This is a genomic window from Streptomyces sp. TLI_185 (genome assembly GCF_003814765.1).
Lineage (GTDB): Bacteria > Actinomycetota > Actinomycetes > Streptomycetales > Streptomycetaceae > Streptomyces.
Genome location: NZ_RKRB01000001.1, coordinates 7,187,794 through 7,243,929, shown reverse-complemented (window position 1 = coordinate 7,243,929; position 56,136 = coordinate 7,187,794). Strand labels below are relative to the sequence as shown.

The following is a 56,136-nucleotide window of genomic DNA, read 5'->3' as shown; positions in this document are numbered from 1 at the left end:
CCAGCGGGCCCAGAGCCGGGTGAACGCCTCCGAGGCGATCTCGTGGGCCGTCTCGTCGTCGTCGACCAGCCGGCGGCACCAGCCGGCGAGACGCGGATAGAGGGCGGCGAACAGCTCGGACGCGGCCTTCTCACGGGACCGTTTCAACGTTCTCCCGGGTCGTGGGGGCACTCGTAGGGGCGCTTGTGGAGGAAGAGCCCGGGCCGACGGCGTACGTTCCGCCGGCCCGGATTCCGGATGGCCGGGTCAGGGACCTGCGGAGCTCAGCGCCGCGAAAACGATCACGTTGTCGAGGTAGCCGTCACCGGTCCGCTTGCCGCCGCAGGTGATGAGCCGCAACTCCGGCCGGTTCACGTTCCCGTAGACCTCGTCCGACGGGAAGTGGGCCTTGGACACCGTGCGGACGTCGGTCACGGCGAACACCGCAGCCGTGCCGTTCTCCAGGCGCGTCACGATCTTCTCGCCCCGGTGCAGCTCCCCCAGGCGCCGGAAGACTCCGTCCCCGTAGGCGCCGACCGTGACATGGCCGAGGATCACCGACGGTCCGGTCCGGCCCGGCGTCGGGGAGTGCTCGTACCAGCCCGCCCGGTCGTGCGCCGCGATCGGCGGCACCTGCACGCTGCCGTCCGCGGCCAGGCCCAGCTTCATCACCGGGGTGTCGACCCCGATGGCCGGTATCCGGAGCCTGACCGGGGTCGATCGCCCCACCGCGGACACCGACCTGCCGGACTCGGCCGGGGGCCGCGCGGAGGCGGACGGCGTGCTCACGGAGCTCCCGGTCGTGGCGCCGGGGCCGCCGCAGGCGACGAGCAGTGCGGCCAGCGCCGCGGTGGCCAAGCGGCTCCGGAGAAGTGCGGGTGCGTTCCCGCGTCGTTCGGTGCGTGCTCTCGACGTGCCGGACGAAGGTCCTCGTAGCGGAGCTACTTGGGCCTGTGGCTGGTGCGGCGAGGGTGCGTGCCGGGCGGCGTGGGGGCGTGCCTGAACTTCCCCGGAGCCGCTTGGGGCCCGCCCGGAGAGCCGGCTCACGCCCCGTTCGCCTGCCGGCGGCGTACGAGGAAGACGGCGCCGCCACCGAGGACGACGGCCGCAGCGGCACCCCCGCCGACCAGCGCACCCGTGCTGGAGGAGTCCGAAGTGGGCGGCACCGCACCGGTGTTCGGCGCACCGCTCGGCACGACGGAGACCTGGCCCGAGGACGGCGCCCGGGTCGGAGCCGCGCTCGGCACGGCGCTCGGGGCGGTGGAGGCACTGGGCCTGGCGCTGGGGGCCGAGGTGGGCGCCTGCGTGGCGGTGGGGACGGGGCTCGGGGCCGCCTTCGCCCCGTCGGCGAACGCGGGCAGCGCGCCCGCCAGCACGGCGGTGCACGCAAGTGCCATGGCACTGAGGCCGGTTCGGCGCATGAATCGCTCTCCTTCGTCGGTCCCCCCGGTGGTCGACCGGCGGGCTGTGTGACTGATCGAGCGGAGAGACGAGGCAGCGACGGGCCGGGTTGTAAAGAACCGGCAAAGTCGCGCGGGATCGCGGGATCCGGCCCATTGATCGGGGAATTGGTGACGACCGTGTGCGCGGGTCTTGAAGGTGGCTTGCGGCCGTTCCTGTCATGACGTAGGTACGTGAATCATGAACCTGTTCACCCGTGCTGCGTCTCTGCGCCGCCCGGCTCCCCCCACCGCCACCGCCCCGCAACGCCCCCTCGAACCACCGGCGTTCGCCCCCACAGCGAGCCGTCCGGACCCCGCTCGCGCGGCGCTGACCGGAGAGTGGCTGATCGACCCGGCACACAGCCGCATCGGTTTCTCCGTCCGCCATGCCCTGGTGACGACCGTCCGCGGGGCCTTCACCGAGTACCAGAGCCGGCTCTACTTCGACGGCCGTGATCCCTCTCGCTCCCGCGCCGAGATCGTCCTGTCCACCGCGTCCGTCGACACCGGCGTGGAACAGCGCGACGCGCACCTGGTCGGCCGTGACTTCCTGGACGCCGCGAACCACCCGCGGATGCGCTTCGTCAGTACGACGGTGCAGCTCGTGGGCAGCGACGTCTACCGCATGGCCGGCGAGCTCACCATCAAGAACACCACCCGCCCCGTCGACCTGGAGCTCACCTACATCGGGCACGTCGTCGACGCGTTCGGGGACGAGCGGGTCGGTTTCGACGGCACGACCACGATCAACCGTTCCGACTGGGGCCTGACGTACAGCCAGAAGCTGGCGGAGGGCGGCGCCATGGTGAGCGAGAAGGTGCGCCTCCAGTTCGACATCGCCGCCATCCGGACACTGCCCGCCTGACCGGGGTACGGCATCAGAGGGATCCTCGCCCGCCGCTCTCCGCGGAGGTCGGCGTCGCGTGCCCGTCGAGTCATGCGTCACGGACCGGGTCCGGGAACGGCGGGTCCCCGGAGTACTAGGCGTCCGCGATCCAGCTGCCGTGGAATCCCAGCGGAACCCGGCCGGGCAGGTGTATCCGGGCCAGCGGGCGGCCGCCGAAGTCCTGGGCCGAGAGGATCACCAGGTCGGTCGCGCCGCGGTCGGGGTCGTTCACATACGCCAGAACGTAACCGTCGTCCTCGTCCCGCGCCCCGCGCCGCGGGACGAACACCGGCTCGCTGACCGCCGCGGCTTCGGGGAAGCGGGTCAGCTGCCTGCTGCCGCGCAGCATGTCGTGCTTGATCAGGTGGTTGGTGAACTTCTCGTCCGGCGGCACGCCATCGGCGGTCTCGTACGCGCGCCACATCTCGGCCGCGCTCGCGGTGTAGGCAAAACGGTGCCGGCGCGAGATGAGGGATTCATTGATGCGGGGGAATTCCTGCGGACGGTCGTCCAGCCGGCTGCTGCGGACCCGGCCCGCGCGCAGATCGATCGTCCAGCGGTCGAGCGTGGGGGACCCGGTCGCGCAGGGCCCGCCCATACCGCGTCCGGCGGCGTAGAACGGCGCGGGGAACCCGGTGTACTCCACCACGACCGTCTCCCCCTGGTCGTAGGCATTGAGCGTGTGCGAGTAGTACACCGGGGCGATCTCGAACCAGCGGGTGGTGCCGCCCGTGCGCGGCAACAGCCCGATGCGCATGGGATGTTTGTCGTTCCACACATACGGCACGACGGCGCCCGCCTCGGCGGCGGCAGCGTCGAAGGTGATCGGCACGTCCACGATCACCACGTACTGCTCGGTGAGCGCGAAGTCATGCATCATCGGCGCGTCCGCAACGGGAACCCGCGTGGTCCGGACCACCCGGCCGGTCCGGTCGATCATGATGTGCCGCACATGGTCCCAGGTGGGGTAGTACGCGATCGCGTGCAGCTCGTCTGCCGCCGTGTCGTACTTGGTGTGCGCGGTGAACGCGCCCTTGAGAGTGGAGCGGAAGTCGTACGGGCGTACGGTGCCCAGCTCGCCGTCCAGCTCGTAGGGCAGCGGCCCGCCTTCCTGCAGCGCCAGGATGCGGCCCTTGTACGGGATCACATGGGTGTTGCATGCGAAGTCGTCCGGCGGTGCCTGGCCCGGGTAAGTCTCCCCGAGCTTCGCCGTCACCTGCGAGGACCGCACCCAGCGGTTGCGGTACCACTCCGCGCGCCCGCCGCGCAGCCGGATCCCGTGCACCATCCCGTCGCCGAGCATCCAGTGGTGGGCACGGACATCCTCCAGGCCCAGAGCGTTGGGGCCGTTGCGCAGATAGCGGCCGTCCAGGTCACGCGGGATGCGGCCGGTCACCTTGAGATCAAAGGCGGTCAACTCCTCGGTGACCGGTGCGAAGGCGCCTTCCAGAAACGGCCTCGCACCGCTCACACCGCCCTTTCCGGCTACGCCGCCCGTCTGCGCCGCGGCCGTGAAGAAGCCGGGCCCGAGGCCGCTCCCGACCACACTGCCCGCCGCCGCGACCGCGGCGCCCTTGAGAAGTCCCCGCCGCGTGTGACTGGCCATCATGTCTCCCCGTTCCGTTGTCGAGGCCGGCTTCCTCTGCCGCACTTGTGGCGACGCGAGCAACCTTCCTCCCCGGTCGCCCGTGAAGCAGTTGGCCCAGGCCCCGGATCGGGGGTGGTGCCGGCACCACCCCCGATCCGGGGCCTGGGCCGGTCGGCCGCGACTGCGAACCGCTGACTCATGTGGCACGAGCAGCACGAGAAGCGGCTGAACGCGGCCTCGTACGGCTTCACCGGGCGCATGGGCGATGCCGAGCAAGCGCACCTGATCAGCATCGGCGGCGAGACCTTCAGCGGTCAGAATCAGACCCGGACTTCGCGGGTCGGCCTTCCAGGTCCGTGACCCGCGGGAGCGGGTCGGACAATCCCTGCTCGGGTCCGCCGGCTGCAGGCTCCTCGTCGTCCACGGGCGGGTCGGGCGCCTGCCATGCGGCGACGAGCAGCGGCAGTTGGGTGTGGGTGGCGAACAGCGCGAAGAGCACGAGGAAGTAGGCGGCGGACGGCAGGTGCAGCCCGGGGTCGAGGATCATGCTCGCCACGGCGACGACCGCGATCAGCACGCCGGAGATCCAGTGCGCGACGGTGAACGCGCGCAGCCGCTCGGCCACCTGCCGTTCGTCGAGAAAGCGCTCGTCCAGCGAGGTGGCGCCCCGGGTGACCACGACCATCCAGCTGATCACCGGGATGCCGACGACCACCACCACCGCCAGCACCACAAAGGTCGTGACCATGGCCGTGTCGCTGGGCGCCAGGAACCAGGACACGGCGGCGTTCAGCCACAGCAGTGCCAGCAGCCCTGCGCCGGCCACCGCCAGCGCCTGCCGGTTGCGCCGTGCGGTGAACCGGGCCGGCATGCGCTGTTCGAGGGCCGTGATGCGTTCGGCGCGCCGGCGCTGTGACCGCTCGCGCCGACTCTTGGGAGCCTCGCCCATGTCCTTGGGATTCCTGTCTGTCGTGTTCATTGCGGGCTGCCCAGTCGGGGAAACGGATTCAACGAGAAGACGACCTCGACCGGCACCTCGAAGTAGGCGGCAATGCGCAGCGCGAGGTGCAGGCTCGGGCTGTACTCTCCGCGTTCCAGATAGCCGACCGTCTGGTAGTGCACACCGAGCGCGGTGGCCAGATCGCGGCGTGAGATGCTCCGTTCGGCCCGCAACACCGCGATCCGGTTGTAGACCTGTTCCTTGTCTGCTGGCACCGCCCCAGTCTCCCGCAGCCGATCAGTACCCGCTGCGGGCGGCCAGGCGCTGCCGGCGTTCGGTCAGCCGGGTGCCGGACTCGCGGCGGGTCGTACGGCGCAGCAGCCAGGACGCCAGAATCATGCCCGCGAGCGACCAGGTGGCAAGGACCCCGGCGGTCTGCAGGGGCCGCCAGCTGTGGCCGATCTCGGCGGCCAGCATTGAGTGCGGCAGGAACACCGACCGCAGCCCGAGCCCCTGCCAGTACAGCGGAAACGCCTGGGCGACCCACTGGACCGGTTCGGGCAGTGACGTCACCGGGAACAACACCCCGGAGATGATCAGCAGCCCCGTCATCGGAAGGGACAGGACGCTCGCGGCGTTGCGCGGTCCGGGCAGCAGCGCTCCCAGCGCCGCGCCCAGCGGGACTACCGCCGTCACACCGAGGCCGAGCACCCACACCAGGGTCAGCCAGTCCGCCGGCGCCGTGGGCAGTGTCAGCCGGGTGAACATCAGGCCGGCGGTCAGCATCACGACCACATAGGTACCGAGTTGACTCAGCACCGCGACCGCACGGCCGACCAGGTAGGCGGACAACCCGCCCGGGATGGTGCGCAGCCGCAGCAGCACACCCTGCTCGCGGTCCGTGGTGATCACCATGGGCAGGTTCATCAACGCGACCGAGGACACGCAGAACGCCAGGAAGCCCGCGGCCATCAGCACAGCCTTGGAGGCGTGTGTCCCCGGCACGTCCGCGCCGCCTTGCCAGCGGACCATCACCACGAACATCACCACCGTGCCGAGCAGGCCACCGACCATCTCCCGCCGGTTGCGCAGGAACTGAAGGTGCTCGGCCCAGCCCCGGCGCACCCCGATCAGCACGATCCTGCCGTTGTTCACGCTGCGTTCCTTTCGGTGACGAGACCGAGGTAGCTCTCCTCAAGCGACGGCCGTCGGATCTCCAGGTCGGGGACCGGGCCGCCGAAGCGCTGGTGCAACTCCCAGACCAGCGCGGACGGGTCGGGCGTGTGGGCGGTCCGCGTCACGCCCTGTTCGCTCCAGCGCACCTGGGAGTCGGCACGTACCCGCGCGGTCAACTCGGCGTGCGTACCGAAAACCAGGACCGCGCCGTCGACCAGGACGGCGATGCGGTCGGCGAGCCGTTCCGCCTCGGCGAGGTCATGTGTGGTCAGCAGGATCGTCATCCCCTCGACCCGGGCCAGGCGTTCCACCAGTTCGTGGAACTCGCGCCGGGCCTCCGGGTCGAACCCCGCGGTCGGCTCGTCCAGGAAAAGCAGCTCGGGCCGGCCCACGATGCCCAACGCGACATCGAGGCGCCGCCGCTGGCCGCCCGACAGGCGCTCGATGGTCTGCTCGGCCTGTGCGCTGAGCCCCAGGGCGGCGAGCAGTTCGTCCGGGTCACGCGGATGCGGATAGAACTCGGCGACATGGGCGAGGAGTTGGCGGACCCGCCAGCGCGGGTGGTCGCGCCAGTTCTGGAGCACGATGCCGAGCCGCCCGCGCCAGCAGTCCCCACCCTTGTCCGGGTCGACGCCCAGTACCTGCACCTCTCCGGCCGAGCGGGCCTGCAGACCCTCCAGGATCTCGATCGTGGTGGTCTTGCCCGCTCCGTTGGGGCCGAGCAGCGCGACCACTTCGCCGGCGTGCACCTCCAGGTCCACGCCGTGCAGCACTTCGGTGCGGCCGTACCGCATCCGCAGCCCCCGGGTACTGATCACCGGACCGCCCATGGATACCCCCTATGCAGAAACCCGACAGGTCTCCGCAGTTCCACAACTGTTGATAGTAGGAGTACTACATTTCATCGCAGGCCCGCAAGACGAGACTGCTGTCCCCGGTGACGCAAGGAGCCGGGCCCACCTGCTGGTTCTCCGGCAGGCAGCGTTCGAGAAGCAGGATCGCTCGCTGCCGCCGTCTGTCTCGATGCCGGTGTCGACCCGACGCGGCTGGTCCGCGACCACTTGGCCGGTGTGGAGGCGTCCATCGCCGCGCTCGGTGTCCTGCGAGGGCGGCTCGTGCGACTCGGTGAGGAGCTGTCGGCCGACCGGGCCCCGAAGGCCACGGCTCTGGTCGATGCGCTGCGAGCGGTCGGCGGCATCGGTCCGGAGGGCGAGCAGACGCCGGGCCGTCACCTGGATGCCGACCGGATACAGGTCCTGCACACGCGTGCCGCCGCCCTGGGGCCCGTGATGCATTACGTGCCGGAAGTCGAGTGGCCCGAGTTGTACCGCAGGGCCGAACGGCTCCGTGCTGCTGGAACTCCTGCCAATGATCAGCAGGCACCGGCTTGTTGCCCGCATGGATGAGCTGAGCACGTTGTTCACCGGCGGCGATGCCGGCATCTCCGCTGGTGTGAGGGCTGCCTGGCATGACGATCCAGCCGCCATGTCGGGAGACCCCGGTGCTCCGGCCGACGAAGCGTGAGCTGGTCCCAGGGTGAACGGCGACAAGGACCCGGTGGAGACGAAGCTCCACACCGCGGTCTGCAAGGGTCAGGCCACGCTCGCGGCCGCGCAGAAGTCGATCGTCCCCGACTGGACGACCGCTCCGGCCACCCTCCACCTCGGCTGACAGGAAGAGATGCCGAGGAGGGCGCCCTTCCGAAGGCAGGATCGCTTCTGACGGGGCCGCACCACCCACGGGCCCGGAAATGCCCCAACTGGACGGCGGGCCGCGGCCGGAAACGCCAAGTCCCCGGCCCCTGCCCGCACGGAACCCGCCCCCGTGGTCACAACCCCACGATCTTGTTCCACCTCTTCGCGAACTCCACCCGCTCCGTCGACGTCATGTCCCGGGCGATCACGAGCCGTTTCCGCATCTCGGCGTCCGGGAAGATCAGCGGGTTCTCGGCGAGGGCCGCGGTGTCCTTGTCCTTGGCGGCGGCGAGGACGTCCTGGGCGGCGGGGACGGGGCAGACGTAGTTCACCCAGGCGGCGAGTTCGGCGGCGACCTCGGGCGCGTAGTAGTAGTCGACGAGCCGCTCGGCGTTCCTCTTGTGCGCCGCGCGGTCCGGGATCATCAGGGAGTCGGCCCACAGCTCCGCGCCCTCCTCGGGGACGACGAAGCGGATGTGCGGGTTGTCGGCCTGGAGCTGGATGACGTCGCCGGAGTACGCCTGGCAGGCCAGGACGTCGCCGCTGACCAGGTCCTTGGTGTAGTCGTTGCCGGTGAAGCGGCGGATCTGGCCACGGGCCACGTACCTCTCGACCTGGTCGCAGACCTTGTGGAAGTCGGCAGCCGTCCACCTCGTGATGTCGACGCCGTTGCCCTGCATCAGCAGCGCGAACGCCTCGTCCAGGCCGGAGAGCAGGGTCACCCGCCCCTTGAGGTCGCTCGCCCACAGGTCCGAGACGTGGCGGATCTCGCGGCCGAGCCTGCGGCGGTCGTACGCGATGCCGGTGATGCCCGACTGCCACGGCACCGAGTACCTGCGGCCCGGGTCGAAGGCGGGCGAACGCAGCTGCGGGTCAAGGTACTTGGCCACGTGGGGCTGCCTGGCCCGGTCCATCTCCTGGACCCATCCGAGCCGCACGAACCGCGCGCACATCCAGTCGCTCATGACGATCAGATCGCGGCCGGTCTGCTGATGGTTCATCAGGGCGGGGCTGATCTTGCCGAAGAACTCGTCGTTGTCGTTGATCTCCTCGGTGTACTCGACGGAGATCCCCGTGCGCTTCCCGAAGGCCTCAAGCGTGGGCCGCCGGTTCGGGTTGTCGTCGTCGGTGTCGATGTACAGCGGCCAGTTCGCCCAGGTCAGCCGCTTGTCTCTGGCGGACAGATCGGCGACTGCACGCTCGCCGGGCCGCACATACGCGGCGGGCACCCCGCAGCCGGCCAGGCCTCCGAGCACCGCACCACCGCCCAGCGCGCGCAGCAGGGACCGGCGGGAGAGGGGGGAGGTCTTCGGCGTGAGGGGCATGGGCGCAGCATGCCGTCCCTGCCTGTACGCCGACAATCGACGCAGCGTCGAGTACGCCCGCACCGGCCGGACACCCTGTCGATCAGCCCGGGCGGCCCGTCGCGCACACCTGGCCGTCGCGGAGGGGGAACGGCGCGGCCCCGGACGGTACTTGATCCGCCCGGGGCCGCGTGTCACGTCGTAGGGACTAGGCGTCCAGCGACGTCATCACGTGCTTGATCCGCGTGTAGTCCTCGAACCCGTAGCCCGACAGGTCCTTGCCGTACCCGGACTTCTTGAACCCGCCGTGCGGCATCTCCGCGACCAGCGGGATGTGCGTGTTGATCCACACGCAGCCGAAGTCCAGCTTCTTCGACATCCGCATCGCACGGCCGTGGTCCTTGGTCCACACCGACGAGGCGAGCGCGTACTCGACGCCGTTGGCCCACTCCACGGCCTGGTCCTCGTCCGTGAAGGACTGGACGGTGATGACGGGACCGAAGACCTCCTTCTGGATGATCTCGTCGTCCTGCTTCAGCCCGGAGACGACGGTCGGGGCGTAGAAGTATCCCTTCTCGCCGACCTGGTGGCCGCCGGCCTCGACCTTGGCGTGCGCGGGCAGCCGCTCGATGAAGCCGGTGACCTGCTTGAGCTGGTTGGGGTTGTTGAGCGGGCCGAACAGCACGTCCTCGTCGTCCGGCTGTCCGGTCTTCGTCTCGGCGGCCGCCTTGGCCAGCGCGGCCACGAACTCGTCGTGGATGCCTTCCTGGACGAGGACGCGGGTCGCGGCCGTACAGTCCTGGCCGGCGTTGAAGAAGCCCGCGACCGAGATGTCCTCCACGGCCTTGGCGATGTCGGTGTCCTCGAAGACGACGACCGGCGCCTTGCCGCCCAGCTCCAGGTGGACCCGCTTGAGGTCCTTGGACGCCGACTCGGCGACCGACATACCGGCCCGCACCGAACCGGTGATGGAGGCCATCGCCGGGGTCGGGTGCTCGACCATCAGCCGGCCGGTGTCGCGGTCGCCGGTGATGACGTTGAAGACGCCCTTGGGCAGGATCGACCCGATGATGTCGGCGATCAGGACGGTCGAGGCGGGGGTGGTGTCCGAGGGCTTCAGGACGACCGTGTTGCCCGCCGCGATCGCCGGGGCGAACTTCCACACGGCCATCATCATCGGGTAGTTCCACGGCGCGACCTGCGCACACACGCCGACCGGCTCGCGGCGGATGATGGACGTCATCCCGTCCATGTACTCACCGGCCGACCGGCCCTCCAGCATCCGGGCCGCGCCCGCGAAGAAGCGGATCTGGTCGACCATGGGCGGGATCTCCTCGGACCGCGTGAGCCCGATCGGCTTGCCGGTGTTCTCCACCTCGGCCGCAATGAGCTCCTCGGCCCGCTCCTCGAACGCGTCCGCGATCTTCAGCAGGGCCTTCTGCCGCTCGGCGGGGGTGGTGTCGCGCCAGGCAGGGAAGGCCGCGGCGGCGGCCGCCATCGCGGCGTCCACATCCGCCTGGCCGGACAGCGGCGCGGTTGCGTACGCCTCGCCCGTCGCGGGGTTGACCACCTCGGTGGTCCGTCCGTCGGCGGCGTCCCGGAACTCACCGTTGATGTAGTTGCGCAGACGACGCAGCTCGGTGCTCACTGCCGGCCTCCTGTCAGTTCTGAATCTGTTTCGGCTGTCCAATGACTGAGACACCCACCCTAATCGGCACTCCCACGTTTTCAACACCCCCAGTCGCATCAAGGCTGCGAAATCCGCAGGTCTCAGTCACGTAAACAACGAATTTCATCGGTCTGCCCTTGCGGAACCGTCGAGACGTCGTGCACAGTGAGGTCGTGGCCAGTCGAAGCGCAGAGCAAAGGGACTCGTCCCGCGAGCCCAGGAACGGCACTCCCCATCTGGATGCCGTCTCCCTCGCCATCATCGAACAGCTCCAGGAGGACGGCCGCCGGCCGTACGCCGCGATCGGCAAGGCCGTGGGCCTGTCCGAGGCGGCCGTACGCCAGCGCGTCCAGAAGCTGCTCGACCAGGGCGTGATGCAGATCGTCGCCGTCACGGACCCGCTCACCGTGGGCTTCCGCCGGCAGGCGATGGTCGGTGTCAACGTGGAGGGCGACGTGGAGAAGATCGCCGAGGCGCTGACTGACATGTCGGAAGTCGAGTACGTGGTGATGACCGCGGGCTCGTTCGACATCCTCGCGGAGGTTGTCTGCGAGGACGACGACCACCTGCTGGACGTCATCAACAAACGCATCCGGGCGCTGCCCGGCGTGCGCTCCACCGAAAGCTTCGTCTACCTGAAGCTGAAGAAGCAGACCTACATGTGGGGAACCCGATAACCGTGAGCCAGAAGGACCTCAGCAAGACCGCGTACGACCACCTGTGGATGCACTTCACCCGCATGTCCTCGTACGAGCACTCCCCCGTCCCGACGATCGTGCGCGGCGAGGGCACCTACATCTACGACGACAAGGGCAAGCGCTACCTCGACGGTCTCGCGGGTCTGTTCGTGGTCCAGGCCGGTCACGGCCGCACGGAGCTCGCCGAGACCGCCTTCAAGCAGGCCCAGGAGCTGGCGTTCTTCCCGGTGTGGTCCTACGCCCACCCGAAGGCCGTGGAGCTGGCCGAGCGCCTCGCCGACCAGGCCCCGGGCGACCTGAACAAGGTCTTCTTCACCACCGGCGGAGGCGAGGCGGTCGAGACCGCCTGGAAGCTCGCCAAGCAGTACTTCAAGCTCACCGGCAAGCCCACCAAGTACAAGGTCATCTCCCGCGCGGTCGCCTACCACGGCACCCCGCAGGGCGCCCTGTCGATCACCGGCCTGCCGGCTCTGAAGGCCCCCTTCGAGCCGCTGGTCCCGGGCGCGCACAAGGTCCCGAACACCAACATCTACCGCGCCCCGCTCTTCGGCGACGACCCGGAGGCCTTCGGCCGCTGGGCCGCCGACCAGATCGAGCAGCAGATCCTCTTCGAGGGCCCGGACACGGTCGCCGCGGTCTTCCTGGAGCCGGTCCAGAACGCGGGCGGCTGCTTCCCGCCCCCGCCCGGCTACTTCCAGCGGGTGCGCGAGATCTGCGACCAGTACGACGTGCTGCTGGTGTCGGACGAGGTCATCTGTGCCTTCGGCCGCCTGGGCACGACGTTCGCCTGCGACAAGTTCGGCTACGTCCCGGACATGATCACCTGCGCCAAGGGCATGACCTCGGGCTACTCCCCGATCGGCGCGTGCATCATCTCCGACCGCCTCGCCGAGCCGTTCTACAAGGAGGACAACGTCTTCCTGCACGGCTACACCTTCGGCGGCCACCCGGTCTCGGCCGCGGTGGGCCTCGCCAACCTCGACCTGTTCGAGCGCGAGGGCCTCAACCAGCACGTGCTGGACAACGAGGGCGCGTTCCGCGCGACCCTGGAGAAGCTGCACGACCTGCCGATCGTCGGAGATGTCCGCGGCAACGGCTTCTTCTACGGCATCGAGCTGGTGAAGGACAAGCACACCAAGGAGTCCTTCAACGACGAGGAGACCGAGCGCGTCCTGTACGGCTTCCTCTCCAAGGCCCTGTTCGACAACGGCCTGTACTGCCGTGCCGACGACCGTGGCGACCCGGTGATCCAGCTCGCCCCGCCGCTGATCTCCAACCAGGAGACCTTCGACGAGATCGAGCAGATCCTGCGCGGCACGCTGACGGAGGCGTGGACGAAGCTCTAGCCCTCCGGCGGTTCAGCCGCTCAGCACAGGCCCTGGGCCCGGGGTGCACCCGTACGAGTGAGAAGGGTGCGCACCGGGCCGCGTGCTGTCCGGCGTCGGCGCCGCCGCTCCTTAGCGTGCCTGGTAACCGATCGGCCCTGTCCTCGTTCCCCCGCACGGGGGAACAAAGATCACGGGAACCACAGATCCGAACCGAGGTGTACGCCCATGGAGGCCCCGCCGGACAACGACGTGCTCTGGGCACGCTCACTGCACTTCCAGCACAGTGACGGCTCGCCCGCGCTCAGCGGCGTCTCGTTCGGTGTCCGGGAGGGCGAGATCCTCGCCGTCAGCGGCCCCCGGGGCAGCGGGAAGACGACCCTGCTGCGCTGTCTGTCCGGCCTGGTGACGGCTCAGCGCGGCGAGGTCTGGTTCAACAGCGTGCCGGTCCACACCCTGGCCCAGCCGGCCCGGGAGCGTCTGCGCCGCGACCGCTTCGGCTGGATCGACCCGGCCCCCGTGCTCGTACCCGAACTGAACGCCTGGGAGAACGCCGCCCTGCCGCTGATGCTGCGCGGCACCAGCCGCGAGCGCGCTCGGACGGCAGCCCTGGAGTGGCTCGAACGCCTCGACGTCGGCGACCTGTCCCGTCGGCGCCCGCACGAGATGAAGCAGGCCGAGCGGCAGCGCGTGTCGATCGCCCGGGCCCTCGCCCAGGGCCCCACCGTCCTCTTCGCCGACGAGCCCACGGCCCCCCTGCACCGCGCCGACCGCGCGCACGTCCTGCGCACGCTCACCACGGCGGCCCGCTCGCACGGCATCACGGTCGTGGTGGCCACCCACGACCCGGAGACCGCGGCCATCGCCGACCGCACGCTGTCGCTGCTGGACGGAAGATGCGTGAACACGGTCCACCTGCCCCCGGTGGCCGAGGCGGAAGGCCGGGCCCCGTGCTCGCTCTCCGTCTGACCCGCGGCGCCCACCCGGCCGTACAGCTGCGCCGCCTCCTGGTGGCGGTGGCGTCGGCCGGCACGGGCTTCCTCCTGCTGTGCGCCCTCGGCTACGCGATGAGCCATGCGGAGAACCCCGGCGGCTCGGCCCTCCGTCTCGCCTGGTGCCTGACCCCGCTGGCCGCCACCGTCCAATTCGCGGTGGCGGTGGCCCGCACCGACCCCGGCACGAAACCCCGCACCGGCCTCGCAGCCATCGGCCTGGGACCGTTCCGCCTGATGACGGTGTCGGCCACGACGACGGCCCTGTCCTGCACGCTGGGTTCGCTGCTGGCCCTTCTCGTCTTCCTCGACCTCCGCGGCGACCTCACGGGAGTCCCCTTCGACGGCGCGGCCTCGGCGTTCCTGGCCGCGGACCAGCCACTGCCCGTCCCGGCGGCTCTGACGCTGCTGGCGCTGGTCCCGGCGGTCGCGTCGGCGACGGTGGCGCTGGTCCTGCTCCCGCGGGACGCGAGGCCGGCCGCGGCACGGGCGGTGGCACGGCACTACGGCCGTTTCGGGGCATACGGCCGGACGGTGGCACGGGAGACCTTCGGGACATACGGCCGCTTCGGCGCACGCCTCCGCACCCAGCCCACGGGCAGTCGTACCGCCGACGCGGCTGGCGGGCCGAAGACAGGCGGCACCCCGCCGCCGCGGGCGAGCGACCCCGCACCCACAGTGCCACCCCCGGGCGACGACTCGACCGATGCTCAGCCGAACCCCGCCCCCGGCTCCCCGCCCCAACCTCCGGCGCCCGGCACCGCCCCCGCGGGCCTCCCCTGGGGCGTCGCCGTCGTCACCGCGGGCCTGGCCGTGCAGGCCTACGCCACCGGCGCGTCGACCGGCCCCCGCCTCCCCGGCAGCCTTGCCACCGGCGCCCCCGCGGTCCTTCTCGGCTGGGTCCTCACCACCCTCGGCCTCGCCCTCGCCGGCCCCGGCCTGGCCCATCTGTGCGGCCGTCTCCTCCAGGCGGCGCGCCCCAGCGCCCTCCGGCTCCTGGCCGGCCGCGTCCTCATGGAGGAGGCCACCCGCATCGGCCGCCCGCTCGGCATCGTCTGCGCGGTCGCCTCCGGCACCTACGCCATGGCCGCCCTGTACGACACGAACGCCCCCGTCTTCGGGCCGCTCACCACCCTCGGCACGCTCCTCGTGTCCGGCTGCACCGTCGCCACGCTGCTCACCGCGGCCGTGGAGGCCAAGCACGCCCGGGCCGACACGACGGCAGCCCTGCTGCGCCTCGGCGCCCCCGCCGCGATGCTGCGCAGTGCCGCCGCCCTGCGGGTGGGCGCACTGCTCGCCCTGTTCGTCCCGCTGACCCTGATCGTGGCGGAGCTGGCGGCCCTGCCACTGGCCCGCTGAAAACTCGTACGACCAGAATTCCCAGGCACCGATGAGTTCCGCGCGGGCCCCCGGTCTACCCCTGCGAACAGCACGCATCCGATGGGAGAGACCGCATGTACCAGCAGATGATCTTCGTGAACCTGGCCACCGACGACGTCGACGCGTCGAAGAAGTTCTTCACCGAGCTCGGCTACACGATCAACCCGCAGTTCAGCACCGACGACTGCACATGTGTCGTGATCAGCGACACCATCATCGCGATGCTGCTGAGCAAGAAGCGGTACGCGGACTTCACGAAGAAGGAGATCGCGGACTCGAGGAAGACCAGCGAGGTGCTGATCTGTCTGAGCGCCGAGAGCCGCGAGAAGGTCGACGAGCTGGTGGACAAGGCGGTCGCGGCCGGCGGCACCGCGAACGCCGACGTCCAGGACCACGGCTACATGTACGGCCGTTCCTTCGACGACCTCGACGGCCACAGCTGGGAGGTCGTGTGGATGGACCCGGCGGCGGTCCAGGGCTGACCGACGGCTTCGGCGAACGGCGTGCCTAGCATGGGCCCGTGCAGACGAGCCCGGCCCATGCGGCCCACCACGACGAGCGCGAGATCGAGACGCTCGAGGACTTCGACGCGACGGTGTCGGCCCGCGGCACCCTCGCCGGTTACCGCGTACAGGCCGTCGATCTGACGGACCGTACAAGGGAGTTGCTCACCACCGACACCGCCGAGGCGGTCTTCCTCGGCTGCCCGATGCGCGAGGACGCGGCGGCGAAGATCCGCGCCGACGGGGCGCTGGTCTTCCCGCCGGTCCCGCATCTGCCCTTCGACCCCTACCGCGGGCACCTGTACAAGCCCGACGAGCTGTTCGCCTCCCTGGAGAAGGGGTACGAGCAGACACCGGACGCCCTCGCCTACGCCTGGTTCCAGCGCACCAAGGCCGACGGCGACATATTCGCCTCCATGCTGCGTGCCGTGCACGACGACTCCATATCCGACGCCCTCGACGAACTGCTGCGCGGCGCACGGGTGGTGGGCGTGATGGGCGGCCATGCGATGGCCCGTGGGACGGAGGCCTACGCCGGTGCCGCGCGCCTCGGCCATGAGCTGAGCCGCGCCGGGTTCACCGTGGCGACCGGCGGCGGCCCAGGCGCCATGGAGGCGGCGAATCTGGGCGCCTACGCGGCGCCGTACGAGGACGACATGCTGGAAGAGGCCTGCCAACTCCTCGCGAAGTCACCCTCCTTCGTCCCCTCGATCACCGACTGGGCGCGGGCCGCCTTCGAGGTGCGCACCCGCTGGCCGAAGGGCAACCACTCCATCGGCATCCCCACCTGGTTCTACGGCCACGAGCCGCCGAACCCCTTCGCCTCGCACATCGCCAAGTACTTCGCCAACGCCACCCGCGAGGACGGACTGCTGGCCCGCTCCAACGCCGGTGTGGTCTTCCTGCCGGGCGCCGCCGGGACCGTACAGGAGATCTTCGACAACGCGACGCCCAACTACTACGAGTCGCGCGGCGAACCGACGCCCATGGTGCTCGTCGACCGGGCGCACTGGACGGAGCACCTGCCGGCCTGGCCCCTCTTGCAGTCACTCGCCCGGGAACGCTCGATGGAGTCCCGTATCGCCCTCGTTGACCGGATCGAGGAGGCTCCGGCGGCGCTGAAACGTCTCGGCGGTTAATAAGAGTGCAAAGCCAACCCCCCAGGCATGCCTGTACATTGACACTCCTTATCGAACGCTTATAAACCTTTGTTTCTCCTGGGGAGTGTGAGGCTTCACCTCCACTGTCGCTTCACGTCCCTCGTCAGCCCCCCGCAGTTGCACCTCCGTGAAGGGCAAACGTGTCCATATCTCGCCGTACCGCACGTCGTTCCGTGCAGATCCTGGGCGTCGCCGCCGCGTCCTCCGCGCTCGCGCTGAGCGCCGCGGGCAGCGCGCTCGCCTGCAACATCAGTGAGTTCTCCGCCGAAGCCAAGTGCGACGGCAGCAAGGGCGTCATCACCGTCACCGACAAGGACGCCTCCGGTACCCCGGCGACCATCACCGTGTTCCTCGAGAACAACGGCGCCGACGCGAAGCAGGTCGGCGAGCAGGACGTCACCGGTTCCCGCGAGGGTGTCACCATCACGTTCAACGAGGACTGGGCTGCGGACGCCGAGTACCGCATCCATGTCGCGGCCGGGAAGGACAAGGACCACCTGATCGTCGACAAGGACATCCAGGGCAACCTGAAGACCCCGTCCGAAGGCTGCTCGAAGGACGAGTCGACCCCGCCTGCGACCCCGTCGCCGTCGGAGTCCGCCTCGACTCCGGCCGAGTCCCCGAGCCCGACCCCGTCGGCCTCGGACAGCACCCCCCCGGCGGACACCTCGTCCAACGCCCCGTCCCCGGCGGCCGGTGACTCGAACCTCGCCGAGACCGGTGCGAACTCCAACACCGGCCTGATCGCGGGCATCGCGGGCGCGCTGGTCGTGATCGGCGGCGGCGCCGTCTTCTTCGGCATGCGCCGTCGTGGGGCGAACAGCGGCCGCTGACGCCTCCGACAGAACAGCACTGTGGCCCGTCCCCTCATCTCCGGGGGACGGGCCACAGTCGTTCAGAAAGAGGCTGTCACCCGAAGGTCGCCCGCTCCAGCCAGGACTCCAGCAGCTTCCGCTCGCCGAGGATCTCCAACTCCGGGCTGTCCAGGGGCAGTCGGGTGTAGAACGCGAGGAGCAGCGAGGTGAGCGGCCCGCGCAGGGCGACGGTCGCCTTCTCGTGGCCGCGGCGCCAGCCGAAGCCCTCCTCGGTGCCCTCGATCACCCACTCGGCATCCAGCTCCGGCGTGGTGTCCGTGGCATGGAGGTGAATGCTGCTTCCGGCGCCGATCGGCGCTTCCTTCCCCTCACGCTCCCCCACCCACTCCACGATCTGCAGCCACTCGTCGATCGCGTCTGCGGCAATGTCGGGGGCCACGTCGTACGGCAATCCCGCCGCAAGCGTGGCGTCGGCGCGGTGCACGGTGATCTCGTGGGCCATGCGGCGGGCCCAGAAGCCGGCGGTCTGGGGTCCTGCCCAGCCCCACACCTTCGCGTCGGGCCCGGCCTCACGCAGCGCGCCCACGACCAGCTCGCCGGCCTCCGCCAGCCAGGCGTCGAGGGCGGCGGCGTCACCGGGGGTCTCGGGGCCGTCGCCGCGCGGCACGTCCTCGTCGGGGATGTTCTCCTGCGCCCGGGTCCGCACCAGCGTCCCCGACCAGCGCAGTGCTCCGCCCATGTGCAGAACGAGCATCTCCAGGGTCCAGTCGGGGCAGGTCGGCACGGTCGCGGTCAGATCGGCGCCGCTCGTCACCACCGCCCTCAGCTGCTCCACCTGATGGGCGATTTCATCGCAGTAGCGATCATGCGTAAGTAGTGTCATCACGCGCACCCTATGCGGCAACCCCTCAGCCGAGCACCACGATTTCCGCCCCGTCGAACTCCACCCCGACCGCGTCCCCGACCTCCGGCGCCTCCCGCAGCGCCACCGCCGCCTCGATCCGCGGCGCCTCCTCCGGCTGCACCTGTACGGCGACATGGGTGCCCTTGAAGGTGCGTGCGACCACCGTGCAGCGCAGGCCCTCGTCGGCGGGGACGAGCCGGACACCGGCGGGCCGCACGAGCAGTGTGCGCGTGCCCTGCGGGGCGTCCTGTCCGACCGGCAGCTTGCCCCAGGGGGTGTCCGCGGCCTCGCCGCTCACCATCCCCTCGACCACGTTGTCGAAGCCGAGGAACCGGGCCACGAACTCGTCCGCGGGACGCTGCCACACCTCCAGTGGCGTACCGGACTGGGCGATCCGCCCGTCCCGCATCACCACGACCCGGTCGGCGAGCGCGAAGGCCTCGCCCTGGTCGTGCGTCACGGCGAGGACCGTGGTGCCCAACTGCCCGAAGAGTTCCCGTAGTTCGACGACCAGTCGCTCCCGCAGCGAGCGGTCGAGCTGGCCGAGCGGCTCGTCCAGCATCAGCAGCCGCGGCCGGGGCGCGAGCGCACGGGCCAGCGCGACGCGCTGCTGCTCACCGCCGGAGAGCGAGGCGACGGCCCGGCGTGCGGCGCCCGGCAGCCCGACGAGGTCGAGCAACTCCCGTACTCGCTCGTCCTGTCGAGGGCGCGTGGCGCCGTGCATGCGCAGCCCGAAGGCGACGTTGCCGCCGACGTCCCGCTGCGGGAACAGCTGATGGTCCTGGAACATCAGGCCCACCTCCCGCTTGTGCGCGGGCACCGCCGCCTGGTCCCGCCCGCCGAGCAGCACCCGCCCGCCGTCCAGAGGCTGGAGCCCCGCCACCGCCCGCAGCAGGGTCGACTTGCCGCTGCCGCTGGGCCCGAGCACGCACACGATCTCGTGTTCGGCGACATCGAGGCCGACGGCGTCGAGCACGGCCCGCCCACCGAACCGCACGGTCGCGTCCTCAAGGCTCAGCAGCATCTAGAACTCCCCGCTCCGGTCGGTGCGCAGCCGCTCCAGGATCAGCAGCGCCACCGCGCACACCACCATCAGAATCGTCGAAAGGGCCATCGCCTGCCCGTAGTTGAGATCGCCCGGCCGGCCGAGCAGCCGCGCCACGGCGACCGGCAGCGTCGGATTGTCGGGCCGCGCGATGAACACGGTCGCCCCGAACTCCCCCAGTGACACCGCGAACGCGAACCCGGCCGCGACCAGCAGCGCCCGCCGCACCATCGGCAGATCGACCTCCCGCCACACCCGCCAGGGCGACGCCCCGAGCACGGCCGCCGCCTCCCTCAGCCGTGCGTCCACGGCCCGCAGCACGGGCAGCATCGTCCGTACGACGAAGGGGGCGCCCACCAGCGCCTGCGCGAGCGGCACCAGAATCCACGAACTGCGCAGATCCAGCGGCGGCTTGTCCAGCGCGATCAGGAACCCGAAGCCGACCGTCACGGCGGAGACGCCCAGCGGCAGCATCAGCAGTGCGTCGAAGCCACGGACCAGCCGGCCCGCGTCCCGGCGTGCGAGCGCCGCGGCGGCCAGACCGCCGATCGCCACGGCGATGGCGGTCGCGGCGAGGGCGTACTGGAGCGAGTTGCCGATGGCCTGGATCGGCGGCACGAGGAAGGTCCCGCTGTCGTCGTGCGTGAGCGCCCGGTAGTAGCCGAAGCCGGAGGCGCCGAGGGACCGCTGCACCAGTACGGCGAGAGGCAGCACGAGCAGGACGGCGACGGTGCCGAGGACCCCGGCCAGCAGCGCCCACTGCCCGGCCCCGCGCGGCCGCCGCGCCGTGACGTTCGCGTCCACCAGCCGCAGGGCGCTCTCCCGCCGCCGTACGGTCCAGGCGTGCACGGCGAGGATCGCGCCGACGGCGACGAACTGGATGATCGTCAGCACGGCGGCGGTGGACAGGTCGAAGATGTCCGAAGTCTGCCGGTAGATCTCCACTTCGAGGGTGGAGAAGGTCGGGCCGCCGAGGATCTGCACCACGCCGAAGGAGGTGAAGGTGAACAGAAAGACCATCAGCGCGGCGGCGGCGACGGCGGGCGCGAGCGCCGGCAGGGTCACCTTCCGCCAGGCCCTGAACGGAGAGGCGCCCAGCATCCGCGCCGCCTCCTCCTGACGCGGGTCGAGCTGCCCCCACAGACCGCCGACGGTCCGTACGACGACGGCGTAGTTGAAGAAGACGTGCGCCAGCAGGATGGCCCAGACGGTGGTGTCCAGCCGTACGCCCCACAGCTCGTCGAGCAGTCCCCCGCGCCCGACGAGCGCCAGGAACGCCGTACCGACGACGACCGTCGGCAGCACGAAGGGGACGGTGACGACGGCGCGCAGCACCTGCTTGCCGGGAAAATCGAGGCGCGCGAAGACATACGCGCCGGGGAGCGCGACCAGCAGCGTGAGCGCGGTGGAGGCGAGCGCCTGCCAGGTGGTGAACCACAGCACGTGCCGGATGTCGGACTGCGCGACGACGTCCACGATCCGCCCGAACCGCCACACCCCATCCACCTTGAGCCCGCGCGCCACGATCGCGGCGACGGGCCAGGCGAAGAAGGCGGCGAAGAACGCGACGGGCACGGCCATCAGGCCGAGCCGCACCGCGCTCCCCGTACGCCTTCTGCGGACGGCTACTTCAGTACGAGTGACGTCCACGACTTGACCCACTGGTCACGGTTGGCGGCGATCCTGGTCGGGGCCATGGTCTCGGGGTCCTTGGCCGGCTGCCCGTACTTCACGAACTCCGGCGGCACCTGGGCGCCCTCGATCACCGGGTAGACGAACATGTTGAGCGGCATGTCCTCCTGGAACTCCTTGCCGACCAGGAAGTCGATGAACGCCTTTCCGCCCTTGGGGTTCCCGGCGTTGCTGAGCAGCCCCGCGTACTCGATCTGCCGGAAGCACGTGCCGTACGCCGTGCCGGTCGGCGCGGTCTTCGGCTTCGGGTCGCCGTAGATGACCTCGGCGGGCGGCGAGGAGGCGTAGGAGACGACGAGCGGCCGGTCCGCCTTGGCCTTCTTGCCGCCCGCCGACCCGGAGAACTCGTTGTTGTAGGCCTGCTCCCAGCCGTCGACGACCTTCACGCCGTTCGCCTTGAGCTTCTTCCAGTAGCCCTGCCAGCCGGCGTCGCCGTACTTGGCGGCGGTGCCGAGCAGGAAGCCGAGGCCGGGCGAGGAGGTGGCGGCGTTCTCGGTGACGAGGAGGTTCTTGTAGGCGGGCTTGACGAGATCGTCGAACGACTGGGGCGGGGTCAGCTTGTGCTTGCTGAAGTACGCCTTGTCGTAGTTGACGCAGATGTCACCGGAGTCGATGGGAGTGACCCGGTGCTTGGCCTGGTCGACCCGGTACTGCGCCTGGATCCGGCCCGCGCCCTTCGCCTCGTAGGACTGGAACAGCCCGTTGTCGAGCGCCCGGGAGAGCAGGGTGTTGTCGACGCCGAAGAAGACGTCGCCCTGCGGGTTGTCCTTGGTGAGGATGGCCTGGTTGACGGCCTGCCCGGCGTCGCCGTTCTGGAGGAACTTGACCTTGTAGCCGGACTGCTTCTCGAAGTCCGCGAGGACGTTCTTCGAGATCTTCCACGAGGCGTGGCTGACGAGGGTGACGGTCTTGGAGTCCGTCGAGCCCCCGCTGCCGGACGACGACCCGCACGCGGACAGCGTGACCAGGCCGAGACCGACCGCGGCGGCCACGAATGTCTTGGTGTGCACTGAATTCCTCCTGGCTGACCAGGAAGAGACGCGGCCCTGCCCGGGACCGCCGGAGAATTTCCACCGGCTCCCGGGCAGGGCGCAACAGCTCGAGTGAAGACCGAACTTCCTACCCAGAATGACCTGGGCAAGGTTCAGAGGGTCTGCGGCCCGGTTGCCGCACTCTCAGCGCTGTGGCGCTCCCCTGTCGGAATATGAAGATGTACGTACGGCCTCAGGTTACCGCTCGGTGGCCGCGAGCTGACCGCAGGCCCCGTCGATCTCCTGCCCCCGGGTGTCCCGGACGGTCACCGGCACACCATGTGCGGCGATGGCTTCGACGAAGGCCTTCTCGTCCTCGGGCCGGGACGCCGTCCACTTGGAGCCGGGGGTCGGGTTCAGCGGGATGAGGTTGACGTGCACGGGCTTGCCGCGGAGCAGCCGCCCGAGCCGGTCACCGCGCCAGGCCTGGTCGTTGATGTCGCGAATGAGCGCGTATTCGATGCTCAGCCGACGCCCGCTCTTCTCCACGTACTCGAACCCGGCGTCGAGGACCTCGCGCACCTTCCACCGTGTGTTGACGGGGACGAGGGTGTCGCGCAGCTCGTCGTCCGGTGCGTGGAGCGAGATGGCGAGCCGGCACTTGAAGCCCTCGTCGGCGAACCGGTGGATGGCGGGCACCAGCCCGACGGTCGACACGGTGATGCCGCGCTGCGACAGCCCGAGCCCGTCGGGGGCGGGATCGGTGAGCGCCCGGACGGCCCCGACCACGCGCTTGTAGTTGGCGAGCGGCTCACCCATCCCCATGAAGACGATGTTGGAGAGCCGCGCAGGCCCGCCGGGCACCTCGCCGTCCCGCAGCGCCCGCATCCCGTCGACGATCTGGTGCACGATCTCGGCGGTGGACAGATTCCGGTCGAGCCCCGCCTGCCCCGTGGCACAGAACGGACAGTTCATCCCGCACCCGGCCTGCGAGCTGATGCACATGGTCACCCGGTCCGGGTACCGCATCAGCACCGACTCGACGAGCGTCCCGTCGAACAGGCGCCACAAGGTCTTGCGTGTCGTCCCCTGGTCGGTCGACAGATGCCGCACGACCGTCATCAGCTCGGGAAGCAGCGCCTCCTGCAGCTTGCCGCGCGAACCGGCCGGGATGTCGGTCCACTCCGCAGGGTCGTGCGCGTACCGCGCGAAGTAGTGCTGCGAGAGCTGCTTGGCACGAAACGGCTTCTCGCCGATCTCGGCCACCGCTTCCTTGCGCTCGGCGGGCGTGAGGTCGGCAAGGTGCCGCGGCGGCTTCTTGGCTCCGCGGGGGGCGACGAAAGTGAGTTCTCCGGGCTTAGGCATGGCTGTACCAGTGTCGCAGATCAACTCATGTGACCTGCGGCTGTCGCTCGCTACGCTTGTCGTTGGTGGTCGTCACTGGTTGCCACCGAGCGGCGTAGGACGGCCCGGAGACGGCCCAGCGATGATCACTCGCCAACTGCCCGCCACTCGTCGAGACGGACCCTGACCTGGTGGTTGTGGGCGTGCAACGCTATGGCGTTCGGCACGCCATCCATACGTATGAAGACTCCGAAGGGCTGGCGGCCGATGACCTCCTATCGACGCGCTGAAGAATCAGTGGAGGCGCACGAGGAGGAATGGCGGCTTACTCAGGAGGCGCACGACGAGGAGCGGCGTGAACAGCTGAACTCTTGAGGGTTCTTGCAGGTCATGGGCCCATGCCGTAGCGCTGAGCGCTTCTCTGTCCACAGATGGTCCACGGCGTGGCAGCCGGATGGCGGTGCCTTCTGTCGCTCAGGTGATCCGCTACTGGATGACCTCGTAGATCTCCTTGTAGCCGGATGCCGCGTTGTTGTTGAACGCGTCGATCAATGACTGCGCGTTCTCGTCTGGATTCACGAAGAACGACCGCTCCAAGGTGAAGTACTGGTCGAGGCTATCGAATTCCCATTGGCAGACGACTGTATCCATGGGACCGGCATAATCGACGTAGATTCGCCGGTTCGTGTACCCGGCCTCTTCAAACACCTTGGTGAGGGTATTGAACGCCGCCACAATCTCCGGCGCCTTCCCGCGTTCAGCTTGGTAGACCTCGCGCATCATGTACATGGCGTGACTCCGTCTTCCCGCTTGAGCAGTAATTAACTGGTCGGGGGCGTGATCTCATGCTAACTCGCCCAAATGTCGCTCGCATGCCAGGTGCTGTGGCCCGAGGTCAAGCGCTTCCCGTGCTCCCGCCGTCGGGGCGAACTACGGGCAGGGCGGTTGTTGAGGTCTGTCGAGCACGTCAACCGGGCCGCTTGGAACGGTGGCGGTCACTCGTGCGCGCGGCAGTTGCTGTAGTTCGCTGCTGTTCAGCCGGTCCGCGGCTTCGGCGATCAACAAAGGCACGCAAAGGACAGTGGTACACCGCAGGAGGGATTTTTCTCCCCATCCTCGGCGTGGATGTGATGCTGTTCGGCGGAGTGGAACGGCATGGCCCGCTGCTCTTCTGGCTGGGTGTCGCTATGCCTCATCAGACGAACTGAAGCACCAGTTCGGAAGACCAGTGCGGCGCCCCCTGCTGCGCCGTCCAGAGCCTTCGGGGTTTCCGGCCCGCTGTTGCCCGTACGGCCCTGTAGTGCACCCGTCAGACGGTCATGCAGCGGGCACGGCTGAGAGCTTCCGTGGTTGGCTGCTCAACTCAGTTGACCGGAGGAGCCGCAGTTGCTCTACTGCGATGCCGGACCGGGGAGGACCTGTGACAGAACTGCCGGAGAGTGTAGATCGCGACATTCTGGCGGGGCGCACCATCCTCGCAGTGAAGACGATTCGTGAGGCACAAGGATGCTCGCTCGACCAAGCGGTTGATCTTTACCATCAGCGCTACGGAGAGCTTCATCCAGAGCCGGACTCGGCCCGGGAAATTCCCCGGCCCCGCGTGCTGCGGTTCGAGCGGGACGGCACTTTGGTTGTGCTTGAGGGACTGGAAGACGGTCAGAAGCCGAAGAAGTGAAGGGCCGGGCCTCTGACCTGCCGCCGTGTAATGCCGCGAACCGGAGGTCGTGGCCGCCGGTTTCCGGCGCCACGGCCCGGTGACGGCCCGGGAGACCAGTAGGGCCCCTCTATTCGCTAGGCCCCCTATTCGCTAGAAAGCTGCTGGTAAAGGGCTCGCCCTCGGCGACGGATTCCTGTTCGCCCGGGCTTAGCCACGGCTGTACCAGCCTCGCAGATCCCGTGGCGTAGCCCGCTCCGCCATGAATGCAGGTGGAGGCGAGCCCCCAAGAGGCCGGCGACGGCGAGGTCGACAAGGCCGTGGGTGGCCTCGACCCGGCCGTCGCCGACTGCAGCAAGGACTGCCTAGCCGGTGGTGTGCTCCAGCTTGTCCTTGAGCAGCTGCTCGTTGCGCGGCATCTCCTTGCGGACCTGCGGGCGGACGACCAGCGGGAGCAGGACCTTGCCGATGCCGTGTCCCTCGAAGTCCAGGTCCATGGTGACGTGGGTACGGCGGCCGTCGTCGAGGGGCGTGATCTCGCCGTGGAAGTTTCCCCTGATAGGGCCGTCGATCCCGCGCACGGTCCAGGAGCGCTGCGGTTCGTACTGGGTGCACTCCATGGTCATCGGAATGTCGCGGCGGCCTATGTGCCGCGTGACCCGGACCCGGGATCCGAGTCCGAAGGGGCGGTCGTCGAGCTGTTCGGTGGCGACCGCGCTCAGCTGCCACTCCGGCATGTGGGAGGGGTCGATGATGTACGCCCAGGCGTCCTCAGGACGGCAGTCCACGTCGAACTCTTCATGGATGGCGGACATGGTGCCTCCTCTTCGGGAGATCCCCTTTGAGGGCTTACATCGGAATCGTCCCACTCGGCCGACCGGTGCGCCATCGTCCGAGAAGCCTTCCGAAAAGCCTGGAGCCCCCGCCCTCGGAAGGGCGGGGGCTCCACGCGTCACTGCCGGTCAGCCGGATCCCACGAACAGCACCATCAGCAGCCACACCACAGGCGCCGTCGGCAACAACGAGTCCAGCCGGTCCATGCTGTATCCATTTGCCGCTACCGCGGCGCGGCGCCGTGCCCTCGCGTCACCCACTGCCGACGAACAGCACCATCAGCAGCCACACCACAGGCGCCGTCGGCAACAACGAGTCCAGCCGGTCCATGCTGTATCCATTTGCCGCTACCGCGGCGCGGCGCCGTGCCCTCGCGTCACCCACTGCCGACGAACAGCACCATCAGCAGCCACACCACAGGCGCCGTCGGCAACAACGAGTCCAGCCGGTCCATGATGCCGCCGTGCCCCGGCAGCAGCGTGCCCATGTCCTTGATGCCCAGGTCCCGCTTGATCATCGACTCGCCGAGGTCGCCCAGCGTGGCGCTGGCCGCGACCGCGAGGCCGAGGAGCAGGCCCTGCCACCAGGCGCCGTCGTCGATCAGGAACTGCATGCAGAGCGCGCCCGCCACCATCGCGAACGTGACCGCCCCGAGCAGGCCCTCGCGGGTCTTGCCGGGGCTGATGCGCGGGGCGAGCTTGTGGCTCCCGAAGCGCCAGCCGACGGCGTACGCGCCCGTGTCGCTGACCACCGTGAGGAGTAGGAAGGTCAGTACGCGCCACGGGCCGTCCTCGGCCGTCAGCATCAGCGCCACGAACGTCGCCAGGAAGGGAACGTAGAAGGCCGCGAAGACGCCCGCCGTGACGTCCTTGAGGTAGTCCTCCGGCGGCTCCGTCATGCGCCATACGAGGACGGCAAGCGCCGTGAGTGCCATGGCGACCCACGCGCCCTCGGCGCCCCGCACGTATCCGGCGACGACCATCGCTCCGCCGCCGAGTGCCAGCGGGACCAGGGGCGCCTTGATGCCCTTGCGCTCCTGGAGCCGGCTGGTCAGCTCCCACAGTCCGACCACGACGGCGACCGCGATCACGCCGACGAAGACGGCCTTGACGATGAACAACGATGCGATGATCACCACACCGAGCGCGACACCGACCCCTATGGCCGCGCCCAGGTCGCGGCCCGCGCTCTTCTTCTGCGGGCGGGGCGCCGGCTGGGGGGCGTCGGGCATGGGCTCCGGATTCTGCTGCGCCGCCGGGTAGGGCGGCGACTGAGGGGGTTCGTCGCGGAACAAGGGGCCGCTCAGCCGAGCGGCCCCCCGGTCGTCATCCTGGTCACCGCCGTACGCGGGTACCTCGGGCACGATGGGCATGGGGCGAGTCTGCTGCGCCTTGGGCGCATCGTACGCGGGACCCGCCGGGGCAGCCCCCTGGACAGGTCCCTGGTCGGACGGCCCCCAGTACCCCGCCTGCGACCCGGTGTGGGGCGGCGTTCCCCAGGAAGAGTCGTTCATCAGACCTCGAGCAGCTCCGCTTCCTTGTGCTTCAGGAGCTCGTCCACCTGAGCCACGTACTTGTGGGTGGAGTCGTCGAGTTCCTTCTCCGCACGGCGGCCCTCGTCCTCGCCGACCTCGCCGTCCTTGATCAGCTTGTCGATGGCGTCCTTGGCCTTGCGGCGCACGGAGCGGATGGACACGCGCGCGTCCTCGGCCTTGCCCTTGGCGACCTTGATGTAGTCGCGGCGGCGCTCCTCGGTGAGCTCCGGGAACACCACCCGGATGATGTTGCCGTCGTTGCTCGGGTTGACGCCCAGGTCGGAGTCGCGGATCGCCTGCTCGATGTTGCGCAGCGCCGTCTTGTCGAACGGGGTCACCACCGCCATGCGCGGCTCCGGCACGGAGAACGAAGCCAGCTGGTTGATCGGCGTCGGCGCACCGTAGTAGTCGGCCACGATCTTGTTGAACATCGCCGGGTGCGCACGACCCGTGCGGATCGCGGCGAAGTCCTCCTTGGCGACCACGACGGCCTTCTCCATCTTCTCCTCGGCCTCGAGGAGGGTCTCTTCGATCACCACTTGCTCCTGCGTGTCTTGAGTAAGGCCCGGCTGCGGTTCCTTGGTGGGGCGGCGGCCGGCTGCGTCGCGTCTTCTTCCTGCACGGTTCCCGACCGGCAGGACATTGTCCATCCCCCGGTCAGGGTCCGTCGGTGTTGCCTGTCAGTCCCGGCTGCCGTGGTCACCCACAAGCGTGCCGATCTTCTCACCCTTGACGGCGCGGGCGATGTTGCCCTCCGCCAGGAGCTCGAAGACGAGGATCGGGAGCTTGTTGTCGCGGCAGAGCGTGATCGCGGTGGCGTCGGCGACCTTGAGGTCGCGGGTGATGACCTCGCCGTAGCCGAGGGAGTCGAACTTGACGGCGTCCGGGTTGCGCTTGGGGTCGGAGTCGTAGACCCCGTCCACGCCGTTCTTGCCCATCAGCAGCGCCTCGGCGTCGATCTCCAGGGCACGCTGCGCGGCGGTGGTGTCGGTGGAGAAGTACGGCATGCCCATACCGGCGCCGAAGATGACGACCCGGCCCTTCTCCAGGTGGCGCACCGCGCGCAGCGGGATGTACGGCTCGGCGACCTGGCCCATGGTGATGGCGGTCTGCACCCGGCTGTCGATGCCCTCCTTCTCCAGGAAGTCCTGGAGGGCGAGGCAGTTCATCACGGTGCCGAGCATGCCCATGTAGTCGGAGCGGGCCCGGTCCATGCCGCGCTGCTGGAGCTCGGCGCCGCGAAAGAAGTTGCCGCCGCCGATGACGACCGCGACCTGCGCCCCGTCACGCACGACGGCCGCGATCTCGCGGGCGATCTTGTGCACCACGTCGGGGTCCACACCCAGGCCCCCGCCACCGGAGAAGGCCTCGCCGGACAGCTTCAGCAGATACCGGCCGCGTACTTTGCCGTCGTCGCTCTTCTGGGGCTTGGTGGTGGTCATGGAGATCCCGCCTCTTTCACGTGTTGCACATACGAAGAAGGCCATTGCCGCTGGGGTGTTGGCATCCCATGCTCGGCAATGGCCTCCTCGTCAGATCTGCTGTCGTCCGTCACGCGCGTGTGTGACGGACGGCCGGACGGCTGCACTCGACCCTATCGGGCCGAGACGCCGATCGCGGCACGGACTCAGATGCCGACCTTGATACGCGTGAAGCGCTTCAGGGTGACACCGGCCTCGTCCAGGACCTTCTGGACGGACTTCTTGTTGTCGAGCGCGTACGGCTGGCCGAGCAGCGTGGCGTCCTTGAAGAAGCCGTTGAGGCGACCCTCGACGATCTTCGACAGGGCGGCCTCGGGCTTGCCCTCGGCGCGGGTGGTCTCCTCGGCGACGCGGCGCTCGGACTCGACGACCTCGGCCGGCACGTCCTCCTTGGAGAGGTACTTCGGCGCGAAGGCGGCGATGTGCTGGGCGATGCCCTTGGCGACCTCGGCGTTGGGCTTGTCCAGCTCGACGAGGACACCGATCTGCGGGGGCAGGTCGGGCATCGTGCGGTGCATGTACGCGATCACGAAGCCGTCGGCGAACTGCGCGAAGCGGTCCAGGACGATCTTCTCGCCGAGGTTGGCGTTGGCCTCGTCCACGAACGCCTGGACGGTCTTGCCGGCCTCGATCTCGGAGGCGAGCAGGGCCTCGAGGTCGGCCGGGGAGGTCGCGGCGACGTGCTGCGCGATCTGGTTGGCGACGGCCTGGAACTTCTCGCCCTTGGCGACGAAGTCCGTCTCGCACTTCAGCTCGACCAGGACGCCGGAGGAGTTGTCGTCGGCGATGACGGAGACCACGGCGCCGTTCTCGGCGGAGCGGCCCTCGCGCTTGGCGACGCCCTTCTGGCCCTTGATACGGAGCGCCTCGACGGCCTTCTCGACGTTGCCCTCGGCCTCGTCCAGCGCCTTCTTGCAGTCCATCATGCCGGCGCCGGTGAGCTCACGAAGCTTCTTGACGTCGGCGGCGGTGTAGTTCGCCATGAGTCTGTGAATCTTTCTCGAAGTCTGGAAGATCGAAGATCTACGGGGTCTACGGCCCCCATGTAGTCGGGGGCCGCTGACTCTCCGCCGACCTACGGGTGAACGGCGGGAGCGGTTTTCATGTCACCGCTCCCGCCGTCAACTCTGACGCTGACGGGTCAGGCCTGCTCGGCGTCCGCGGCCGGAGCCTCAGCCGCGGGGGCCTCGGCGGCGGGGGCCTCAGCAGCGGCCTCGGCCGGCTTCTCGGCCTCAGCCTCGGCCGGCTTCTCGGCTTCGGCGGCCGGAGCCTCGTCGGCCTTCTTCTCGCCCTCGAGCAGGTCGCGCTCCCACTCGGCGAGCGGCTCGCCCGCGGCCTTCTCGCCCTTGTCACCGGTGGCGACACGCGAGCGGCTGATGAGGCCCTCGGCGACGGCGTCGGCGATCACACGGGTGAGCAGGGTGACGGAGCGGATCGCGTCGTCGTTGCCCGGGATCTTGTAGTCGACCTCGTCGGGGTCGCAGTTGGTGTCGAGGATGGCGACGACCGGGATGTTGAGCTTCCGGGCCTCGCCGACCGCGATGTGCTCCTTCTTGGTGTCCACGATCCAGACGGCGCTGGGCACCTTCTGCATCTCGCGGATACCACCGAGGGTCTTCTCCAGCTTGGCCTTCTCGCGCGAGAGCACGAGAAGCTCCTTCTTGGTCAGACCCGAGGCGGCGACGTCCTCGAAGTCGATCTGCTCGAGCTCCTTGAGGCGCTGCAGACGCTTGTAGACGGTGGAGAAGTTGGTGAGCATGCCGCCCAGCCAGCGCTGGTTGACGTAGGGCATGCCGACGCGGGTGGCCTGCTCGGCGATGGCCTCCTGCGCCTGCTTCTTCGTGCCGACGAACATGACCGTGCCGCCGTGGGCGACGGTCTCCTTGACGAACTCGTAGGCGCGGTCGATGTACGACAGCGACTGGAGCAGGTCGATGATGTAGATGCCGTTGCGCTCGGTGAAGATGAAGCGCTTCATCTTCGGGTTCCAGCGACGGGTCTGGTGACCGAAGTGGACGCCGCTTTCCAGCAGCTCCCGCATCGTGACGACGGCCATGGCCGTTCTCCTTGAGTTTCTCGGTTGTACCGCGGGTGCCGGTGGGCACTCGCGCCTGACGCCCACATGCGCCGTGCCACAAAGGACCGAGGGGCGCTGACACCGGCTTTTGATCACCAGATGTCGGGGCGTGCGAAGTCGACCCGGTGACCCGGATCGCCAGAAGAAGTGTACGGGACCCGCGAGGCACCGGGTGACGCCGCTGTCCACAACCGGGGAGTAGTCCACAGATCCCGGCCATGATCGGCGGCGCCGCGGGAGAGTTCTCGCATGCGAGCGAGGCGATACGCGCAGATGACGTGGGCGGCACTGCTGGGACTGGCGTTGACCGCCCTGACCCCCTGGGCATGGGCGGACGACCCGCCACCACCACAGGCACCGGGCCCACCGGTCCCCGCCGTCGGGCGCGCCTGGCCCGTGGGAACACACCCCACCGTCCTACGAGGCTGGGAACCCCCGGCGACGGTCTACGGCCGCGGCCACCGGGGCGTGGACCTGGCAGCCCCGGCCGGAACACCGGTAAGAGCAGTGGCAGCCGGCCGCGTGTCCTTCGCAGGCCGGGTGGCGGGCCGCGGCGTGGTCTCCGTGCAGCTGACGGACACGGATCTGCGAACGACATACGAACCGGTGAACGCGTCGGTGCACAAGGGGGACGAGGTGACGCCGGGCGAGGTGGTGGGGACGCTGGAACCGACGGGCGCTCACTGCACGGTCACGTGCATCCACTGGGGCTTGCTGAGGGGCGAAACCTACTTGGACCCGCTCTCCCTGCTACCACCGTGGCTGCTGCACAGGGGCCCATCAAGGCTGCTGCCGGTACTCGGGGTCCCGCTGCCCTCGTAGCCGCCGTAGCTGCGGGCAGTCGGTCTGCACAAACCGCGGGCAATCGTGCCGCCGAGGGCGGCTCCCGACCCAAAGAGAGGCGTCACCCGGCCACCGCCGGTCCAGCGCTCCCCCGGCACCCCACCGGCCTTCAGCCGCGGACCCCCCGCAAGGCCATGGCCACCGCAGCCTCAGTGATCGCCGCAGGCTCCTCCGCCGCCCCCAGCTCGATCCGCCGCACAGCCGCGTCCACAACTCCCTGCACCAACATCGCAGCCAACCGAGGCGAAGAATGGCCCATCTCCCCCAGCGCCTCGACGATCATCGCGACCAGCCCCCCATGCGCTGCTCGGATCTTCTCCCGAGCCCCCGCATCCAGCTCACTCGCGGAAATCGCCACGACAGCCCGATGCCGTCGGTCCCCGACCAGCACCAACTGCTGCCGCACATACGCCTCGACCTTGCCCTCGGCCGACCCCGCCCGCTCCATCGCTGCCGAGACCTCGGCGGCCCACACCGGGAAGTCGACCTCGCACAGTTCCTCGACCACGGCCGCCCGGGAGCGGAAGTACTCGTACACGGACGACCGCGCGAGCCCCGTCCGCTCGGCGAGGGCCGGGAACGTCAGCGCCTCCGTCCCACCCTCGGACAGCAGAGACCGGGCCGCGTCCAGCAGGGCGGCTCGCTGCATCGACCGGTGTTCGGCCACGGAGGCCGCTCGAATCCTTGGCACGTCAACCACTTTACGGACGGACCACCCCCGACGGGAGTGAGTCGGGCCGCTCAGCGTCCGAAGCTCGCGAGCTTCGCCCGCAGCTGCAGCACCGACTTGGTGTGGATCTGACTCACCCGGCTCTCGGTCACGCCGAGCACGTTCCCGATCTCGGCGAGCGTGAGCCCCTCGTAGTAGTACAGCGTGACCACGGTCTTCTCCCGCTCGGGCAGGGTGTTGATCGCCCGGGCCAGGAACCGTCTGAGCTCCCGGTCCTCGGCCACCTCCACGGGGTTGTCGGCGGCGGTGTCCTCCAGCGTGTCCATCAGACTGAGCCGGTCGCCGCCCTCACCGCCCGCATGCAGCAGCTCTTCCAGGGCCACCACGTTGGCCAGGGACAACTGGCTGAACACCGCGTGGAGTTCATCGACGGGGATGCCCATCTCGACGGCGACCTCACCCTCCGACGGTGTCCGCCTCAGGCGCGCCTCCAGGGTCGCGTACGCCCGCTCCACGTTCCGCGCCTTCTGCCGCACCGATCGCGGAATCCAGTCCAGCGCCCTGAGCTCGTCGATCATCGCGCCACGGATCCGGGTGATCGCGTACGTCTCGAACTTGATCTCCCGGTCGATGTCGAACTTCTCGATCGCGTCGATGAGCCCGAAGACCCCGGAGGAGACGAAGTCGGCCTGCTCCACGTTCGGCGGCAGACCGACGCTCACCCGTCCCGCCACGTACTTCACCAGCGGCGAGTAGTGCAGGATCAGCTGCTCCCGCAGCCGCTCGTCCCCCGTCTCCTTGTACGACCGCCACAGCTCGTCGAGCGTCGAGGGAGCGGGCGGCCGCACGCTGCCACCGTCACGGGCGGCTGGGGGGATCGCCGCCCGGTCGGACCCGGAGGTGTGCTGGGGCATTCGTCGCCTTGTGCCGTTCTGCCGTGAAGTGGGGCTGCCTGGGTGAGCTGTCGGTCTGATGTCGAGATGCCGGTCTGTGCCGGAATCCTCGTGAGCGTAGCGTGACTGAAGTGTCGCGGTGCGCGAAGGTCGGCGCGGATCGGGTGCGCAGATACGTTCCGCAGGACGCCCCACCGAGTCACGGCGATTGCTGTGCGTGACCGCCCGGGAAGGCCAACTGCGGGTATTTCCACAGGTGTCAGGCTTCCCCCGGACGGCCGAACACGCTCGGTCAGCACGGACTGCGACCCCCGCGGACGGAGATCATCGCCTGGCGTGTCAACTTCCAGCCGTCGCCGTGTCGTTCGACGTAACCGAGTGATCGGAGTTCGTACAGTCTCGCGATCGCGTCGTCCTGCGTGGTCTGCGCACCCCGCGCGATGTCACCGGGGGGCGCCGCCCCGCGGCCGGGAAGTGCGGCCAGGACGCGGCGCGCGCCGGGCTCCAGCAGATCGCGGGGCAGCACGGGTCCACGGCGGTCCGGGGCCAGCTCGCCCATGTCGCCGACCAGCTCGACGACTTCCGCGGCGTCGGTGACGAGCACGGCGTCGCCCCGCAGGAGCTCGTGCACTCCCGCGGAGAGGCCGCTGGTGGCCGGGCCGGGCACGCCCATCGTGTGGCGCCCCAGCCGCTGCGCCGCCCGTGCCGTGACCAGCGAGCCGCTGCGATGGGCGGCCTCGACGACCACGGTGCCCCTGGTCAGGGCGGCGATCACCCGGTTGCGGACGATGAATCTGCTCGGCGTCGGGTGATCGCCGGGCGGCAACTCCCCGATCACCAGTCCCTGTTCCGCGATCCTGCCGAGCAACTCGGTGTGTCCGCGCGGGTAGGCCCGGTCGGTCCCGCAGGCCAGCACCGCGACGGTGGCACCGCCCGCGCCGAGCGCGCCCCGGTGTGCGGCCCCGTCGACCCCGTAGGCACCGCCGGACACCACGACCCACCCGTGCTCGGCGAGCCCGGCGCCGAGCGTGGCCGCCATGTGCGCCCCGTACTCGGTGCACGCCCGTGCTCCTACGACGGCGACGGATCTGAGCGCCCACATCCGCAGACTGGGCCGCCCCCGCACCCACAGCCCCACCGGCCGTGCGTCCCCGAGGTCGTCGAGCTGCCCGGGCCATTCGCCGTCCCCGGGCGCCACGAACCGCATCCCGGCCTCCTGGGCGACAGCGAGATCCCGCTCGGGCTCGGCCTGCTCGGCCCGGTCCAGCAGCCCGGCCCACCGCTTGTCGGTGATCCCGACGAGCTGCGGCCCGCCGTCGCGCAGGCGTCGCGCCACTTCCACCGGCCCGAGCTCCCGCAGCCACCGCCCGCCGACCTCGTCGCCCGGTTCGAGAACACGGCTGAGGAGGACACGGGCGAGCAGCTCGCCGGCCGGTTCGTCACCGAGGCTCATGTCAGCGCCCCGATGGCCATGGGCACGCCGCGCGGCACACCGGTACGCAGTTGCAGCGCCAGGGCGACGTCCGTCGCATCGGGCCGGTCGTGTCCCACGAGGTCCGCGACGGTCCAGGCGACACGCAGCACGCGGTCGAGCCCGCGGGCGGTCAGCACGCCCCGCTCCAGGTTCCGTTCCGCCTCGTCCATCGCGCCGGTCGCAGCGTGCCAGCGGCTGCGCAGTTCCCGCCCGGGGACTTCGCTGTTGGTCCGCCACGGCGTGCCCACGAGCCGTGCCGCCGCACGCTCCCTGGCCGCCCGCACCCGGTCGGCGACGGTCGTGGTGGACTCGCCCCCGGCGCCGCGCTGGGTCAGCTGGGCGCGGGTGACCCGGTCGACCTCGACGCGCAGGTCGACCCGGTCGAGCAGCGGGCCGGACAGCCGTGCCTGGTACCGGCGGATCGCCGAGGGCGGGCACTCGCAGAAGTCGTCCGCCTGCGAGAAACGGCCGCAGGGACAGGGGTTCGCCGCGAGCACCATCAGGAATCTCGCCGGGAACCGCACGACACCCGCGCTGCGCGCGATCACCACATGCCCGGACTCCAGCGGCTGCCGCAGCGCGTCGAGGGCGTGGCTGCTGAACTCGGGCGTCTCGTCGAGGAAGAGAACGCCCCGATGGGAGAGCGAGACGGCGCCGGGCCGCGCGACGCCCGGGCCGCCGCCCACGAGCGCCTGCATGGTGGCCGAATGGTGCGGGGCGCAGTACGGAGCGACATCGATCAGGGGTTTGCCCGGGGGCAGCAGGCCTGCCACCGAGTGCACCGCCGTGACCTCCAGCGACTCCTGCCTGCTCAGCAGCGGAAGGATCGCAGGGAGCCGCTCCGCGAGCATCGTCTTCCCGGCTCCGGGAGGGCCCTCCAGGAACAGGTGATGGCCTCCGGCCGCGGCGACTTCCACCGCCGTCCGCGCGGAGATCTGGCCCACCACATCGGCGAGGTCATGGCCCTGGTCGTGCTGTGCGGCGCCCAGGCTGTGCATCCCCGTGGCCGCGCCCGTGCCGGGCACCCGCAGACCGGCGAGCAGCGGATCCGGACGACCCTGCTCGTCCGGATCCTCCTCGGGTACGGGCTCGTCCGCCAGGACGGCGATCAGCTGGCGCAGGCTGCGCACACCCAGGACGGAGACGCCGGGCACCAGCGAGGCCTCGGCGGCCGCGCACTCGGGCACGACCACCTGCTCGTAGCCGGCGTCCGCCGCGGCCAGCACCGCCGGCAGGATGCCCCGCACGGGCCGGACCCGGCCGTCCAGACCCAGCTCCCCGATCATCACGATGTCGGCGAGGACCCGCGGGTCGATCCGCTCGCAGGTGCCGAGGACGGCGCAGGCGACGGCCAGATCGAAGCCGCTGCCACCCTTCGGCACGGATGCCGGGCTCAGTCCCACCGTCAGCTTCTTCTGCGGCCACTCGGCGCCCGAGTTGACGACCGCCGCCCGCACCCGGTCCCGGCTCTCGCTCAGGCTCTTGTCCGGCAGTCCCACCAGCGTGAACGCCGCCACCCCCGGCTCCAGATCCGCCTGGACCTCGACCACCACACCCTCGACGCCGACGAGCGCCACCGAGCACGTACGCGCGAATCCCATCAGGCCACCCCCCGCGCGTGTTCGACCACGGGTGCGCCGCGGTCGGGGAGCAGGATGCCCACCAGGTCGATACGGACGCCGCCCGGCGGGGCCCCGCCGTGTGCCTGTGCCCAGCGTTCCGCCAGACCGCGCAGGCGCTGCGCCTTGTTCGGCGTGACCGCTGCCATCGGGTGCTGGAAGGTGCCCGCCCTGCGGGTCTTCACCTCGCAGACCACCAGGACGTCCCCGTCCCGGGCCACGATGTCGATCTCACCCGTCCTGCCGGAGCGCCAGTTGCGCTCCAGGACCGTCATACCGGCGTCCGCCAGCCGCCGCGCGGCCAGATCCTCGCCGTACCTGCCCATGGCACTGCGTTGTGCGTTGCGTGTACTCATGTCGGCACCACCTCCGGCGCCAACCGTCACGCATCCGCTCCGACCAAGTGGATCTTGGTGGACTACTCAGCAGTTGTGGACAAACTCGTCACCCGCACGAGTGACCTACCGTGGCCGTCAGCCACCCGGCAGCTCAAGATCGCTCTTGTTCAGCTCCTCGATGTTCACGTCCTTGAACGTGAGTACCCGCACCTGCTTCACGAACCGAGCCGGCCGGTACATGTCCCAGACCCAGGCGTCCGCCATCGACACCTCGAAGAACACCTCGCCCTGGACTGAATGCACCTGCATCTCGTAGTCGTTGGTCAGGTAGAAGCGCCGCTCGGTCTCGATCACATATTTGAACAGACCGACGACATCGCGGTACTCCCGGTAGAGCTTCAGCTCCATCTCGGTCTCGTACTTCTCGAGGTCCTCGGCGCTCATGGCAGCTTCCCCTTCAGCCGTGCGATCCCACCATTGTGCGCCAGTCCCGTGAGCCCCTAGACGATTTCGGGGTCAAGGGTCACGGGCCCGGCCGGGGGACCTTCGTCGAGCAGCCTGCTCAGCAGCTCGGCGAGTCTGGTCGGATACACGGTCTCATGCGCCCGGGCAAGTTCCCGACACGTCCACCAGCGTGCTCCGGCGACGCTGCGCCGCTCCAGTTCGGTGAGCCCCGTGGCCTCGGGCACCACCCTGGTCGTATCCGTCGTACGGGCCAGGTAGTACCACTCGTCCTGGTCCCAGCGGCGGCCCGCGAACGGGAAGGAGCACATCCGCCGCCACAGCACCGGGCCGAGTTCGACATCGGTGATGCCGGTCTCCTCGGCGAGTTCCCTGAGCGCTGCCTCCTCACGGCTCTCCTCGCCCTCCAGGCCACCGCCCGGCGTGAACCACCAGTCGTCGGCCGGATCGTCCGGCTCATGGCCGTGCAGGAGAAGGATGCGGTCCTCGGGGTCGAGCAGAACCACCCGGGCCACCTTGCGCAGCCCACCCCGGTACGAGTCCTCGTACCCGCCCGCAGCCTCAGCGGGCACCCACGGGCTCCGTCCGCGCACGGGCACGGCTCCCGCCCATCCGCTTGGCGATCGGGCCGTACGCGCCGCCCCCGAGGACGAGGACGGCTCCGGCCACGATCAGCGTGACGACGATCCGCAGCGGGCCCGGCTGGGAGAGCACACCGAGGGTCTCGAAGCCGGTGGGACGTTCCAGCATGCCCTTCATGGGCCAGACGACGGCATCCACACGAGCCGCCACGGCGGAGCGGGCGACGGTGCCCTGGGCGGCGTCACTGAGGTGGGCGGAGGAGTCCAGCGACCCCAGGCGCTCGTCGCCGAGCAGGAACAGGCGGCCCTGGGGGACCTTCACGGTCGGGATGTTCTTGTCCTCAACGACGCTGCCTTTGAGATAGCCCTCGTCGATCTGCTTGCCGTTGACGGTCAGCTTGCCGTTCGTGCAGCAGGAGACCGTGTCTCCGCCGACCGCGACCACGCGCTTGACGACGGACGCGTTGGTCACCCAGGACTTGTCGTTGAAGACGACGACGTCGCCCCGGCGGATCTCACTGCCGTCGACGCGCTGTGCCAGGACCCGGTCGCCGGCGTCGATCGTCGGCGTCATCGAGGTGGTCGGCACGGTGTACGGCCGGTAGACCACCGCTCCCCAGGCGAATCCTCCGAGGAACAGCACAATGCCCAGCGCGACAGCGATTCCGGACAGTCGCTGTCCGGTCCTGCTGCCCACCGGGCTCGTGCTCTTGCCGCCGCTGCGCGGGGCCGTACGCGTAGTGCTCTCGCCACCCATGGGTCCGCACCCTACCCGGCGGTACCTGACGCGGTCAGCCCCTCACGGCCGACCGAGGTCACAGCTGCACCAGGGCTTCACCAAGGCACGGTCAGGCGGAGTACTCCGAGCTCGCTTTGCGGGTCTCGGCCGCCGCCGTCCGCCTACGACGCCACAGCGCCACCGGCACCATCCCGGTCAGGGCGAGCGCGTTCGGCGACGCCGTCAGGGCGGCGGACGCCGAGGACTGGTCGTTCAGTCCCGGCTGGTCGAAGGTGTCCGGGATCGGGAGGGTGTCCCAGCGGGTGAGGGGCCAGGCGATGACGATGGCGCGTCCGACGACCTTGCTCACCGGGACCATGCCGTTGTGCTTGTCGCTCTGGTTGTAGCGCGAGTCGCGCGAGTTCTGACGGTGGTCGCCCATGACCCAGATGTAGCCCTTGGGGACCTTCACCGTGAACTGGCCGCCCTGGTCGTCGACGCTGCACGGGGTGTTGCCGGCGTACACGAACGACGTGTCGTTGAGCGCCTTGCCGTTGACCCTGAGCGGGCCGGAGCCCTTGCAGGAGACGGTGTCGCCGCCTACGCCGATGACGCGCTTGATGAGGTCCTTCTCCTCGGCGGACGGCATCAGGCCGATCCAGCTGAGGGCCTTCTGCAGCGGGTTCGGGTTGGCCGTGGGCTCGCCCGCCAGCCAGTTGTCCGGGTCGTGGAAGACGACGACCTCGCCGCGCTCCGGCTTCGAGCCGAACCAGGGGGTGAGCTTGTCGACCAGCACCCGGTCGCCCTGCTGAAGGGTGTTCTGCATCGAGTCCGACGGGATCGAGAACGCCTGCACCAGGAACGTCTTGATCAGCAGCGCAAGCACGAGCGCGATACCGATCAGGATGGGCAGCTCCTTCCAGAAGGAGCGTTGCTTCTTGGCCTTGGGGGGTGTCCCGCCCGACCCCTGTTCCTCGGTCCGGTTCCGCTCGCCAGGCGCCGTACCGTCATCGGTCGCCCCGGAGTCACTCCCGGAGGTCACGGCGCTGTCCGCGGCCGGGACGGCTGCGGAAACCCCTTGGACGGGCTGTCCGCGGTGCTCCTCGCCGTCGTGTCCGGACCGTGCGCCAACCGCCACATCCCCCACGCCAACTCCTTACTCTGTGCCGCTGCCTGCCCCAGACGCGGTGCAGGCCCACCACTCCCATAACGAGCGGGAGTTCCGCAGGGCTCGGGAGCTGGACCGTTCCGTTGAAATAGTCAGGAGCAACCCTATGCGACAGCTGCGGGGACGCGGTCGTCCCCGACACGGAGTTGGAGACGGAGGAGAAAGTTTTAGGTTCTTTCAAGGAAGTCCAGTGCCCGAAGGGCCAGGCGATGACCATCGCCCGCCCCACCACGGAGTCCTCGGAGACGGTGCCCCCGTAGGGCGTGTTCTGGTGGGCGCGGGAGTCCGCGGAGTCGCCCCGGTGATCGCCCATCACCCACAACCGCCCCGTCGGGACGGTGATGTCGAACGGCTGTGTGGAGGGGGCGTTTCCGGGATACAGATAGCCGCCCTCGGTCAGCGGAACGCCGTTGACGGTCACCCGGCCCTGCGCGTCACAGCACTTGACGTGGTCGCCGCCGACGCCGATGACCCGCTTGATGAGGTCCTTCTCATTGTCGGACGGCAGCAGGCCGATGAAGGTGAGCCCCTCCTTGACCTGCTTGATGACTACGGGGTCGTTCTTCTTGGTCGTGGTCTGCTCGTCCGCCAGCCAGCCGCCCGGGTCCTTGAAGACGACGACGTCCCCGCGCTTGGGCTTGGAGCCGAACCACGGGGTGAACTTGTCGACCAGGACACGGTCGCCGATCCGGATCGTCTGCTCCATCGAGCCGGACGGGATCACGAACGCCTGGACGAGGAACGTCTTCAGGACCAGGGCTATGAGGACCGCGACGCCGACGAGGAGAGGTATCTCCTTGACCGCGCTGCGCCTGCGCTTTCGTTTGACCTTGCGCTGCAGCTTGCGCCGCTCGGCGCGGGTGCGGCCGCCGCCCCCGGGGGCCGGGCCGGAGGCGCGGCGGGAGCCGGTGGGCAGCAGCGCCTCGGCCGGGCTGCTCGCGGCACCGCGCGGTTTGCCACGGTTACCCATGCGCACCGTCCGCGGCGGGCACGCGCGCGTAGGCGCCGGGACGCTGCAGGCGGGTCCAGTGGGCGGCGGGCCAGATGATCCAGTCGGCCCGACCGATGACGTCCGAGACGGGGATCATGCCGCCGCCGGGCGAGCCCAGGTGGTCGCGGGAGTCGCTGGAGTCGCTGCGGTGGTCGCCGAGGACGAAGAGGGTGCCGTCGGGCACGACAACGGTGAAGCGCACCGTGGACGGGCTGTCACCGGGGTGGAGGAACGTCGACTCGTCGACCGACCGGCCGTTCACCCTGATCCTCCCCTCCTTGTCACAGCAGACCACGTGGTCTCCCCCTACACCCACGACGCGTTTGATGTAGTCGGCGTTCCCGAAGTAGCCCGTGCCGTCGAACACGACGACATCGCCACGCCGCGGCCCGGCACCGAAACGGTACGCCAACTTATTTACGAGAACGCGGTCGCCGATCCTCAATCCGTTTTCCATGGATCCGCTGGGAATCTGGAATGGCTGGACCACGAAAGCGTTCAGGAGCAGCAAAAACACCAGGCAGACCAGCAGGATCGGAGCGATCCAGCCGCCGGGCAGCCAGTCGGTGATCCTCGACACGAACGCGAAACGCGACCGTCCCTCCGCAGCCACTGGTTCAGGGCAGGAGGAGCGGTCGCGCTCCGTCGGCTGTGCTTCGGTGTCCATCGAGGCCAGATGCTATCCGGCCCCGATATGACTCCAGCCTTTCGGCTCGTTCGCCTACGACTCACCGCAGGCAGCGCGAGCTCAGTTGTCGCGCTTCTCCTTGATCTTCGCGGCCTTACCGCGCAGCTCGCGCAGGTAGTACAGCTTGGCGCGACGCACGTCACCGCGGGTGACGAGCTCGATCTTCTCGACGATCGGGGTGTGCACCGGGAAGGTGCGCTCGACGCCGACGGAGAAGGAGACCTTGCGGACCGTGAAGGTCTCGCGGACACCGGCGCCCTGGCGGCGGATCACAACGCCCTTGAACTGCTGCACACGGGAGCGGTTGCCCTCGATGACGCGGACGTGGACGTTGACGGTGTCACCCGGGCGGAAGGCCGGGACGTCGCTGCGCAGCGACGCGGCGTCGACGGTGTCGAGCAGGTGAGACATTTCGTCTGCTTTCTTCGCTGATGCCACAGGTCATCAACGGGAGCTAGGTGTTCCAGAAGGATGCTGTCCGTGTCGGGACGGGCGTCGTGTCCCCCTGTGGCAGGGGCGCACGCCGGACGACGCACAACAGCGGTCTATTCTTCCACGCCGTCTGTCCTGCGCCAAAATCGGCCGTACGGCTCACCCTCCGGGTCCGGGGCCCAGCCCAGGATGGAGAGCATCTCCCGGTCCTTCTTGTCGAAGGCCTTGGGGTCGCAACGCTCGATCAGGTCGGGCCGGTTGGCCGTCGTACGCCTGAGTGCCTCGTCGCGGCGCCAGCGGGCGATCTTGCCGTGGTGGCCGCTGAGCAGCACGTCGGGGATGCCGCGGCCGCGCCACTCGGGGGGCTTGGTGTAGACGGGGCCTTCCAGGAGGTTGGCCATGGCGCCGGGTGCGAAGGAGTCGTCGCGGTGGGACTCGGCGTTGCCGAGTACGCCGGGCAGCAGGCGGGCCACGGCCTCCGTGATCACCAGGACGGCCGCCTCGCCGCCGGCGAGGACGTAGTCGCCGATGGACACCTCGTAGACCGGCATCCGGGTGGCGTACTCGTCGATCACCCGGCGGTCGATGCCCTCGTAGCGCGCGGGCGTGAAGATCAGCCACGGACGCTCGGAGAGCTCGACGGCGAGTTCCTGGGTGAAGGGGCGGCCGCTGGGGGTGGGGACGATCAGCGCGGGCGCGTGCGAGCCGGTCTCGTAGCCGTCGGCGAGGGCGGAGTCCAGGGCGTCGCCCCAGGGGTCGGTCTTCATGACCATGCCGGGGCCGCCGCCGTACGGGGTGTCGTCGACGGTGTTGTGGCGGTCGTACGTCCACGCGCGCAGGTCGTGCACATGGACGTTCAGCTGTCCACGCGCGCGTGCCTTGCCGACGAGGGAGACGTTCAGGGGCTCGAGGTACTCGGGGAAGATCGTGACGACGTCGAGGCGCATCTCTTACGACTCTTCCCGCGAGGAGACGATCTCTGCCTGGTCGTCGATGAGGCCGGGCGGCGGGTCGATGACCGCCTTCTGCTCCTCGAGGTCGATCTCCGTGACGATCTCCTCGACGAAGGGGATCAGGACCTCGCTGCCGTCCGGGCGCTCCACGATGAACAGGTCCTGCGAGGGCAGGTGCGAGATCTCGGTGATACGGCCGACCTCGACGCCGTCCTTGGTGACCACGTCCAGGTCCATCAGCTGGTGGTCGTAGTACTCGTCCTCCTCCTCGGGGAGCACCTCCGGGTCCACCTCGGCGATCAGGAGGGTGTTGCGCAGCGCCTCGGCCGCGTTGCGGTCGCGGACGCCCTCGAAGCGCAGGAGCAGGCGGCCGCTGTGGACGTGGCCCGTCTCGATGGTGAGCGGGCCCACCGAGGCGGGATCGGTGGCCAGTACGGCGCCGGGTGCGAGCCGCAGTTCCGGCTCGTCGGTACGGACCTCGACGGTGACCTCGCCCTTGATGCCATGGGCACGGCCGATCCGTGCGACTACGAGCTGCACTTCCCAGGATCTCCTGTCGTAACGGCTGGTAACGACTACGGGCCGGGGACGGCGCAGTGGCCCTCCCCGGCCCGAGCCGGTGTTGCGTTCGGCGTCAGCGGACGTGGTCCACGTCGACGAGGTCGACGCGGACACCGCGGCCGCCGATGGCGCCCACGACGGTACGCAGAGCGCGCGCGGTGCGGCCGTTGCGGCCGATCACCTTGCCGAGGTCGTCGGGGTGGACCCGGACCTCGAGGACGCGCCCACGGCGCAGGTCGCGCGAGGCGACCTGCACATCGTCAGGGTTGTCGACGATGCCCTTCACGAGGTGCTCGAGAGCCTCCTCGAGCATGCTCAGGCCTCGGTCGACGCGGACTCGGCAGCAGCCTCGTCCTTCTTCTCAGTCTTCTTCTTCTGGGTGATGGCCTCACCCTTGCCCTCGTCGTCGCCACCGAGGGCGTCGAACACCGGGCGAGCAGCCTTCGGCTCGGCCACGAGCAGCGGAGCCGGGGCGGGCAGACCCTTGAACTTCTGCCAGTCGCCGGTCAGCTTCAGGATGGCGAGAACGGGCTCGGTCGGCTGCGCGCCGACACCCAGCCAGTACTGCGCGCGCTCCGAGTCGACCTCGATGCGCGAGGGGTTCTGCACCGGGTGGTACAGACCGATCTCCTCGATCGCACGGCCGTCACGACGGGTGCGGGAGTCGGCGACGACGATGCGGTAGTGAGGCGAACGGATCTTGCCCAGACGCTTCAGCTTGATCTTGACTGCCACGGGAGTGGGTTCTCCTGGATTTGACGTGGTTGGGCACGGCGAGATTGCCGCGTGGGGTTGCGGTACCCGAGTGCCCGATGGACGCGTCAGCCGGAGGCGAGAGGGTTCCTGTGCGGCTGTCGAGTACAGCTAGCCATTGTGCCACACCCAGCGGGTCGCTTTTGGCCGAGGGGGCGGCGAGGACGCCTGGGCATGCCTGAGCGGCGCCTGGCGCTGCAGGCGCCGTCACGGCGTTGCGCGGCCCGGCGTTGCGGGGTGTGCCGCCTGCGCCCACCCGTGCCGCCCCTGGGGGTCCCCCAGACCGTCAAGGGCACTGGGGGAGGCACGACTGCCTGCAGGCTCGGTGGGTTACGGCGGCACTCCCGGCGCCCTGCGTTCCGACCGGCAGCCACGAGATGCCGGTGTCGAACGCTCCGCGACTACGCCGCGCCCACGACCTCTGGGATCCGGAACGGCTTTCCGCAGCCGCCGCAGACGATCGGCGCCTGCGCCAGCACCGACGGGACGACCCGTACGTTACGGCCGCAGTCGCACACCGCCTTCACTCGCACCCCGCCCCCGGACGAGCCGTGCCGGGCCGCCGGGCCGCGGAAGCTCTTCGGGGTGTCGGCGGAGGTGGCTGCCGTGTGGGCCTTCAGGGCGCGCTGCAGCCGCTCGATGGTCGGGCGGTAGCGGCGCTTGGCCTCGGGGTTGAGCGTGACCAGCGAGAAGCCGCTGCTGGGATGCGGCTCCTCGGGGTGGTCCAGGCCCAGCTCCTCGGCGATCGCGAGGAATCTGCGGTTGTGGTACCGGCCGGCGCGGGACGTGTCGCGCACGCCGCGCGCGGCGGCGATGCCATGGACTGCCTCATGGAGCAGTCGCTCGAAGGAGAGCTCGTGACCGCACGCGGACGACGACTCTCCGATCAGGGACTCTGGCGCGGCAAGGTCCGGCAGCTCGGGGTGGTACCGCTGAATGTCGGCCCACGCCTCTGCCAGCTCTGCGGCGAGAACAGGTGGTGTCTGTGTCGTGCTCACGTAATGACAACGAGCGGGAGCTCGAATGTGTTCCTATTCCGGGTCATCCCAAATAATTTGCACGTACCCGTCAGTTGCCGCTGATGCGCCCTGACGAGGGCGGGTGCGCTGATCTGCGGAGAAACCTCACAGCTCGTACCAAGGTGGTACGTAGTCCGGCCTACGACCGGGCACGTAGACGATGTCCACGGCCCGGTGCGGTTGTGATCCGCAGGTGCGCAAGGGGCGTTTCGGTCGCTCTCGCGGCGGAACGGCCCCGTATCAGTAAGCGCGCGCGACGACCGCGACGTTACCGGGCGCGTCGTCGGCGTCGGGCACCGCCCCGTCGGCAGCGACCAGACACCGTACGGTCACCGCGTGCTCGGCCAGTCTGGCCTCGCCTTCTTCACCGAGGTCCGCCCAGGGGATGCGCGCCCAGCCGCCGGCGCCGACCGCCTCGACGGCTTCCTCGATCGTCGACACGTCGGACGTACGGGACTCGCGGCGCTCGCGGGACTGGGCGAGCAGGAGCGCCTGGTCCTCCTCGAGGATCGCGGGCAGGAGCCGTGCGAGGGAGTCGACCGGCATCGGCTCCTTGCCTCCGGGGATGCGCCGGGCCACCATCGCCGTGCCGCTTTCCAGGTCACGGGGCCCGACCTCGATGCGTACGGGCACGCCCTTCAGCTCCCAGTCGACGGCGCGGCGCCCGAACGGGATGTCGGTGCGGTCGTCGACGTGGACGCGCAGGCCCGCCGCCTTCAGCCGGTCACCGATCTCACGGACCTTGGCCAAAACCGCCTCCTCGCCCTTGATCGCGAGGACGACGACCTGGATCTGCGCAAGCCGCGGCGGGACCCTCAGGCCGTTGTCATCTCCGTGAGTCATCACCAAGGCGCCGATCATGCGGGTGGTCGAGCCCCAGGAGGTCTGCCAGACGAGCTCCTGCTTGCCTTCCCTGGACAGGTACCGGGTGTTGAAGGCCTTGGCGAAGTTCTGGCCCAGCTCGTGGCTGGTGACCATCTGGAGGGCCTTGCCGTCGCCCATCATGCTTTCGAGCGTGCGGGTGTTGACGGCGCCGGCGAAGCGCTCCTTGGCCGTCTTGCGGCCGGAGACGAAGTCCGTCGCCAGGACGTCGGTCAGGAAGTCCCCGTAGACGTGCTGCTGGATGTGCGCGGCGAAGTCGCGCGCCTCCTCGTATGTGGCGTGCGCCGTGTGGCCCTCCTGCCAGAGGAACTCGGTCGTACGGAGGAAGAGACGGGGCCTGAGCTCCCAACGGACCACGTTCGCCCATTGGTTGATCTTCAGGGGCAGGTCACGGTAGCTCTGCACCCACTTCGAGAAGTAGTCGTTGATGATCATCTCGGAGGTGGGGCGGACGACCGCGGGCTCCTCCAGTTCCTTGCCGCCACCATGGGTGACCACGGCCAGTTCGGGCGCGAAGCCCTCGACGTGGTCGGCCTCCCTGGCGAAGTACGACTGCGGGATCAGCAGCGGGAAGTACGCGTTCTGCGTGCCCGTCTCCTTGATCCGGGCGTCCATCTCGGCCTGCATCCGCTCCCACAGCCCGTACCCGTACGGTCGGATCACCATGGTGCCGCGCACCGGCCCGTTGTCGGCCAGTTCGGCCTTGGTGATCAGATCCTGGTACCAGCGCGGGAAGTCGTCCGCGCGCGGGGTGAGAACGGGAGCCTTTGCCATGGGCGCGATGGTAGAGGCCCACGTTGCCGGGACGTGAATTCTTTTCGCCCGCATATGCAACCCACAAGCCGGGCCCCACTACCCCTGGACGAGCGGTCGAGTGCGGAGTTATCTGGCATACGGGGGGAGTGCGAGCGCACGTCACGGGGGCCATGGAATCGGATACAGGGGCAACTCTCGGCGGATTGGGGCGCTTTACATGACACCTACGCTCGTGCGGCAGCACCCGTCCCCTACGGGCCAGGCGCCCCGTGTGGACCTGTGTGCACGCGCGCGTGACTGGTCCGAGATCCAGGAGCGGATGCTGGTCCCGCTCTACGAGGCCGTCTACGAGCGACTGGAAGTGGGCCCCGGCACACGGTTGTTGGGCCTCGGCTGCGGCAGCGGGCTGGCCCTTCTGATGGCGGCCTCAAGAGGCGCGGCGGTCACCGGTGTCGACCACTCCTCCCCCGAACGACTGGCCCTCGCGCGGGAGCGGCTGCTCCCGGACGCGTGGGGCACGCGCGCGCGTGCAGGCACCCGGATCGTCGACGGCTCGCCCGGAGACATCACGGCCGCGGGCGACGCGGAGACGCCCGCGTTCACCCTGGTGACGGCTTTCGAGCCGATCGGGTGTCTGGCGGGCGACTCGGAGGGGCTCGGCGGGCTGCTGCAGGCAGCGACACCGCTCGCCGGGCGCGGGGCGCCCGTGGTGCTCGCCGGCTGGGGTCCGCCGGAACGTTGCACCACTTCGTCCGTGCTGCGGGTGGCCACGAGGCTGGCGGATCCGCTGCGCAGCTCGGGCAGTTGGCGCCCCGCCCTTCGCGACGACCTCGAGGAGGTCGCCCAGCGGGCGGGTCTGAAGCCCGACGGCTCCGGGCGGGTCGCCTGCCCGTTCGGGTACGCCGGCATGGACAGCGCGGTACGAGGTCTGCTGTCGACGGGCCTGTTCGACGCGGCGATCTCGGCGACCGACCAGGCGCAGGTCGACAAGGAACTGGCGGAGGCCCTGCACCCGTATCAGCGCCGGGACGGCACGGTGTGGATGCCGAACGTGTTCCGGTACCTGATCGCCCGTACGCCTTAGGGCTTGTCCGGTGGGTCAGCTCGGCGTCGCGGGCCCCGGCACGCCCTGCCCCAGAGGGCGTGCCCCGAGCGGCGTGGTCGTCGCTCTCCCCCGCTCTCGAATGCGCTCGAGCGGGAGGGCCCCCGCCGCTCCGCGTCGCCCGCCGCGGCAGCGGCTTGTCGACACGGCTCCTCCGCCTTGCAGCTGCCCGCTCCCCCACTCTCGGCTTCGCTCGAGCGGGGGACCCCCATGGCCCCGCTCGGGGCGGCCGAGAAGCGCCGTTCGCTACAGCCGGCCTGATCCGCCGGACCCGCCATGGGCCCCGTACGCCTCAGCTGCCGTCGACCTTCGCCAACCGGGTGATCCCCGCGATCCGGTACGCGTCCGCCTCCTCCAGGGTCTCCCGCTCCAGCAGGGCCTGGGCGAGGGCGTCCAGTTGGCCGCGGTGGTCACTCAGCTTGCGGCACGCCTCCTCGTAGCACTCGTCGACGATCCGGCGCATCTCGCCGTCGATCACGTCGAGGGTCTGCGGGGCGGCGGCCAGGCCGTACGGCTGCTGGGCGTCGCTGGGGAGGGCGGACAGGCGGCCGACGCGCTCGCTCATGCCCCAGCGGGCGACCATGCCGCGGGCGATGTTGGTGACCTGCTCCAGGTCGTTCTCCGCGCCGGTCGTGACGACCCCGTAGACGACCTGTTCCGCCGCCATGCCGCCGAGCGCGCCGATGATGCGGCCGCGCAGGTACTCCTCGGTGTACGCGTACTTGTCGGACTCCGGTGTGGAGAGCGTGACGCCGAGGGCCCGGCCGCGCGGGACGATGGTGATCTTGCGGACGGGGTCGGCGCCGGGCTGGAGCATGCCGAGCAGGGCGTGGCCGCTCTCGTGGTAGGCGGTGCGGCGGCGCTCCTCCTCGGGCATCACCAGGGGCCGTTCGGCGCCGAGTTGGACCTTCTCCAGGGCCTCGGAGAGGTCGCTCTGCGTCACCCGCTCCTGTTTGCGCTTGACGGCGAGCAGGGCCGCCTCGTTGGCGAGGTTGGCCAGTTCGGCGCCGGTCATGCCCGGGGTCGTACGGGCGACCTGGCCGAGGTCGACGTCCTGCGACAACGGGATCTCGCGGGTGTGGATCTGCAGGATGGCCTCGCGGCCACCGCGGTCCGGGGGCGAGACCATGACCACCCGGTCGAAGCGGCCGGGGCGGGTCAGGGCCGGGTCCAGGACGTCGGCGCGGTTGGTGGCCGCGATGACGATGACGCCCTCCGAGCCGGAGAAGCCGTCCATCTCGGTGAGGATCTGGTTCAGCGTCTGTTCGCGCTCGTCGTGGCCGCCCATGCCGGAGCCGCCGCCGCGGGCCCGCCCGATGGTGTCGATCTCGTCGATGAAGATGATCGACGGCGCCACCTTGCGGGCCTCCGCGAACAGTTCACGCACACGTGAGGCGCCGACGCCGACGATCATCTCGATGAACTCGGAGGCCGACGCCGAGAAGAACGGCACACCCGCCTCACCGGCGACGGCACGCGCGAGGAGGGTCTTGCCGGTCCCGGGCGGGCCCGCGAGCAGCACGCCCCGCGGCATCTTCGCGCCCATCCTGCGGTAGGCGTCCGGGTTCTTCAGGAAGTCGACCACATCGTTGAGCTCGCCCTCGACCTCGTCGATGCCCGCCACGTCCTCGAAGGTCGTGCGCGTGGCGCCCGGCTCCAGTTCGACCGGCTTGGGCGGCGCCTTGCGGCCGAGCATCCCGCCCGCACCGCCCAGCCCCGCGCTCATCCGCCGCGCGACGAAGACCCACACCGCGATCAGCAGCAGCATCGGGGCCAGCGAGATCAGCAGATTGGCCAGAAAGCTGCGGTGCTGGACGACCGGTTCCGCCGTGACGGTGACGTCGTGCTTGGTCAGGTCGTCCCAGATCTTGTCGCTCGCGAACGTAGGCCGCTCGGTGCTGAACTTGGTGTACTTGCCGCCGCCGTGCGGGTTCTTCTGCCCGTTCTTGAGCTGGCCCTGGATCGCATTGCCCTTGGCGTAGATCTTGCTGACGTTGCCCGCGTCGACCTGCTTGCTGAACTCGGTGTACGAAATCGTCGGTTCGTTGCCCTCGTTGAAGAACGACAGGATCAGATTCGCGATCAGGTACACGACCAGCGCGGTCAGGATCAGGCTCCACCAGCCTCCGCGCATCTTCCGACCACCGGGCGGCCTGGACGGCTCCTCGGGAGTGCCCTCGGTACGCCAGGGCTGGTCGGGCGACTTGCGCGGCGGGGCGGGGTTGGTCATAAGCGGACGTTACGACAACACCCCACCCCTGGCACGCGCACAGGGTGAACTCAGCCCATGAACTTCTTGAACTCGTCCGGAAGCTCGAAGTCCTGCGGCGCCTGCTGACCCGGCACACCGAAGGCGTTCCCGCCCTGAGCCGCGGCGGCCCGGCGTGCGGCCTCCTCCTGCTCCTGCTGCTTGCGCTTCATCGGGTTGCCCGAGCGCTGCTTGCCCTTGGCCTTCTTCGGCTGCTTCTTGGAGCGGCCGGGGCCGCCGCCCATGCCCGGCATCCCGGGCATCCCCGGCATACCGCCGCCCTGGGCCATGCGGGACATCATCTTGCGGGCCTCGAAGAACCGCTCGACGAGGTTCTTGACCGCGCTGACCTCGACGCCGGAACCCTTGGCGATACGGGCGCGGCGCGAGCCGTTGATGATCGTGGCGTCGGCGCGCTCGGCCGGGGTCATCGACTTGATGATGGCGGCCGTGCGGTCGACGTCCCGCTCGTCCAGATTGTTGATCTGGTCCTTGATCTGGCCCATGCCGGGGAGCATGCCGAGCAGCTTGCTGATGCTGCCCATCTTCCGGACCTGCTCCATCTGGGCCAGGAAGTCGTCCAGGGTGAAGTCCTGGCCCTTCTTGGACGCCAGCTTGGAGGCCATCTTCTCGGCCTCTTCCTGGCTGAACGTCTTCTCCGCCTGCTCGATCAGGGTGAGCAGGTCACCCATGTCGAGGATGCGGGAAGCCATCCGGTCCGGGTGGAAGGCGTCGAAGTCGTCGAGCTTCTCGCCGTTCGAGGCGAACATGATCGGCTTGCCGGTGATCTGGCGGATCGACAGGGCCGCACCACCGCGGGCGTCACCGTCGAGCTTGGAGAGCACCACGCCGTCGAAGCCGACGCCGTCGCGGAAGGCCTCGGCGGTGTTGACCGCGTCCTGACCGATCATCGCGTCGACGACGAAGAGGATCTCGTCCGGGCTGACCGCGTCCCGGATGTCCGCGGCCTGCTGCATCATGTCCTGGTCGATGCCCAGGCGGCCGGCGGTGTCCACGATCACGATGTCGTGGACCTTGGCCTTCGCGAACTCGATGGAGTCCTTGGCGACCTTGACCGGGTCGCCCACGCCGTTGCCCGGCTCGGGAGCGAAGACGGCCACGCCCGCGCGCTCGGCGACGACGCTCAGCTGGTTCACGGCGTTCGGGCGCTGGAGGTCGGCGGCGACCAGCAGCGGCGAGTGGCCCTGCTCCTTCAGCCAGTGGCCGAGTTTGCCCGCGAGGGTCGTCTTACCGGCACCCTGCAGACCCGCGAGCATGATCACGGTGGGCGGCTGCTTGGCGAAGCGCAGCCGCCGGGTCTCGCCGCCGAGGATGGTGACGAGCTCGTCGTTGACGATCTTCAGGACCTGCTGGGCGGGGTTCAGCGCCCGGGAGACCTCGGCGCCGAGGGCACGCTCCTTGACGTTCTTGATGAACGTCCGCACGACGGGCAGCGCCACATCCGCTTCGAGGAGCGCGATGCGGATCTCGCGCGCGGTGGCGTCGATGTCCGCCTCGGAGAGCCGTCCCTTGCCGCGCAGGTTCTTGAAAGTCGCTGAGAGGCGATCGGAGAGAGTATCGAACACGGCGGCGTCGGTCCTCGGGGTCGGTGGCAGTGTGAGCGTCTTCCAGGGTATCCGGACGCGCAAGGCAATCGTCCCCGCCCGGTGCATACAGCGGACGGGGACGGCACCCGGCACCGGCGAGCCACCCTGGCCGGATCACCCGCGCAGGGTCTCCTCCAGCTTGCGCGCCACGGCGGACGCCTCGTCGCCCGGCAGGGGCGCACCCTCGGGACCGGTCACGTAGAAGGCGTCCACGGCGTTGGCGCCCAGCGTGGAGACGTGCGCGCTGCGCACCCGTACGCTCGCGTCCTCCAGGGCCCGCCCGATCCGGAACAGCAGGCCTGGGGCGTCCTGCGCCCGCACCTCGATCACCGTGGCCAGCCGGGACGCGGCCGGATGGACCGTCACACGCGCCGCCGGCGCGACCACGCCCCGCCTGCGCGGATACGCCGCGTCCCGCTCGGCGAGGCGTCCGGCGATGTCCAGGGACCCGTCCAGCGCCCGTACGAGATCCGCACGCAGCCGGGCCGCCTGGGGCAGCGAGCCGTACTCGGCGGCGACCCGCCAGTCCAGCAGCAGGACCGAGCCCTCGACGCCGTCCGGCAGGTCCAGGGTGCGCAGCTCGGCGGTGCGCACGGTCAGCCGGTGCATGGCGAGAACGCCGGCCACGGCGGGCAGCACACCCTCCTGGTCCGGTACGGCGATGAGCAGTTCGACGCCGAGCGGCTCCGGGTCGCCGGACGGCTGTTCCTCCGTCGGCGGCTCGGTCTGGGCGCGCAGGGACAGCACCGGGCTGCCGGTAGCGACCGCCTCGATGGCGAGCCGCTCCTGCTCGGCGGTGGGCGCGGCGGCCTCGGGCTCGTCGAGGACGTCCCCGGCGAGGACGGCGGCGACCCGCTTCACCAGGTCGGCGACGAGCGAACCGCGCCAGGACGACCAGGCGGCCGGCCCGGTGGCCAGGGCGTCCGCCTCGGTCAGCGCGTGCAGCAGCTCCAGGGTGTGCTGCGAGCCGACCGCCTCCGCGACCGAGCGGACGGTGGCCGGGTCCTCCAGGTCGCGGCGGGTGGCCGTCTCGACCAGCAGCAGGTGGTGGCGTACGAGGGTGGAGAGCACGGCCACGTCGTCGCGGTCGAAGCCGATCCGGGCGGCCACGTCCTTGGCGATGATCTCGCCGGCCACCGAGTGGTCGCCGGGCCAGCCCTTGCCGATGTCGTGCAGCAGCGCGGCGACCAGGAGCAGGTCGGGCCGGTGGACGCGGCGGGTGAACTCGGAGGCGCGTACGGCCGTCTCGATCAGGTGCCGGTCGACGGTCCAGATGTGCACGGCGTTGCGCTGCGGGCGGCAGCGCACCCGCTCCCAGTCCGGAAGCAGCCGCGTGATCAGGCCTTCCGCCTCCAGCGCCTCCCAGACGTCGATCGTGGGGTGCCCGGAGCCGAGCAGGGTGACCAGCTGTTCGCGGGCCTCGGCGGGCCAGGGCGTGGCCAGGGGGCGTACGGTCGCCGCCATGCGCCGGACGGCGTGCAGGGAGAGCGGGAGGCCGGCCTGTGCGGCGGCGGCCGCGGCGCGCAGCGGCAGGACGGGGTCGCGCTCGGGGCGCGCGGCACGGGCGAGCACCACCTCGCCGTCCTGCTCGACCACGCCCTCGGCGAGCGGGGAGCGCTCGGGGACGGGCTTTCCGCCGCCGAGCATGGCGCGCAGTCGCGGCCGTACGGCGCGTGACCGCAGCACGCGCTCCACTTCGCGCCAGGTGACATCACTGGCGTACGAGATGACCCGCGCCGCCTCGTACACCTGCCGCAGCAGCGTGTCGGCGTCGAGCAGGCCGAGCTCGGCGGCGACCTGGTCCTGCTCCTGCAGGGCGAGCCGGTCGGTCGCCCGCCCCGTCGTCAGGTGGAGTGCGTCGCGTACGTCGAGCAGCCGGCGCCGGGCGTCGTCGAGGCCCTCGCGCGGGGCGTCGGCCAGCCAGGAGGCGGCGACGGCACGCAGGGTGGTGGCGTCGCGCAGACCGCCGCGGGCCTCCTTCAGGTCCGGCTCCAGCAGGTACTGCAGCTCGCCCTGGCGTTCGGCGCGCTCGGCGCACAGCTCCTGGAGTTCGGGGAGACGTTTCGGCGCCTGGTTGCGCCAGTCGGCGAGAACGGCCGTCCGCAGACCGGCCGTCAGGCCCAGGTCGCCGGCGATGTGGCGGGCGTCCAGGAGACCGAGTTGGACTTTCAGATCCTCCCCGGCCGTCTTGCGGGCCTCGGCGGGGGTGCGGACCGAGTGGTCGAGGGCGAGGCCGAGGTCCCACACGGGGTACCAGATGCGGTCGGCCAGGGCGGCGACCGCATTGGTGTCGCTGCCGTCGTGGAGGAGGAGCAGATCCAGGTCGCTGCGTGGGGAGAGCTCACCGCGGCCGTAGCCGCCGACGGCGACCAGGGAGACCCCGCGCAGTCCCTCGGCGCCCGCGGCGAACAGGCCCGTCAGCCAGTCGTCCGTCAGCTCGGACAGGCCGGTACGGCGCGGCGGCCCGGACTGCGCCCCCTCGGTGAGGAGGTGCAGCCGGGCCGCCGCGTAGCCGCTGGGTCCCGAGTCTTCCGCTTCCTTGTGCACGTCCGTGCTCGACACCCAGCAGCTCCTGTCCTTACTTCTTCTGTTAGAGCGCGTCCGGGCCGCGCTCGCCGGTCCGGACCCGTACGGCCGTCTCGACCGGGATCGACCAGACCTTGCCATCACCGATCTTGCCGGTTCGGGCCGCCTTGACGATGACGTCGATCAGCTGCTCGGCGTCGTCGTCCTCGGCCAGTACCTCGATACGGATCTTGGGGACCAGGTCGACGGTGTACTCGGCACCGCGGTAGACCTCGGTGTGGCCCCGCTGACGACCGTAGCCGCTCGCCTCGGTGACCGTCAGGCCGTGGACTCCGAAGGCCTGCAGGGCCTCCTTGATCTCGTCGAGCCGGTGGGGCTTCACGACGGCGGTGATGAGCTTCATGCGTCCACCTTCTTGCTGTCGGCGCCGACGCCGGCCGGGACGGAGGTCTTGGCCAGACCGCCACCGGCACCGCTGAAGTCGTATGCGGTCTCGGCGTGCTCCGCCTGGTCGATACCGGAGATCTCCTCGTCCTCGGTGACCCGCATACCGATGGTCTTGTCGAGGAGGAAGGCGAGGACCGCGGAGGCGATCAGGGAGTAGGCGAGGACCGCGCCCACACCGGCGAACTGCTTCCACAGCTGGGTGAAGGAGTGGTCGCCGTAGAAGACGCCCGTCGCGGTCGACTGGCCCTTGCCGGTGGCGAAGAAGCCGATGAGCAGGGAGCCGATGATGCCGCCGACCATGTGGACGCCGACGACGTCCAGGGAGTCGTCGTAACCGAACTTGTACTTGAGGCCCACGGCCGCGGCGCAGGCGACACCCGCGATGGCGCCGACGGCGATCGCGCCGAGCGGGGAGACCGCACCACCGGACGGGGTGATCGCGACCAGACCGGCGACCGCGCCGGAGGCGGCGCCCAGCGTGGTGAACGCGCCGTGGCGGATCTTCTCGTAGGCGAGCCAGGCCAGCATGGCGGCGGCGGTGGCGACCTGCGTGTTGACGAACATCAGCGCGCCGACGCCGTCGTCGTTGCCGAGCCACGAGCCGGCGTTGAAACCGAACCAGCCGAACCACAGCAGACCGGCACCGAGCATGACCAGCGGGAGGCTGTGCGGGCGCATCGGGTCCTTCTTGAACCCGACGCGCTTGCCGATGACCAGGATCACGCCGAGGGCGCCGGCACCGGCGTTGATGTGGACCGCGGTACCACCGGCGAAGTCGATCACGCCGAGCTTGAAGGCCCAGCCGTCAGCACCCCACACCCAGTGGGCGACCGGGACGTAGACGATCGTCAGCCACAGGGCGACGAACAGCGCCCAGGCCGAGAACTTGACGCGGTCCGCGAGAGCGCCGCTTATCAGGGCCGGAGTGATGATGGCGAACATCATCTGGAAGACCATGAAGACGAAGATCGGGATGGTGTAGCCGTCCCACAGCTCCGTCAGCCCGATGTTGCTGAGGCCGAACCAGTCGGAGTTCCAGCCGATGAGGCTGTTGTTCGTACCGAAGGCGAGGGAGAAGCCGTACAGCACCCACAGAATGGTGACGATGCCCATGCTGATGAAGCTCATCATCAGCATGTTGAGGGTGCTCTTGACGCGGACCATGCCTCCGTAGAAGAAGGCAAGGCCCGGCGTCATGATCAGCACCAGGGCGGAAGCAATGAGCATGAAGCCTGTGTTCGCGGAGGACAGCTTGGGTGCCTCCGCGGCAAGCGTGATGGCTGGTGCCATCGGCGTCTCCTCGTCGTTGGTACGGCCC

At 69.8% G+C, this 56,136-nt stretch carries 58 protein-coding genes and 1 riboswitch (1 of these 59 only partly in view); of the genes, 13 read left to right on the top strand and 45 right to left on the bottom strand.

Annotated elements, in window-relative coordinates:
- The 3 genes from EDD92_RS33590 to EDD92_RS33575 form a co-directional block, all read right to left on the bottom strand.
- Positions 1-147 carry the beginning of an RNA polymerase sigma factor gene (locus EDD92_RS33590; RefSeq protein WP_030944810.1) on the bottom strand. 345 nt of this gene lie to the left of the window's left edge, so the window shows 147 of its 492 coding nt (coding positions 1-147); its start codon is at positions 145-147; its stop codon lies beyond the left edge, outside the window.
- Positions 148-246: 99 nt separating this feature from the next.
- Positions 247-837 (bottom strand): class F sortase, encoded by a 591-nt coding sequence (locus tag EDD92_RS33585; protein WP_123967775.1) that lies wholly within the window; start codon positions 835-837, stop codon positions 247-249.
- Positions 838-1,022: 185 nt separating this feature from the next.
- Positions 1,023-1,400: an LPXTG cell wall anchor domain-containing protein gene (locus EDD92_RS33575; protein WP_123967774.1), complete on the bottom strand. Its 378-nt coding sequence runs from the start codon at positions 1,398-1,400 to the stop codon at positions 1,023-1,025.
- 220 nt (positions 1,401-1,620) lie between these two features.
- On the opposite strand from EDD92_RS33575, the gene EDD92_RS33570 reads away from it, so the two are divergent.
- A complete protein-coding gene (locus tag EDD92_RS33570) occupies positions 1,621-2,286 on the top strand; it encodes a YceI family protein (protein WP_123967773.1) in 666 nt (221 codons plus the stop codon).
- Between the two features lie 115 nt (positions 2,287-2,401).
- On the opposite strand, the gene EDD92_RS33565 is transcribed toward EDD92_RS33570, so the two are convergent.
- The 5 genes from EDD92_RS33565 to EDD92_RS33545 form a co-directional block, all read right to left on the bottom strand.
- Positions 2,402-3,913 carry a carotenoid oxygenase family protein gene (locus tag EDD92_RS33565; protein ID WP_123967772.1) on the bottom strand — a complete coding sequence of 504 codons (1,512 nt, stop codon included), beginning with the start codon at positions 3,911-3,913 and terminating at the stop codon, positions 2,402-2,404.
- A 289-nt stretch (positions 3,914-4,202) separates the two neighbouring features.
- A complete protein-coding gene (locus tag EDD92_RS33560) occupies positions 4,203-4,844 on the bottom strand; it encodes a hypothetical protein (protein WP_123967771.1) in 642 nt (213 codons plus the stop codon).
- Positions 4,845-4,870: 26 nt separating this feature from the next.
- Positions 4,871-5,110 carry a helix-turn-helix transcriptional regulator gene (locus tag EDD92_RS33555; RefSeq protein ID WP_123967770.1) on the bottom strand — a complete coding sequence of 80 codons (240 nt, stop codon included), beginning with the start codon at positions 5,108-5,110 and terminating at the stop codon, positions 4,871-4,873.
- A 22-nt stretch (positions 5,111-5,132) separates the two neighbouring features.
- On the bottom strand, positions 5,133-5,990 hold the full coding sequence (locus EDD92_RS33550) for an ABC transporter permease (RefSeq protein ID WP_123967769.1): 858 nt from the start codon (positions 5,988-5,990) through the stop codon (positions 5,133-5,135).
- Positions 5,987-6,841 carry an ABC transporter ATP-binding protein gene (locus EDD92_RS33545; protein ID WP_260326907.1) on the bottom strand — a complete coding sequence of 285 codons (855 nt, stop codon included), beginning with the start codon at positions 6,839-6,841 and terminating at the stop codon, positions 5,987-5,989. The genes EDD92_RS33550 and EDD92_RS33545 overlap by 4 nt, the downstream gene beginning before the upstream one ends.
- A gap of 517 nt (positions 6,842-7,358) precedes the next feature.
- Here EDD92_RS33545 and EDD92_RS51480 point away from each other — a divergent pair.
- Both EDD92_RS51480 and EDD92_RS51475 read left to right on the top strand, forming a co-directional pair.
- On the top strand, positions 7,359-7,535 hold the full coding sequence (locus EDD92_RS51480) for a hypothetical protein (protein ID WP_260326906.1): 177 nt from the start codon (positions 7,359-7,361) through the stop codon (positions 7,533-7,535).
- Positions 7,536-7,547: 12 nt separating this feature from the next.
- Entirely contained in the window at positions 7,548-7,682 is a 135-nt protein-coding gene (locus EDD92_RS51475) for a hypothetical protein (protein WP_260326904.1), read from the top strand.
- A gap of 157 nt (positions 7,683-7,839) precedes the next feature.
- Here EDD92_RS51475 and EDD92_RS33535 read toward each other — a convergent pair whose 3' ends face one another.
- Both EDD92_RS33535 and EDD92_RS33530 read right to left on the bottom strand, forming a co-directional pair.
- Positions 7,840-9,030, bottom strand: a complete 1,191-nt coding sequence (locus EDD92_RS33535; protein WP_123967768.1) for a spermidine/putrescine ABC transporter substrate-binding protein — start codon at positions 9,028-9,030, stop codon at positions 7,840-7,842.
- Positions 9,031-9,217: 187 nt separating this feature from the next.
- A complete protein-coding gene (locus EDD92_RS33530; protein ID WP_030943270.1) occupies positions 9,218-10,657 on the bottom strand; it encodes a gamma-aminobutyraldehyde dehydrogenase in 1,440 nt (479 codons plus the stop codon).
- A 179-nt stretch (positions 10,658-10,836) separates the two neighbouring features.
- Between EDD92_RS33530 and EDD92_RS52190 the strand changes: the two genes are divergently transcribed.
- The 7 genes from EDD92_RS52190 to EDD92_RS33495 all read left to right on the top strand — a co-directional run bounded on the left by EDD92_RS52190 (position 10,837) and on the right by EDD92_RS33495 (position 17,569).
- Positions 10,837-11,355, top strand: coding sequence for an Lrp/AsnC family transcriptional regulator (locus EDD92_RS52190; protein ID WP_123967767.1), 519 nt, complete (start codon positions 10,837-10,839; stop codon positions 11,353-11,355).
- Positions 11,356-11,357: 2 nt separating this feature from the next.
- A complete protein-coding gene (locus EDD92_RS33520) occupies positions 11,358-12,722 on the top strand; it encodes an aspartate aminotransferase family protein (RefSeq protein WP_123967766.1) in 1,365 nt (454 codons plus the stop codon).
- Positions 12,723-12,929: 207 nt separating this feature from the next.
- Entirely contained in the window at positions 12,930-13,670 is a 741-nt protein-coding gene (locus tag EDD92_RS33515; protein ID WP_123967765.1) for an ABC transporter ATP-binding protein, read from the top strand.
- Complete coding sequence (locus EDD92_RS33510) at positions 13,652-15,052, top strand: hypothetical protein (RefSeq protein ID WP_123967764.1); 1,401 nt, start codon at positions 13,652-13,654, stop codon at positions 15,050-15,052. Before EDD92_RS33515 ends, EDD92_RS33510 begins: the two co-directional genes overlap by 19 nt.
- A gap of 95 nt (positions 15,053-15,147) precedes the next feature.
- Entirely contained in the window at positions 15,148-15,555 is a 408-nt protein-coding gene (locus EDD92_RS33505) for a VOC family protein (RefSeq protein ID WP_123967763.1), read from the top strand.
- A gap of 38 nt (positions 15,556-15,593) precedes the next feature.
- Positions 15,594-16,715 carry an LOG family protein gene (locus EDD92_RS33500; protein WP_123967762.1) on the top strand — a complete coding sequence of 374 codons (1,122 nt, stop codon included), beginning with the start codon at positions 15,594-15,596 and terminating at the stop codon, positions 16,713-16,715.
- 161 nt (positions 16,716-16,876) lie between these two features.
- A complete protein-coding gene (locus EDD92_RS33495; RefSeq protein ID WP_123967761.1) occupies positions 16,877-17,569 on the top strand; it encodes an LAETG motif-containing sortase-dependent surface protein in 693 nt (230 codons plus the stop codon).
- Positions 17,570-17,645: 76 nt separating this feature from the next.
- Here EDD92_RS33495 and EDD92_RS33490 read toward each other — a convergent pair whose 3' ends face one another.
- The 6 genes from EDD92_RS33490 to EDD92_RS33465 all read right to left on the bottom strand — a co-directional run bounded on the left by EDD92_RS33490 (position 17,646) and on the right by EDD92_RS33465 (position 24,296).
- Positions 17,646-18,434, bottom strand: a complete 789-nt coding sequence (locus EDD92_RS33490; protein WP_123967760.1) for a maleylpyruvate isomerase family mycothiol-dependent enzyme — start codon at positions 18,432-18,434, stop codon at positions 17,646-17,648.
- Positions 18,435-18,459: 25 nt separating this feature from the next.
- The gene (locus EDD92_RS33485) at positions 18,460-19,479 is read right to left on the bottom strand and encodes an ABC transporter ATP-binding protein (protein ID WP_123967759.1); all 1,020 of its coding nucleotides are present in this window, start codon (positions 19,477-19,479) and stop codon (positions 18,460-18,462) included.
- The gene (locus EDD92_RS33480) at positions 19,480-21,081 is read right to left on the bottom strand and encodes an iron ABC transporter permease (RefSeq protein WP_123970663.1); all 1,602 of its coding nucleotides are present in this window, start codon (positions 21,079-21,081) and stop codon (positions 19,480-19,482) included.
- A 44-nt stretch (positions 21,082-21,125) separates the two neighbouring features.
- Positions 21,126-22,202, bottom strand: coding sequence for a thiamine ABC transporter substrate binding subunit (locus tag EDD92_RS33475; protein ID WP_123967758.1), 1,077 nt, complete (start codon positions 22,200-22,202; stop codon positions 21,126-21,128).
- 88 nt (positions 22,203-22,290) lie between these two features.
- A riboswitch (TPP riboswitch) is annotated at positions 22,291-22,398 on the bottom strand.
- Between the two features lie 23 nt (positions 22,399-22,421).
- Positions 22,422-23,528: a 23S rRNA (adenine(2503)-C(2))-methyltransferase RlmN gene (rlmN, locus tag EDD92_RS33470; RefSeq protein WP_030943230.1), complete on the bottom strand. Its 1,107-nt coding sequence runs from the start codon at positions 23,526-23,528 to the stop codon at positions 22,422-22,424.
- 465 nt (positions 23,529-23,993) lie between these two features.
- Positions 23,994-24,296: a hypothetical protein gene (locus EDD92_RS33465; RefSeq protein WP_123967757.1), complete on the bottom strand. Its 303-nt coding sequence runs from the start codon at positions 24,294-24,296 to the stop codon at positions 23,994-23,996.
- Between the two features lie 631 nt (positions 24,297-24,927).
- Between EDD92_RS33465 and EDD92_RS33460 the strand changes: the two genes are divergently transcribed.
- Complete coding sequence (locus EDD92_RS33460; RefSeq protein WP_123967756.1) at positions 24,928-25,182, top strand: hypothetical protein; 255 nt, start codon at positions 24,928-24,930, stop codon at positions 25,180-25,182.
- Between the two features lie 344 nt (positions 25,183-25,526).
- Here EDD92_RS33460 and EDD92_RS33455 read toward each other — a convergent pair whose 3' ends face one another.
- From EDD92_RS33455 to rpsB, 6 genes are all read right to left on the bottom strand, one after another.
- Entirely contained in the window at positions 25,527-25,976 is a 450-nt protein-coding gene (locus tag EDD92_RS33455) for an SRPBCC family protein (RefSeq protein ID WP_123967755.1), read from the bottom strand.
- A gap of 395 nt (positions 25,977-26,371) precedes the next feature.
- A complete protein-coding gene (locus tag EDD92_RS33440; protein ID WP_185124208.1) occupies positions 26,372-27,367 on the bottom strand; it encodes a phosphatidate cytidylyltransferase in 996 nt (331 codons plus the stop codon).
- Between the two features lie 140 nt (positions 27,368-27,507).
- A complete protein-coding gene (gene frr, locus EDD92_RS33435) occupies positions 27,508-28,065 on the bottom strand; it encodes a ribosome recycling factor (RefSeq protein WP_030943211.1) in 558 nt (185 codons plus the stop codon).
- A gap of 144 nt (positions 28,066-28,209) precedes the next feature.
- On the bottom strand, positions 28,210-28,971 hold the full coding sequence (gene pyrH, locus EDD92_RS33430) for a UMP kinase (protein ID WP_123967753.1): 762 nt from the start codon (positions 28,969-28,971) through the stop codon (positions 28,210-28,212).
- 185 nt (positions 28,972-29,156) lie between these two features.
- Complete coding sequence (tsf, locus tag EDD92_RS33425; protein ID WP_123967752.1) at positions 29,157-29,993, bottom strand: translation elongation factor Ts; 837 nt, start codon at positions 29,991-29,993, stop codon at positions 29,157-29,159.
- Between the two features lie 158 nt (positions 29,994-30,151).
- A complete protein-coding gene (rpsB, locus tag EDD92_RS33420) occupies positions 30,152-31,066 on the bottom strand; it encodes a 30S ribosomal protein S2 (RefSeq protein WP_123967751.1) in 915 nt (304 codons plus the stop codon).
- Positions 31,067-31,336: 270 nt separating this feature from the next.
- On the opposite strand from rpsB, the gene EDD92_RS33415 reads away from it, so the two are divergent.
- A complete protein-coding gene (locus EDD92_RS33415; RefSeq protein WP_123967750.1) occupies positions 31,337-31,909 on the top strand; it encodes a M23 family metallopeptidase in 573 nt (190 codons plus the stop codon).
- Positions 31,910-32,039: 130 nt separating this feature from the next.
- On the opposite strand, the gene EDD92_RS33410 is transcribed toward EDD92_RS33415, so the two are convergent.
- The 18 genes from EDD92_RS33410 to proS form a co-directional block, all read right to left on the bottom strand.
- Complete coding sequence (locus tag EDD92_RS33410) at positions 32,040-32,597, bottom strand: TetR/AcrR family transcriptional regulator (protein ID WP_123970662.1); 558 nt, start codon at positions 32,595-32,597, stop codon at positions 32,040-32,042.
- Between the two features lie 74 nt (positions 32,598-32,671).
- On the bottom strand, positions 32,672-33,514 hold the full coding sequence (whiG, locus tag EDD92_RS33405; RefSeq protein WP_123967749.1) for an RNA polymerase sigma factor WhiG: 843 nt from the start codon (positions 33,512-33,514) through the stop codon (positions 32,672-32,674).
- 271 nt (positions 33,515-33,785) lie between these two features.
- Positions 33,786-34,946 (bottom strand): DNA-processing protein DprA, encoded by a 1,161-nt coding sequence (dprA, locus tag EDD92_RS33400; protein WP_123967748.1) that lies wholly within the window; start codon positions 34,944-34,946, stop codon positions 33,786-33,788.
- Positions 34,943-36,568 carry a YifB family Mg chelatase-like AAA ATPase gene (locus EDD92_RS33395; RefSeq protein ID WP_123967747.1) on the bottom strand — a complete coding sequence of 542 codons (1,626 nt, stop codon included), beginning with the start codon at positions 36,566-36,568 and terminating at the stop codon, positions 34,943-34,945. The genes dprA and EDD92_RS33395 overlap by 4 nt, the downstream gene beginning before the upstream one ends.
- Positions 36,568-36,972 carry a YraN family protein gene (locus tag EDD92_RS33390; protein WP_123967746.1) on the bottom strand — a complete coding sequence of 135 codons (405 nt, stop codon included), beginning with the start codon at positions 36,970-36,972 and terminating at the stop codon, positions 36,568-36,570. Before EDD92_RS33390 ends, EDD92_RS33395 begins: the two co-directional genes overlap by 1 nt.
- Positions 36,973-37,059: 87 nt before the next feature.
- Positions 37,060-37,368 (bottom strand): DUF2469 domain-containing protein, encoded by a 309-nt coding sequence (locus EDD92_RS33385; RefSeq protein WP_003965949.1) that lies wholly within the window; start codon positions 37,366-37,368, stop codon positions 37,060-37,062.
- Positions 37,369-37,424: 56 nt separating this feature from the next.
- On the bottom strand, positions 37,425-37,958 hold the full coding sequence (locus tag EDD92_RS33380; RefSeq protein ID WP_123967745.1) for an NUDIX hydrolase: 534 nt from the start codon (positions 37,956-37,958) through the stop codon (positions 37,425-37,427).
- Positions 37,948-38,724, bottom strand: coding sequence for a signal peptidase I (gene lepB, locus EDD92_RS33375; protein WP_123967744.1), 777 nt, complete (start codon positions 38,722-38,724; stop codon positions 37,948-37,950). The genes EDD92_RS33380 and lepB (EDD92_RS33375) overlap by 11 nt, the downstream gene beginning before the upstream one ends.
- Before the next feature lie 91 nt (positions 38,725-38,815).
- Complete coding sequence (gene lepB, locus EDD92_RS33370) at positions 38,816-39,823, bottom strand: signal peptidase I (RefSeq protein ID WP_123970661.1); 1,008 nt, start codon at positions 39,821-39,823, stop codon at positions 38,816-38,818.
- A complete protein-coding gene (gene lepB, locus EDD92_RS33365; protein WP_123967743.1) occupies positions 39,711-40,823 on the bottom strand; it encodes a signal peptidase I in 1,113 nt (370 codons plus the stop codon). Before lepB (EDD92_RS33365) ends, lepB (EDD92_RS33370) begins: the two co-directional genes overlap by 113 nt.
- On the bottom strand, positions 40,816-41,511 hold the full coding sequence (gene lepB, locus EDD92_RS33360) for a signal peptidase I (protein WP_123967742.1): 696 nt from the start codon (positions 41,509-41,511) through the stop codon (positions 40,816-40,818). The genes lepB (EDD92_RS33365) and lepB (EDD92_RS33360) overlap by 8 nt, the downstream gene beginning before the upstream one ends.
- Positions 41,512-41,592: 81 nt before the next feature.
- The gene (gene rplS, locus EDD92_RS33355; protein ID WP_030943163.1) at positions 41,593-41,943 is read right to left on the bottom strand and encodes a 50S ribosomal protein L19; all 351 of its coding nucleotides are present in this window, start codon (positions 41,941-41,943) and stop codon (positions 41,593-41,595) included.
- 134 nt (positions 41,944-42,077) lie between these two features.
- Positions 42,078-42,911 (bottom strand): tRNA (guanosine(37)-N1)-methyltransferase TrmD, encoded by an 834-nt coding sequence (gene trmD, locus EDD92_RS33350; protein ID WP_123967741.1) that lies wholly within the window; start codon positions 42,909-42,911, stop codon positions 42,078-42,080.
- 3 nt (positions 42,912-42,914) lie between these two features.
- Positions 42,915-43,457, bottom strand: coding sequence for a ribosome maturation factor RimM (rimM, locus tag EDD92_RS33345; RefSeq protein WP_123967740.1), 543 nt, complete (start codon positions 43,455-43,457; stop codon positions 42,915-42,917).
- Between the two features lie 94 nt (positions 43,458-43,551).
- Complete coding sequence (locus tag EDD92_RS33340; protein ID WP_005479813.1) at positions 43,552-43,791, bottom strand: RNA-binding protein; 240 nt, start codon at positions 43,789-43,791, stop codon at positions 43,552-43,554.
- 2 nt (positions 43,792-43,793) lie between these two features.
- Positions 43,794-44,213 carry a 30S ribosomal protein S16 gene (rpsP, locus tag EDD92_RS33335; protein WP_030943155.1) on the bottom strand — a complete coding sequence of 140 codons (420 nt, stop codon included), beginning with the start codon at positions 44,211-44,213 and terminating at the stop codon, positions 43,794-43,796.
- A 419-nt stretch (positions 44,214-44,632) separates the two neighbouring features.
- On the bottom strand, positions 44,633-45,229 hold the full coding sequence (locus EDD92_RS33330; protein ID WP_030943152.1) for a hypothetical protein: 597 nt from the start codon (positions 45,227-45,229) through the stop codon (positions 44,633-44,635).
- A gap of 261 nt (positions 45,230-45,490) precedes the next feature.
- Positions 45,491-46,906: a proline--tRNA ligase gene (gene proS / locus EDD92_RS33325; protein WP_123967739.1), complete on the bottom strand. Its 1,416-nt coding sequence runs from the start codon at positions 46,904-46,906 to the stop codon at positions 45,491-45,493.
- Between the two features lie 199 nt (positions 46,907-47,105).
- Here proS and EDD92_RS33320 point away from each other — a divergent pair, with 199 nt between their 5' ends.
- Positions 47,106-47,972, top strand: coding sequence for a class I SAM-dependent methyltransferase (locus tag EDD92_RS33320; RefSeq protein WP_123967738.1), 867 nt, complete (start codon positions 47,106-47,108; stop codon positions 47,970-47,972).
- Between the two features lie 310 nt (positions 47,973-48,282).
- Here the strand turns inward: EDD92_RS33320 and ftsH are convergent, their stop codons facing one another.
- From ftsH to EDD92_RS33295, 5 genes are all read right to left on the bottom strand, one after another.
- Positions 48,283-50,220 (bottom strand): ATP-dependent zinc metalloprotease FtsH, encoded by a 1,938-nt coding sequence (ftsH, locus tag EDD92_RS33315; protein ID WP_123967737.1) that lies wholly within the window; start codon positions 50,218-50,220, stop codon positions 48,283-48,285.
- 50 nt (positions 50,221-50,270) lie between these two features.
- On the bottom strand, positions 50,271-51,824 hold the full coding sequence (gene ffh, locus EDD92_RS33310; protein ID WP_123967736.1) for a signal recognition particle protein: 1,554 nt from the start codon (positions 51,822-51,824) through the stop codon (positions 50,271-50,273).
- A 135-nt stretch (positions 51,825-51,959) separates the two neighbouring features.
- A complete protein-coding gene (locus EDD92_RS33305; protein WP_123967735.1) occupies positions 51,960-54,407 on the bottom strand; it encodes a [protein-PII] uridylyltransferase in 2,448 nt (815 codons plus the stop codon).
- Positions 54,408-54,435: 28 nt separating this feature from the next.
- Positions 54,436-54,774 (bottom strand): P-II family nitrogen regulator, encoded by a 339-nt coding sequence (locus EDD92_RS33300; protein WP_009308760.1) that lies wholly within the window; start codon positions 54,772-54,774, stop codon positions 54,436-54,438.
- Positions 54,771-56,108, bottom strand: coding sequence for an ammonium transporter (locus EDD92_RS33295; RefSeq protein ID WP_123967734.1), 1,338 nt, complete (start codon positions 56,106-56,108; stop codon positions 54,771-54,773). The genes EDD92_RS33300 and EDD92_RS33295 overlap by 4 nt, the downstream gene beginning before the upstream one ends.
- Between the last annotated feature and the right edge of the window lie 28 nt (positions 56,109-56,136).

Bases quoted from the DNA above. Each gene is read 5' to 3' on its own strand.
- EDD92_RS33340 (WP_005479813.1), bottom strand. From the start codon at position 43,791: ATGCTCGAGGAGGCTCTCGAGCACCTCGTGAAGGGCATCGTCGACAAC.
- rplS (WP_030943163.1), bottom strand. From the start codon at position 41,943: ATGTCTCACCTGCTCGACACCGTCGACGCCGCGTCGCTGCGCAGCGAC.
- EDD92_RS33415 (WP_123967750.1), top strand. From the start codon at position 31,337: ATGCGAGCGAGGCGATACGCGCAGATGACGTGGGCGGCACTGCTGGGA.
- EDD92_RS33485 (WP_123967759.1), bottom strand. From the start codon at position 19,479: ATGCTGCTGAGCCTTGAGGACGCGACCGTGCGGTTCGGTGGGCGGGCC.
- EDD92_RS33560 (WP_123967771.1), bottom strand. From the start codon at position 4,844: ATGGGCGAGGCTCCCAAGAGTCGGCGCGAGCGGTCACAGCGCCGGCGC.
- dprA (WP_123967748.1), bottom strand. From the start codon at position 34,946: ATGAGCCTCGGTGACGAACCGGCCGGCGAGCTGCTCGCCCGTGTCCTC.
- EDD92_RS33455 (WP_123967755.1), bottom strand. From the start codon at position 25,976: ATGTCCGCCATCCATGAAGAGTTCGACGTGGACTGCCGTCCTGAGGAC.
- EDD92_RS33465 (WP_123967757.1), bottom strand. From the start codon at position 24,296: ATGTACATGATGCGCGAGGTCTACCAAGCTGAACGCGGGAAGGCGCCG.
- whiG (WP_123967749.1), bottom strand. From the start codon at position 33,514: ATGCCCCAGCACACCTCCGGGTCCGACCGGGCGGCGATCCCCCCAGCC.
- EDD92_RS33320 (WP_123967738.1), top strand. From the start codon at position 47,106: ATGACACCTACGCTCGTGCGGCAGCACCCGTCCCCTACGGGCCAGGCG.
- lepB (WP_123967743.1), bottom strand. From the start codon at position 40,823: ATGGGTAACCGTGGCAAACCGCGCGGTGCCGCGAGCAGCCCGGCCGAG.
- ftsH (WP_123967737.1), bottom strand. From the start codon at position 50,220: ATGACCAACCCCGCCCCGCCGCGCAAGTCGCCCGACCAGCCCTGGCGT.
- EDD92_RS33535 (WP_123967768.1), bottom strand. From the start codon at position 9,030: ATGCCCCTCACGCCGAAGACCTCCCCCCTCTCCCGCCGGTCCCTGCTG.
- pyrH (WP_123967753.1), bottom strand. From the start codon at position 28,971: ATGACCACCACCAAGCCCCAGAAGAGCGACGACGGCAAAGTACGCGGC.
- trmD (WP_123967741.1), bottom strand. From the start codon at position 42,911: ATGCGCCTCGACGTCGTCACGATCTTCCCCGAGTACCTCGAGCCCCTG.
- EDD92_RS33570 (WP_123967773.1), top strand. From the start codon at position 1,621: ATGAACCTGTTCACCCGTGCTGCGTCTCTGCGCCGCCCGGCTCCCCCC.
- lepB (WP_123967744.1), bottom strand. From the start codon at position 38,724: ATGGGTGGCGAGAGCACTACGCGTACGGCCCCGCGCAGCGGCGGCAAG.
- EDD92_RS33505 (WP_123967763.1), top strand. From the start codon at position 15,148: ATGTACCAGCAGATGATCTTCGTGAACCTGGCCACCGACGACGTCGAC.
- lepB (WP_123967742.1), bottom strand. From the start codon at position 41,511: ATGGACACCGAAGCACAGCCGACGGAGCGCGACCGCTCCTCCTGCCCT.
- EDD92_RS33440 (WP_185124208.1), bottom strand. From the start codon at position 27,367: ATGCCCATCGTGCCCGAGGTACCCGCGTACGGCGGTGACCAGGATGAC.
- EDD92_RS33515 (WP_123967765.1), top strand. From the start codon at position 12,930: ATGGAGGCCCCGCCGGACAACGACGTGCTCTGGGCACGCTCACTGCAC.
- tsf (WP_123967752.1), bottom strand. From the start codon at position 29,993: ATGGCGAACTACACCGCCGCCGACGTCAAGAAGCTTCGTGAGCTCACC.
- rlmN (WP_030943230.1), bottom strand. From the start codon at position 23,528: ATGCCTAAGCCCGGAGAACTCACTTTCGTCGCCCCCCGCGGAGCCAAG.
- EDD92_RS33565 (WP_123967772.1), bottom strand. From the start codon at position 3,913: ATGGCCAGTCACACGCGGCGGGGACTTCTCAAGGGCGCCGCGGTCGCG.
- EDD92_RS33395 (WP_123967747.1), bottom strand. From the start codon at position 36,568: ATGGGATTCGCGCGTACGTGCTCGGTGGCGCTCGTCGGCGTCGAGGGT.
- EDD92_RS33480 (WP_123970663.1), bottom strand. From the start codon at position 21,081: ATGGCCGTGCCCGTCGCGTTCTTCGCCGCCTTCTTCGCCTGGCCCGTC.
- rpsB (WP_123967751.1), bottom strand. From the start codon at position 31,066: ATGGCCGTCGTCACGATGCGGGAGCTGCTGGAAAGCGGCGTCCACTTC.
- EDD92_RS33575 (WP_123967774.1), bottom strand. From the start codon at position 1,400: ATGCGCCGAACCGGCCTCAGTGCCATGGCACTTGCGTGCACCGCCGTG.
- EDD92_RS33300 (WP_009308760.1), bottom strand. From the start codon at position 54,774: ATGAAGCTCATCACCGCCGTCGTGAAGCCCCACCGGCTCGACGAGATC.
- EDD92_RS33490 (WP_123967760.1), bottom strand. From the start codon at position 18,434: ATGACACTACTTACGCATGATCGCTACTGCGATGAAATCGCCCATCAG.
- EDD92_RS33385 (WP_003965949.1), bottom strand. From the start codon at position 37,368: ATGAGCGCCGAGGACCTCGAGAAGTACGAGACCGAGATGGAGCTGAAG.
- proS (WP_123967739.1), bottom strand. From the start codon at position 46,906: ATGGCAAAGGCTCCCGTTCTCACCCCGCGCGCGGACGACTTCCCGCGC.
- EDD92_RS33295 (WP_123967734.1), bottom strand. From the start codon at position 56,108: ATGGCACCAGCCATCACGCTTGCCGCGGAGGCACCCAAGCTGTCCTCC.
- EDD92_RS33545 (WP_260326907.1), bottom strand. From the start codon at position 6,841: ATGGGCGGTCCGGTGATCAGTACCCGGGGGCTGCGGATGCGGTACGGC.